A 56,440-nucleotide genomic window follows, 5' to 3' on the forward strand; every position below is an offset into this window, starting at 1 on the left:
TCGAGCGCCCTGCCCGCCCCCATCCCGACCTTCCCCCGGAGGGGGAAGGAGCAAGACATCAGATCGGGGTGACTACGCCGCGCCCTGCAAAGTGCCCTGCGGCATTCGCCAGGAAGTGGTCCACCGACTTCTGCGTGGCTTCCGGCGACCAGCCCGCCATGTGCGGCGTCAGCAGCACGTTGTCGAGCCCGATCAGTTGCTCGGGCCGCTTCGGTTCGCTCTCGTACACGTCCAGCCCCGCGCCCGCGATGCGGTTCTCGCGCAGCGCCGCCGCCAGCGCCTCGGTGTCGACCACGCTGCCGCGCCCGATGCTCACGAGGTAGCCTTGCGGCCCCAGCGCATCGAGCACCTGCGCATTCACCAGGTGCTTGGTGGCCGGCCCGCCCGGCGCGGCCAGCACCAAAAAGTCGGCCCATGCCGCCAGCGACGCCAGGTCGCCGAAGTAGCGCTGCGTGGCGCCCTCGCGCGGCTTGCGGTTGTGATAGCCGACTTCCATGTCGAACGCCGCCGCGCGCTTGGCGATCTTCTGGCCGATGGTGCCCAGCCCGAGGATGCCCAGCTTCTTGCCCGACACGTTCGGCGGCTGCGGAATCGCCTCGCGCCACACGCCTTCGCGGCACAGCCGGTCGAGCTTGCGGAACTCGCGCACGATGCCGATCAGCAGGCCGAAGGCGTGGTCGGCCACGCAGTCGTCGTTCGTGCCCGCGCCGTTGGCCGTGGCGATGCCGCGCGCCCGCGTCACCTCGAGCGGCACGCCTTCGTAGCCCGCGCCCAGGCAGCAGATCAGTTCCACCGCCGGCATGGCCGCGATTTCCTCGGGCGTGATGCCGATCACGCCGATGGTCAGCACCGCGCGAAACTTCTTGCCGTGCTCGGCGATGGCGGCCGCGCGCTGGGCGGGGTCGAAGGCGTAGGTCACGTCGTAGACCTCGGCAATCTGGGCCTGGTGGGCGCTCGACAGGCTGTTGAGCACCAGCAGGGGAATCTTGGTCGACACGTATGAACTCCTGGAATCGATGAAAAGGTAATGAATGATCGCGCTACAGCATCGGAACCGCTTCGCTCTTCTGCAAAGCCCACATCTGCGCGTAGCGGCCGCTGCGGGCCAGCAGCTCGGCATGCGTGCCGCGCTCGACGATCACGCCGCTTTCGAGCACCAGGATCTCGTGCGCGTCGACCACGGTCGATAGGCGGTGCGCGATGACCAGCGTGGTCTTGTCCTGCGCGGCGCTCTTGAGTTCCGACTGGATCGCGCGCTCGTTGGCCGAGTCGAGCGCCGAGGTGGCTTCGTCGAAGATCACGATCGGCGGGTTCTTCAGCAGCGTGCGCGCAATGGCCACGCGCTGCTTCTCGCCGCCCGAGAGCTTCAGGCCGCGCTCGCCCACGGTGGTCTCGTAGCCCTTGGGCGTGGCCGAGATGAAGTCGTGGATGCGCGCGGCGCGCGCCGCGCCTTCGACCTCTTCGCGCGTGGCGCCGGGGCGACCGTAGGCAATGTTGTATTCGACCGTGTCGTTGAACAGCACCGTGTCCTGCGGCACGATGCCGATGGCGCGGCGCACGCTCGACTGCGTCACCTCGCGGATGTCTTCCCCGCCGATGGTGATGCGGCCCTGCTGCACGTCGTAGAAGCGGTACAAGAGCCGCGCGAGCGTGGACTTGCCCGAGCCCGAGGGCCCGACCACCGCCACCGTCTTGCCCGCCGGGATCTCGAAGCTCACGTGCTTGAGGATCGGCCGCGCGGGCTCGTAGGCAAAGCTCACGTCGTCGAAGCGGATGGTCGAGTCGGTGCCGGCCAGCGGCTGCGCGCCGGGTGCGTCGCGCACCTCGCGCTCCTTTTCCATCAGCACGAACATCTTGTCCAGGTCGGTCAGGCTCTGCTTGATCTCGCGGTAGATCACGCCCAGGAAATTGAGCGGAATGTACAGCTGGATCATGAAGGCGTTGACCATCACCAGGTCGCCCAGCGTCATGCGCCCGTCGACCACGCCCGAGGTGGCGCGCCACAGCATCAGCACCAGGCTCACGGCAATCAGCAGCTGCTGGCCGGTGTTGAGCATGCTCAGCGTGCGCTGGCTCTTGATGGCCGCCTTGCGGTAGCGGTCGAGGCTGGCGTCGTAGCGCCTGGCCTCGAACTCCTCGTTGTTGAAGTACTTGACGGTTTCGTAGTTCAGCAGCGAGTCGACCGCGCGGCTCTGGGCCATGGAGTCGAGCTCGTTCATGGTCTTGCGGAACTGCGTGCGCCACTCGGTCACCGTCACGGTGAACGTGATGTACAGCACCAGCGCCGCCACGGTGATCCACACGAACAGCGAATCGAACTTCACGCCCAGGATGGTCAGCACCAGCACCAGTTCGATGATCGTCGGCACGATGCTGTAGAGCGACATCGAGATCAGCGAATGCACGCCGCGCGTGCCGCGCTCGATGTCGCGCGTCATGCCGCCGGTCTGGCGCTCCAGGTGAAAGCGCAGGCTCAGCGAATGCAGGTGGCCGAACACCTCCAGCGCGATCTGCCGCGCCGTGCCCTCGGTGGCCTTGGTGAAGATCAGCTCGCGCAGCTCGCCGAACAGCGCCGTCGAAAAGCGCAGCAGCCCGTAGGCCAGCAGCAGCCCGATGGGCACGATCAGGAGCGCCTGCGCCATGTCGGGCTTGGGCGTCATCGTGTCGATCAGGTTCTTCAGCAGCACCGGCACGCCCACGTTGGCCACCTTGGCGCCCACCATGAAGCTCAGCGCCGCGATGACGCGCCATTTGTACTGCCAGAGGTAGGGAAACAGCCGGCGCAGCGTCGCCCAGTCGGAACGGTCGCTGCGCGCCGGCGGGTGGCCGGACACGGTAGGGGTGGGGGGAAGGGCTTCGCCGCTGCGGCGCATGGAGGACAATCGTGGTTGCTTGTTTGTTCCAGATTGTGCCCATGTCAGATACTTCCAGTGCCGCCGCCGCTGCCACCCTCAAGAGCCTGCCCACCGACATGGAGCTGGTGCTCAAGGTCATTCCGATGCCGGCGGACTGCAATGCCAACGGCGACATCTTCGGCGGCTGGGTCATGGCGCAGTGCGACCTGGCCGGCTCGGTGATTCCCGCGCGCTACGCCAAGGGCCGCCAGGCCACGGTGGCGGTCAACGAATTCATCTTCAAGCAGCCGGTGCGGCTGGGCGACATCCTGTCGTTCTATTCGAAGCTGGTGCGCATCGGGCGCACCTCGGTCACGGTGACGGTCGAGGTGTTCGCCGAGCGCTTTCGCGCGCAGGGCGAGTACATCAAGGTGACGCAGGCCACCTTCACCTACGTGGCCATCGACGACAACGGCCGCCCGCGCCCCATCGAACCGCAGCCCTGACCGGGCGGGCGCATCGTCAGACGCCCGGGTCGCGCACGCGCTCGAAGCGCTCGAACTCGCGATTCACCCAGCGCCCGTCGCGGCGCTCCACGCGGCGGATGTAGACGGTCTGCACGATGTCCCGCGTGTGGGCGTCGATTTCGACCGGCCCGCGCGGGCTGTCGAGCTTCAGGCCGCGAAACGCATCCACCAGCCGCTCCCCGCTCACCCCGCCGCGCGCGGCCGGCGAGCTCATGGCCGCGTCGATGGCCGCCAGCGCATCGTGCGCCGCCACCGCGAAATAGCCCGGCCGCAGGTGGCTGCCGTACTCGGTCTCGAAGACGCCCGTGAAGCGGCGGTTGGCCGGCGACTCGTGCGCGAACGAATAGTGGTGGCTGGTGACGAGCCCGTCGGCCAGTTCGCCCACACCCTGCAGGTAGTTGTCGTCGGTGGCGTCGCCGGTCGACAGCAGGCGGATGCCGGTGTCCGCCATGCCGCGGTCGCGCCAGAACTTGAGAAAGCTCGCCGGCATCTGCCCCGACGGCAAAAAGAAGAACACCGCCTGCGGCTTGAGCTCGCGCAGCCGCAGCATGTAGGCCGAGTAGTCGAGCGTGGCCAGCGGCACGCGCAGCATTGCGCCGACCCGTCCGCCGCCGGCGGTGATGCCCGAGACGAAGGCGCTCTCGGCATCGACACCCGAGGCGTAGTCGGCCACCACGTGCACACGTCGCGCAGCCCCTGCTGCAGCGCCCAGCGCGCCAGCGGCACCGTGACCTGCGCAATGGTGAACGACACCCGCACCGCGACCGGGCAGCGCGCCGGAATGCCCGACGACGCCGCGTTCATCACCACCAGGGGAATCTTCGCCTGCGCGGCGACGGCGCCCACGGCGTAGGCGTTGGAGCTGAAGTCGAGCCCGCCCAGCAGGTCGACCCTTTCGCTTTCCACCAGCTCTTGCGCATGGCGCCGCGCCAGGTCGGGCGCGCTGCCGGGCACGTCGCGCCGCACCAGTCGACCGGCCGGCCCGCGATGTGCTGGTTGTGCGCGGCCAGCCAGACCGCCATGCCGGCGTCGAACTGCCGCCCGCCACCGGCATAAGGGCCCGACCACGAACCGATGACGCCGATGCGCAGCGGGCGAACCCGCGCCAGCACCAGCGAAGGCGCCGTGAGCGCGCCCGCAAGCCAACCCAAAGTACGCCGGCGCAGCGGTTGGAATGCTACTTTTTCAGTAGCATCATTCGCCCGCTGGACGGGCTTTGCGAGAGTTCTTGTCTCTGAAGCTTGCACGCGGGACAGTGTACGCGCGCAAGCCTGGCGTGCCGCCGCTCAGACCTTCGAGAAATCGGGCTTGCGCTTCTCCATGAACGCGCCGAAGGCCTCGCGCGCGGCCGGCTCGCGCAGCATGCGGCCGAAGCTCGCACCCTCTTCGCCCATGCGCTCGAGCACGGCGGGCATCTGGGCCTTCTTGAGCAGGCGCTTGGTCTCGACCAGCGCGCTCAGCGGCTTGGCCGCGAGTTTGCGGGCCTGGGTCTGCGCGATGGCGTTGGCTTCGGTCGGCGGCACCACGCGGTTGACCAGGCCCACTTCGAGCGCGGCCTCGGCCATGAAGGGCTCGCCCAGCAGCAGCGCCTCGGCCGCGCGGTGGTAGCCCAGCATCTGCGGCACCAGCAGGCTGGAGGCCGCTTCGGGGCACAGGCCCAGGTTCACGAAGGGCATCGAGAACGCGGCGTTGTCGCCCGCGTAGACCAGGTCGCAGTGGAACAGCATCGTGGTGCCGATGCCCACGGCCGGGCCGCAGACGGCCGCCACAATGGGCTTGGGGAAAGTCGCGATGCCGCGCAGGAAGCGGAACACCGGCGACTCCTGTGTCGACGGCGGGCCGTTGAGGAAGTCGCCGATGTCGTTGCCGGCGCTGAAGATCGTCGGGTCGCCCTGGATCAGCACGCAGCGCACGGCCGCTTCGCTCTCGGCCGTGGCCAGCGCGTCGGCCAGCTCGGCGTACATGCTGCTGGTGATCGAGTTCTTCTTGTCGACGCGGTTGAAGGTGATGGTCATCACACCGGCTTCGGTGTGGACGAGGATGTCGCTCATGAAAGATCCTTGAAGAGAACGGATGGTGTTGTGGTTGCCGCAGCCGTCAGGCGGCGGTCAATGCTTCGCGTACGAAATCGAGCCGGTCCTGGCCCCAGAACATTTCGTCGCCGACGAACATGGTGGGCGCGCCGAACACGCCGCGCGCCACCGCTTCCTGCGTGACGGCCTTGAGCCGGTCCTTCACTTCCTGCGCGCCCGCCAGCGCGAGCAGCGCGGTCGCGTCGAAGCCCGCATTCTGCAAGACCGCGCCGACCGTTGCCGGGTCGTTGAGATTCCTGGGCGCCACCCACATGGCGTGGTAGACCGCATCGACGTACGCGCCGAAGCGCGCGGGCTCCTTCATCTGGATGCCGGTGGCGCCGCGCATCAGCAACAGCGTGTTGATGGGGAAGAACGGGTTGTGCGCGTAAGGCACGCCGTAGCGCTTCGCAAAACGGTTCAGGTCGACCGTCATGTACGGGCCCTTGGGCTTGATCTCGGCCGGCGAATGGTTGCCCGTGGCCTGGAACACGCCGCCCAGCAGCATGGGCTTCCACACCAGTTCGGCGCCGGTGTCGGCGCACACATGCGGCAGCTGTGTCGCGGCCAGGTAGGCGGCGGGGCTGCCGAAGTCGAAATAGAAGTCGACGGATTTCTTCATTGCCTTGTCTCCTTGTTCGTTGCCTGGCGCGGGCGGCCGCTAGAACTTCTCGGACCAGGGACGCAGGTCGAGCTCGTGCGTCCATGCATCGCGCGGCTGCGCGTGCAGCATCCAGTAGCTGTCGGCGATGTGGTCGGGGTTCAGGATGCCGTCGCTGTCCTTCAGCGCATAGCGCTCGGGGAAATTGCTGCGGATGAACTCGGTGTCGATGGCGCCGTCGACCACCACGTGCGCCACGTGAATGCCCTGCGGGCCGAGTTCGCGCGCCATCGACTGGGCCAACGCGCGCAGCGCCATCTTGGCGCCCGAGAACGCGCCGAAATTGGCCGCGCCGCGCAACGACGCCGTGGCGCCCGTGAAGATGATCGTGCCGCGATGGCCGCCTTCGGGAATGGCGCGCGCCATCATCCGCCTGGCCACCTCGCGGCCGTTGAGGAAGCCCGAGAAGCAGGCCATCTCCCACACCTTGAAATACTTGCGCGCCGTCTCGTTCAGGATGCTCTCGGGCACGTTCGCGCCGATGTTGAACACCATCACTTCGATCGGGCCGACGGTGGCTTCGATCTGCTCGATGAGCGCAACCACTTCCTCTTCCTTGCGCGCGTCGCAGGCAAAGGCGTGCGCCTGGCCGCCGTCGGCTTCTATCTGCGCGACCAGCGGCTGCAGCTTGTCCAGGCTGCGCCGCGTGACGCAGGTCGCGAAGCCCTCGCGGGCGAAGCGGCGGGCAATGGCGCCGCCGGTGGCATCGCCGGCGCGACGATGAGCGCGGCCTTGGTGAGCGCCATGGTGCTATTCCTTGTAGTAGACGATCTGGTTCGACGTCGCGAGCAGCCTGCCGCCCTCGCTCCACAGCTGCGCGGCCTGGTCGAAGAAGCCGTTGCTGAACTGCTGGCCCGTGGCGCTGCCGAGCAGGTAGCCCGTGCCGACCTCGGCGAGCTGCGCCGCGTTGGCATGGAAGTAGGTGGTGATCGACACCGTGCCGGCCGGCACGCGCGTCGCGCGGCGCAGCCACACGCGCGGATAGAACAGGTCGCTCATGGCCGCGAGCGAAACGAAGTCGAGCGGGCGCGGTTGCGCGTCGCGCAGCCAGAGCCGGCTTTCGCTGTGATGGCCGCTGCCGTCCCACTTGTCGGGAATGCTGCCGCTGATGGGCCGCATCTCGTACTGGCCGATCCACGCCACGCCCTGCGGGCCGATGCTCATGCGCTCGACAGCTTCGGGCCTGGGCACTTCGGGCATGGGCAGGTCGTTCTCGCCCCAGGTCTCGCGGCGCACGGCCGTCACCACGGTGGCGGTGGTCGTCATGTTCGGCTCGCCGCCGGCGCCTGCCTGCGTGATCTGCACGGTCCAGTGCTGTGTCGAGCGGTTGGTGCGCACGGCCGTGGCCTGGATGTCGAACGCGCCGGCTTCCAGTGCCGCCGCGTAGTTGACCGTGAGCGCGATGGGCGCACCGAGCAGGTCCGGGTGCTGCAGCACCGACTGCAGCGCGAGCGCCGCGGTGGTGCCGCCGAAGGGCCCGACCATGTTCCAGTAGTCGGGGCTGGTGGTGCCCGTGAACTGCCCCACGCGAAGGTCGCTGTGGTGGATCGTCAGGGCCTTGTCGAAGGGGTGCGTGGGCGTCGTCATGGCTGGCAGTGTGCCTGCGGTGAGTGCGCTCACGCAGTCGTGTGCGGGACGCCGGCGTGCTGCACCGCGGCATGCTCGGTGAGGGCAGCCAGCCGGTGCAGCTTGTCGAGCGTGCTGGGCCACAGGCTCTGGCTGAACTGCTCGCGGAAAAAGCCGAAGTGGCCGATGCGCCGGGCCTGCACGTCGGCCGGTGCAATGCGCTCGACCGCGCTCGGCGCGCCGGCATAGAAGCTCACGAGGCTGCGGGTGCCGGCGAGCGTCATGAGTTCGTCGTCGGTCATCGACAGCGCGAGCACCGGGAAGCGCACGCGGCCGTAGCTCTGCAGCGCCGCATCGCCTTCCGCGCCCACGCTGTAGCGCGGGTGGAGGCACCAGCGGCGCCATTGCAGGATCACGCCGCGCGGCAGGTCGCCCACTTTCTTCAGCTTGCGGCCTGGAAAGTAGCCGCACAGCCGCGTGACCAGCGGCACCAGCACGAACCAAAAATACAGGATGCTGCGCTTGAGCTTCGGCGCGTTCTCGCGCCAGTAGCCGCTGCCCGCCGCGATGCTGACGAGGCCGTCGACCTGCCCGGGCCGTTGCAGAAAGCCCGGCAGTTGCGCGCCGAGGCTGTGGCCCAGCAGGTAGAGCGGCTGCGCGGGGAGCGCGGCCTTGGCGGCGTCGATCACCGCTTCGTAGTCGCGGGCCCAGTCGAACAGGTCGGCCTCGAAGCCGCGCAGCGGCGCGTCGCCGCGCGAGTCGCCCGAGCCCCGGTAGTCGAAGGTCCAGACGCGCAGGCCCTGCTGCGAGAGCCACTGCGCGAAGGGTTCGTAGAAGGACTGGCGCACGCCCATCGCGCCGCCGATCACGATGCTGGCGCGCGGTGCGCCGGCGGGCTCGTAGCGGCGCACCGCCACTTGCATGCCGCTCCCGACCTTCAGAACTTCATGTTGCATGCCCGTTTCTCCCAGACGGTCAGAAATCCATTCGCGAGACACCGCGGAACCGGCTTTGCCGGGCCGCAGGTGTTGCCCCCTGCAAGGGGGTTGGCGCAGCGACGCGAAGTGCGCGAAGCCTGGGGGTTTGCCTAAACCCTTTCGAAGATCCCCGCCGCGCCCTGGCCCATGCCCACGCACATCGTGACCATGCCGTACTTGAGGTTCTCGCGGCGCAGCGCGTGCACCACGGTCGCCGAGCGGATGGCGCCCGTTGCGCCGAGCGGATGGCCCAGCGCAATGGCGCCGCCCATCGGGTTGACCTTCGACGGGTCGAGGCCCAGCGTGTTGATGACCGCGAGCGACTGCGCGGCGAAGGCTTCGTTGAGCTCGAACCAGTCGATGTCCTCGTGCTTCAGGCCCGCATAGCGCAGCGCGGCCGGAATGGCTTCGATGGGGCCGATGCCCATGATGTGCGGCGGCACGCCCTTGCTCGCGAAGCTCACGAAGCGCGCGAGCGGCGTGAGGCCGTACTGCTTCACGGCTTTCTCGCTGGCCAGGATCAGCGCGCCCGCACCGTCGGAGGTCTGCGAGCTGTTGCCCGCCGTGACCGTGCCGCGCGCGGCGAACACGGTGCGCAGCTTGGCCAGGCCTTCGAGGCTGGTGTCGGGGCGCGCGCCTTCGTCGAGATTGACGGTGCGCGTCTTCGCGATCGACTCGCCGGTCTCCAGGTCGGGCGCGCGGTCGGTCACTTCGATGGGCGTGATCTCGTCGGCGAACTTGCCGGCCTTCTGCGCGGCCAGCGCCTTCTGGTGCGAGGCGAGCGCGAATTCGTCCTGCGCCTCGCGGCTCACCTTCCATTGCTGCGCGACCTTCTCGGCCGTCAGGCCCATGCCATAGGCAATGCCCACGTCGCCTTCGCGCTCGAAGATCGAGGGCGACAGCGAGGGCGCGTTGCCCATCATCGGCACCATGCTCATGCTCTCGACACCGGCCGCGATCATCACGTCGGCCTCGCCGACGCGAATGCGGTCCGCCGCCATCTGCACGGCCGACAGGCCCGAGGCGCAGAAGCGGTTGACGGTGATCCCGCCCACGCTGGTCGGCAGGCCGGCCAGCACCGCGCCGATGCGCGCGACGTTCAGGCCCTGCTGCGATTCGGGAATCGCGCAACCGCAGATGATGTCTTCGATGGCCTTGGGGTCGAGGCTGGGCACGGCCGCGAGCGCGGCGCGCAGCGTGGTGGCGAGCAGGTCGTCAGGGCGGTAGTTGCGGAAGTAGCCGCGGTGGGACTTGCCGATGGGGGTGCGGGTGGCGGAGACGATGTAGGCGTCTTGGACTTGTTTCATGGATAGCTCCTGGATTGGGCTCCTTCCCCCTCTGGGGGAAGGCTGGGATGGGGGCAGGCGGCCTTCAACTCGTCAAGCCGGTTGAGAATCGCCTGCAGCACCCCTTCAAAATTGACAAACGGATCGTTCGACGCGAAACGCAGGACATCGAACTCCTGCGTTCGCAGGAAAGCGTCACGCCGCGCGTCGTAGCCTTCCTGTGACTGATGCTGCGAACCATCGAGTTCGACGATCAGCTTGGGATCGAGGCATGCAAAGTCGGCGATGTAGTTGCCGATCGGATGCTGCCGACGAAACTTCACTCCCAACTGCTCACCGCGCAGACCGCGCCAGAGCTTGCGCTCGGCATCGGTCATTTCGCGGCGCAGGACGCGGGCGTTCTGTTGCGCGTTGGGAGTGGATTGGTTTTGCATAGGCTGCTTGCCCCCATCCCGACCTTCCCCCAAAGGGGGAAGGAGGAAGAGGAAGACCTGCGTCAGTTCCGTACCGGCTTCCCCGTACTCAACATCCCCATGATCCGCTCCTGCGTCTTCGGATGCACGATCAGCGAGCAGAACGCCTTGCGTTCCAGCGTCATCATGTATTCCTCCGTCACGAGCGACCCCGCGTCCACGTCGCCGCCCGTCACCACATGGGCGATCAGGCTTGCAATGTGGAAGTCGTGCGCGCTGATGAACCCGCCGTCGCGCATGTTCACCAGTTGGCCCTTGATCGTCGCGGCGCCGCTGCGGCCCGCCACGCGGAAGGTGCGGCGCAGCGGCGGGCGGTAGCCGGCGTCGGCCATGGCCTTGGCCTGCTGCAGCGCCACGTACAGCAGCTCGTCCTTGTTCGGCACGATCACGTCGCTGTCGAGCAGGTAGCCCAGCTTCTTCGAATCGAGCGCGCCCGTGCCCACCTTCGCCATCGCGGCGGCGGTGAAGCCTTCGGTCAGGAACGGCAACAGGTCGGTGCCCGTCGAGGCCGAGGCGTTCTCCGCCGCGCGGCGCGCGATGTACGTCAGGCCGCCCGCGCCGGGGATCAGGCCCACGCCGACTTCGACCAGGCCGATGTAGCTTTCCATCGCCGCCACGCGCCTGGCCGAGTGCACGGCCAGTTCGCAGCCGCCGCCCAGCGCCATGCCGCGCACGGCCGAGATCACCGGCACGTTGGCATAGCGGATCTTGAGCATCACGTTCTGCAGCTCTTCTTCCGCGCCTTCGACCGCGCCGATGCCTGCGACCACGAAGGCCGGCAGCATCGCCTGCAGGTCGGCGCCGACCGAGAACACCTCGTCGGGCGACCAGATCACCAGGCCCTTGTATTCGGCCTCTGCCAGGTCGACCGCCGCGCCCAGGGCTTCCGCCACGTCGGGGCTGATGGCGTGCATCTTCGAATGGATGCTGGCGATCAATACGCCCTCGAATCCTTCCTTGTCGAGCGTCCACACGCGCACGTCGCCTTCGTCGCTGATCGTGGTGCCGGCCGTGTTGGCATCAGGCGCGTTCGCGCCCAGCACGCTCTCGGGGAACAGCTGGCGGTCATGCACGGGCAGCTTGCGCTGCGGCACGAACTTGTTCTGCGAAGCGCTCCACGAGCCTTCGGGCGTGTGCACACCGCCGGCTTGCGCCACCGGGCCTTCGAACACCCACTTCGGCAGCGGCGCGCTGCTCAGCGCCTTGCCCGCGTCGATGTCTTCCTGCACCCACTTGGCGACCTGCGCCCAGCCGGCTTCCTGCCACAGCTCGAACGGGCCCTGCTTCATGCCGAAGCCCCAGCGCATCGCGAAGTCGATGTCGCGCGCGCTCTCGGCAATATCGGCCAGGTGCACGGCGGCGTAATGGAAACCGTCGCGCAGGATGGCCCAGAGGAACTGGCCCTGCGGCCCTTCGCTTTCGCGCAGCAGCTTCAGGCGCTCGCCCGCGGGCTTCTTCAGCATGCGGCCGTACACCTCGTCGGCCTTGGCGCCGGCGGGCACGTAGTCGCCGCTCTTCAGGTCGAAGCGCAGGATGTCGCGGCCGACCTTCTTGAAGAAGCCGGCCTTGGCCTTCTGGCCCAGGTTGCCCAGCTCCAGCAGCTTGGCGAGCACCGGCGGCGTCGCGAAGTTGGCGTAGAACGGATCGGTCTCGGCGTTCAGGTTGTCCTGCAGCGTCTTCACCACGTGGGCCATCGTATCGAGGCCCACCACGTCGGCAGTGCGGAAGGTGCCCGAGCTCGCGCGGCCCAGCTTCTTGCCGGTGAGGTCGTCCACCACGTCGGGCGTCAGGCCGAACTTCTCGACTTCCTTCAGCGTGGCCAGCATGCCGGCGATGCCGACGCGGTTGGCAATGAAGTTGGGCGTGTCGTGCGCGCGCACCACGCCCTTGCCCAGCGTGCTGGTGACGAAGGCCTCGAGGTCGTCGAGCACCTGCGGCTGCGTGGTGGGCGTGTTGATCAGCTCCACCAGGAACATGTAGCGCGGCGGGTTGAAGAAGTGAATGCCGCAAAAGCGCGGCTTCAGTGCTTCGGGCAATGCTTCGCTGAGCTTGGTGATCGACAGGCCCGAGGTGTTCGAGGCCAGGATCGAATGCTTGGCCACGTGCGGCGCGATCTTCTTGTACAGGTCGAGCTTCCAGTCCATGCGCTCGGCAATGGCCTCGATGACGAGGTCGCACTCGCCGAGCTTGGCCAGGTCGTCCTCGTAGTTGGCCTGCTCGATCAGCACGGCGTCGGCCACGTCGCCCAGCGGCGCGGGCTTGAGCTTCTTGAGGTTGTCGATGGCGCGCGTGACGATGCCGTTCTTCGGGCCTTCCTTGGCCGCCAGGTCGAACAGCACCACCGGCACGCGCACGTTGACGAGGTGGGCCGCAATCTGCGCGCCCATCACGCCGGCGCCGAGCACGGCGACCTTCTTCACTTGAAATCGGGACATGTTGCTTGGTATTTCTTGGATTGGTTGCGCGCGGCAGGCCTATGGCTTACTGCACACGGTTCCAGGTTTGCGTACGCCAGAACGGGCCGAGATAGCCGCGCACTTCCAGCTTCTTGCCGCCCTCGATGGGCGTGAAGCTCGCGCGGTATTCCTTGCCGTTCTCAGGGTCCAGGATCTTTCCGCCTTCCCAGACGTCCTTGCTTTCGGCCTTCTTGCCGCCGCGGATGATGTCCAGGCCGACCATGGGCTTGTCCTTGCGGTCGTCGCTGCATTCCGCGCAGACCGCGCCGGGCTTGGCGTTCTTGCCCAGCGCCTTCTCGATGCGCCCGGACAGGCCGCCGCTGGTCTCCGCGATGCTGATCTCGGCCTTGACCTCGCCGGTCTTGTCGTCCACGTTGCGCCACAGGCCCACCGGTGTGCTCTGGGCCATGGCCGAGGCGGCAGTGACGGCGAACAAGAGGGCTGCGAGTGTTGTTTTCATGATCGGCGGCTCCTGGAGTTGAGGAAAGACGGGGACGGTACTACCGACCGCTCAGGCCAGCGCGGCGTCGGTGTCCATGAGCACCTTGCTGCCGGCGCGCGCGGTGCGCATCAGCGTCGCGGTCTCGGGGAACAGCTTGGCGAAGTAGAAGCGCGCGGTCTGCAGCTTGGCCACATAGAACGGGTCGGTGTTGCCGGCGGCGATTTCGCGCAGCGCCACCTGCGCCATGCGGGCGAACAGGTAGCCGAACACGAAGTGGCCGGCCACGCGCAGGTAGTCGACGGCGGCGGCGCCCACCTCGTCGGGGTTCTGGAAGCCCTTGAAGCCGATCTCGGTGGTGAACTTGGTGAGCTGGTCGCCCAGGCCCGCGATCGGGTTGATGAACTCGGCCATCTTCTCGTTCACGCCTTCTTCTTCCACCAGCTTGCCCACGAGCTTGCCGAACTTCTTCAGCGACGCGCCGTTGTTGCCCAGGATCTTGCGGCCCAGCAGGTCCAGCGACTGGATGGTGTTGGTGCCTTCATAGATCATGTTGATGCGGTTGTCGCGCACGAACTGCTCCATGCCCCATTCCTTGATGAAGCCGTGGCCGCCGAACACCTGCATGCAGGCGTTGGTCGCGGTGTGGCCGTTGTCGGTGATGAAGGCCTTGACGATGGGGGTCAGCAGCGCGACCAGTTCGCCCGAGTCCTTGCGCACCTTCTCGTCGGGGTGGTTGTGCTCCTTGTCGAGCAGCAGCGTGCAGAAGATCTGCAGCGCGCGGCCGCCTTCGGCATACGCCTTGGCCGTGAGCAGCATCTTGCGCACGTCGGGGTGCACGATGATCGGGTCGGCTTCCTTGTCCTTGGCCTTCACGCCCGAGAGCGAGCGCATCTGCAGGCGGTCCTTGGCGTACGCCAGCGCGTTCTGGTAGGCCACTTCGGTCAGGCCCAGCGACTGGTTGCCCACGCCCAGGCGCGCGGCGTTCATCATCACGAACATGGCGGCCAGGCCCTTGTTGGGCTCGCCCACCAGCGTGCCGGTGGCGCCTTCGATCACGATCTGCGCGGTGGCGTTGCCGTGGATGCCCATCTTGTGCTCCAGGCCGGCGCAGAAGATCGGGTTGCGCGCGCCCAGCGAGCCGTCGGCCTTGACGTGGAACTTCGGCACCACGAACAGGCTGATGCCCTTGCTGCCCTTGGGCGCGTCCGGCAGGCGGGCCAGCACCAGGTGAATGATGTTGTCCGTCATGTCGTGCTCGCCGGCCGAGATGAAGATCTTGCTGCCGGTGATGCGGTAGGTGCCGTCGGCCTGCGGCTCGGCCTTGGTGCGCAGCAGGCCGAGGTCGGTGCCGCAATGGGGTTCGGTCAGGCACATGGTGCCGGTCCACTCGCCGCTCGTGAGCTTGGGCAGGTAGGTCTTCTTCTGCGCTTCGGTGCCGTGGGCGGCCAGCGCCTCGTACGCGCCGTGCGACAGGCCCGGGTACATGGTCCAGGCCTGGTTGGCGCTGTTGAGCATTTCGAACAGGCACTGGTTCACAACGAACGGCAGGCCCTGGCCGCCGAAGGCCGGGTCGCACGACAACGCGGGCCAGCCGCCTTCGACGTACTTGGCGTAGGCGTCCTTGAAGCCCTTGGGCGTCTTGACTTCGTGCGTGGCCTTGTCGAGCGTGCAGCCCTCTTCGTCGCCGCTGATGTTCAGCGGAAAGGTCACTTCGGAGGCGAACTTGCCGGCCTCTTCGATCACGGCGTTGATGGTGTCGGCATCGGTCTCGGCATGGGCCGGCAGCGCCTTGAGTTCCTCGGTGACGTTGAGCACTTCGTGCAGCACGAACTGCATGTCACGCACGGGCGGGTTGTAGATAGGCATCCGGAACTCTCCTGATCGAAGCTAGATAGAAAAAAGAAAAGGGGGAAAAACGAAAAGCGAAAACGGGAGCGCGCGCGGCTGTCTTTTTCAGCGCACGGTCTTGAGGCGGCGGCCGGCCGGTGCGGCCCCGGGGGCCGGGTCGGCCTTGGGTGCGTCGGGCGTGGCGCTGCGCGCGAGGATGTTGTCGAAGCCGGTGTTGGCGCGGCCGATGGAGCCGGGCACCTGCAGGAAGCGCGCTTCATAGTGCAGCGCGAGGATCAGGCCGTGGATCTCGAACGCCACCTGGCGCTCGTCGCGTCGGCGCGCAGATGGCCTTCGCTCTGCGACTGCACGATGGCGCGCAGCACGGCGGCCTGCCAGATGCTGACCGACTCGACCAGCGCGTCGCGCACCGGGCCCGGACGGTCATCGAATTCGGAAGCGCCGCTGATGTAGATGCAGCCCGAGTCGATTTCGGTCGACGTGCGCTTCATCCAGTTGGCGAACATGGCGCGCAGGCGCGGCAGGCCGCGCGGCGCCTTCAGCGCGGGGAAGAACACCTCCTGCTCGAAGCGCGCGTGGTATTCGCGCACCACCGAGATCTGCAGTTCCTCGCGCGAGCCGAAGTGGGCGAACACGCCCGACTTGCTCATCTTGGTGATTTCGGCCACGGCCCCGATCGACAGGCCCTCCAGCCCGATCTGCGCGGCCAGCGCCAGCGCGGCGTCGACGATGACGGCCTTGGTCTGCTGGCCCTTCTGGGCGGCACGGGCGGGCTTGGCGGGGACGGCTGTGGCGGACATCGTGGAATTCCCAAACAAAAACGAACGGTCGTTCTATTTTGCAGGGGCTTTGCACTTTTGGCTGCCAAAACCTTCAGTTATTGAAGGTTAATTGATACGGGGAAGGGCCGCCATCGGGCCCTCCCCCTTGACGCGGCTGGGCCGGTCATGCCGGCCCGCCCGCTCAGAACTCCTGCGACACCGGCCGCAGCACCACTTCATTGATGTCCACGTTCGCCGGCTGCTCCACCGCGTAGACCACCGCGCGCGCCACCGAGTCCGCCGGGATCTGGTTCGCGTCGTAGAAGGCCTTCACGCCGGCCGCGCTCTCGGCGTCGCTGCTGCCGAACTTCAGCTCCGACTCCACCGCGCCGGGCGACACCACGGTCACGCGCACGCCGCTGTTGCCCATTTCCACGCGCAGGCCTTCGGAGATGGCGCGCACCGCGTGCTTGGTCGCGCTGTAGACGGTGCCGATGGGCGTGAACACCTTCAGCCCGGCAATCGACGCGACGTTGACGATGTGCCCGCTGCCCTGCGCCTGCATGCGCGGCAACACGGCGGCAATGCCGTAGAGCACGCCCTTGATGTTGACGTCGATGGTGCGGTCCCACTCGTCGACCTTGAGCTTGTCGATGGGCGACAGCGGCATCACGCCCGCGTTGTTGACCAGCACGTCGATGCGGCCGAAGGCCTCCACCGTGGCGGCCGCGAGCTTGTCGAGGTCGGCGCGCTTGGACACATCGGTGGCCACGGCGATGGCCTCGCCGCCGGCCTCGCGGATCTCGGCCACCACCTTCTGGAGCCGGTCGGTGCGGCGGGCCGCGAGCACCACCCTGGCGCCGCGCGCCGCCAGGTGGCGCGCGGTCGATTCGCCGAGCCCGCTGCTCGCGCCGGTGACGATGGCGACCTTGCCCTTGATGTTGTCTTGAACGGATGTCATGGAAATGTTCCTTTGCGGTGTTGAAGAAGTGCATGCAGTGTGGAAAATCCACGTGTTCCCGTAAATGAAACTCTGGCGACTTCACAATTCCGCAATCAGGAACACTCCAGCACCCCATGTCCAACCGACTCGAAGCCCTGCGCGTGTTCTGCGCCGCCGCCGATGCCGCCAACTTCCGCGACGCGGCCGTGCGCCTGTCGGTCTCGCCGCAGGTGGTGACGCGCGCGGTGCGCGAACTCGAGGACGAGCTGGGCGAGCCGCTGTTCCACCGCAGCACGCGCGGCGTGCAGCTCACCGACTTCGGCCGCCAGCTCGCGGAACGCGCCCGCATCGCCGTGGGCGGCGTGGACGAGCTGTTCCACCGCACCGACCGGCGCGCGGCGTCGCAACACGCGGGCACGGTGCGGGTCACGGCGCCGGGCATCTTCGGGCGGCGGCTGATTCCGCAGGCGCTGGCGCCCATGCTCGCGGCGCACCCGGGCCTGGTGCTCGACCTGCGCGTGTCGGAAGAGCATGCCGACGTGGTCGACCAGCAGATCGACATCGGCGTGCGCGTGGGGCCGCTGCGCGACGCGCGCTTCGTGGCGCGGCCGGTGGGCAAGATGGCGCTGCACGTGGTGGCAGCGCCCGCGCTCATCGCGCGCACCGGCGTGCCGAAGAAGATCGACGCGCTCGAGGGCCTGCCGCTCACCGCGCTGATCGATCGCATGTCGGGCCGGCCGTGGCCGATGGTCTTCAGCAAGGGCCGGCAGGTGGTGCCGACGGCGCCGACCTTCGTCACCGACGACTTCGACGCCGAATGCGCCGCGGTGCTGTCGGGCCTGGGCTTCGCGCAGCTCATCGGCGCGCTGGCCGAGCCGTGGATGAAGACCGGCGCGCTGGTGCCGGTGCTCGAGGCCGACGCGCCCGAGCCGTGGCCGATCTACGTGTACCGCTCGCAGCGCGCGCCGGTGCCGGCGCGCGTGCGGCTGGTGTACGACGAGCTGATCCGCGTGCTGCGCTGAGCCGCGCGCTCAGTCGTACTTCTGGCCCGTGCGCATCAGCTCGGGCGTGCCGATCACCTCGTTGAGCGCATCGAAGTCGAGCATCTGCGGGCGCCACGGCTGCGTGGTGCGGTGCCGGTGCAGGCTCGCGTAGTAGCCCTGCAGCGTGTGCACGACCGCGCGCGCGGTGCCGCCCGGGAAGATGGCGATGCGAAAGCCGTGCTGCTGCAGCGCGTCGGCGTCCTGGATCGGCGTCTTGCCGCCTTCGACCATGTTGGCCAGCAGCGGCACGCGGTGCGCGAAGCGGCTGCAGGCGGCGTCCATCTGCTCGGGCGAGCGCAGCGCCTCGATGAAGAGCGCGTCCACGCCGCAGGCCAGGTAGGCCTCGGCGCGGTCGAGCGCGGCGTCGAGCCCCTCGACCGCCACCGCGTCGTGCGCGCGAGGATCAGCGTGTCGCTGGAGGCGCGCGCGTCCAGCGCCGCCTTGAGCTTGCCGACCATCTCGCGCTCGGGCACCACGGCCTTGCCGTCGAGGTGGCCGCAGCGCTTGGGAAAGGTCTGGTCCTCGATCTGCACCATGGCCGCGCCCGCGCGCTCGAAGCCGCGCACGGTGCGCTGCGTGTTCAGCGCGTTGCCGAAGCCGGTGTCGGCATCGACGATCACGGGCAGGCTCACGCGCTCGGTGATGCGCGCCAGCGTGTCTGCCACCTCGGTGAAGGTGGTCAGGCCGATGTCGGAGCGGCCCAGGCGCGTGTAGGCGATGGACGCGCCCGAGAGGTACAGCGCCTCGAAGCCGGCCTGCTCGGCCACCAGCGCGCTCAGCGCGTCGTACACGCCGGGCGCCAGCACCACGTCGGGTCGCGCCAGGCGGGTCTTGAAGTTGTGGGTCGTCATGCGGACGCCTCCTTGTGTTGAACGAGTGCGGCGGCGGTGTGCGCCGCGATGTAGCCGCCGGCCACGGCGCTCAGCAGGCCGTTGCCGGAGAGATAGCCCCACACCGCGTCGCCCGACACGCCGCCGGCCGCGCCGCCCGCCGCCAGCAGGTTGGCAAACGGTGCGCCGCCCTGGCGCAGCACGCGCATGTCGGGCGCGGTGTCCAGGCCGCCCTGGGTGTGGAAGAGCGCGCCGGTCACCTTGACGGCGAAGTACGGCGCATCGAGGCCGCGCGCGAACACGCGGCCGTCGGGCGCGGCCGCGCCAGCGCGCATGGCGTCCAGCGTGGCCTGCAGCACGGCCGGCTCGCAGCCGATGCAGTCCGCCAGCGCGGCCACCGATTCGCAGCGCCGCAGCGCGCCGGCCGCCTCGGCGTCGCAAAATCGGGGAAGCCTCGCGCCAGCGCGAGCAGCGGCGTGTCGAACACGTTCCAGGCCACGCCGCCCGGCTGCGCGAGCACGTGCACCGCGGCCTCCGAGTAGCCCTGCGTCTCGTCGTGGAAGCGCCGGCCTCGCGGTTGAGCTGCACGCCGCCTTCCATCATCACGGCCCACGACATCAGCGCGCCCTGCGGCGTGACCCACGAGCCGTGCCCCTGGTAGCCGCCCAGGTCGCGCAAGCGCGCACCCAGCGCCTCGCCCCAGAGGATGGCGCTGCCGTCGTTGCCCACGTGCCCGCCGAAGGCGGCGTTGGCCATTTCAGGCAGCAGCGTGCGCACCATCGGCGCATTGCCGCCGAAGCCGTTGCAGGCCAGCAGCAGCGCGTCGCACGCGAGCGTTTCGTGCCGGCCGTCGGGCCGCAGGTAGTCGATGCCGACCACGCGGTCGTGCGCATCGAGCACCAGCGTGTCGACCACGGCCTGCGTCAGCACGGCAACGCCCGCGGCTTCGGCGGCGGCCTGCAGCGCGGCCATCAGCGCCGCGCCCGTCTTCTGCGGCAGCGCGTGCATGCGGTGCACGCTGTGGCCCGGGTAGAGAAAACCGTCGAGCAGCGTCCACGCCAGTCCGTGGCGCGCCTGCAGGGCGTCGAGCGCGGGGCCGATGGCGCCGGCATACGCCTCGACCAGCGCGGGCGCGCGCGGCCGTGCGCCTTGGCCTGGATGTCGGCCGCGAAGCGCGCGGCGCTGTCGTCGGCCACGCCATGGGCGCGCTGCACGCGCGTGCCCGGCGCCGGAATGAAGCCCGACGACAGCGCGGTCGACCCGCTCGGCAGCGCGTCGCGTTCGAGCACCACGCAGTCGACGCCCGCATCGGCCAGCATCAACGCCGCCGTGAGGCCGCAGGCACCGCCGCCGACGATGGCCACCGCCACCTGCGCCTCGGCCTCGAACGCGCCCGGGCCAACGCGGCGAATGCTTCGCACCGGCTGCGTCATGCGATGCGTCGATGAAGGGCTGGCACGCCGTGACCTCGGCCACGTTGCGCATGTCGGCCAGCGAGGTGCTGTGCCGCTCGTCGCCGAAGGCCGCGCAGCCGTCGGACAGCACCAGCGTGCGGTAGTCGCGCATGTGCGCGTCGCGCACCGTGCTGGCCACGCCGCCGTTGGTGACGATGCCGCAGACGGCCACGGTGTCGATGCCCGCGCGGCGCAGCACCCAGTCCAGCTGCGTGTTGAAGAAGGCCGAGTACGCGACCTTGCTGACCGTCACGTCGACCAGGCCCGCGAGCGCGTCGACGTTGGCCTGGCCCCAGCTGCCGGGCGCGAAGTCGCCCTTGGCCAGATAGGGGCGCAGCGCCTTCAGGTGTGGCGAGACCATCGGCTCGCCCTTGGCGTCGGGCCACAGCGTGAACTGGCTCGCGACCACCAGCCCGCCCGCGGCCTTGAGCGCGCGCGCCACGGCGGCCACGCGCGCCGGCAGCAGCAGCGCCGGCGGGTTGGTGTCGCCGCCGCGCGCGTAGGCGCCCCTGGCGTCGAGAAAGTCGTTCTGCAGGTCGATGACGACCAGCGCGGTCTTCGGCGCGACGATCTTCGCGGCTTCGCTCATGACGGCCTCACCAGCAGGTTGCCGTGCGCGTCGACCTCGGCATGGAAGCCGGGCTCCAGCCACACGGTGGTGTCGGCCTGCTCGAGGATGGCGGGGCCGTCGATGCGCGCGGCCACCGGCAGCTCGAGCCGCGCGTAGCGCACCGCGTCGTGCCACCGGCCCTGATGGAACACGCGCTGCGTGCCCAGCGGCGCGGTGCTGCCCTGCCCTTCAGGCGCCAGCACCTTCAGGTCGAACTTGGGCCGTACGCCGATGCGCGCATAGCGCAGGTTCATCACGCGAATGGCGATGCCGTCGAGCACGCGGCCGAAGGCGGCGGTGTAGGCGGCTTCGAAGGCGGCGCGAATCGAGGCGGCCGTGAGCGGGGCCTGGCCCGCATCGGCCAGCACCACCGGCAATGTGTGCGTCTGGCCGGCGTAGAGCATGTCGAGCGCGACCACTTCGCGCACCGCGTCGAAGCGCACGCCCGAGGAGTCCAGGCGCTGCTGGCAGCTGGCGGCCAGTTCGTCGATGCGGCGCTGCACGTCGGCCACGTCGAGGTCGGACAGCGGCTTGTTGATGGTCTGCACCGCGTCGTGGCGCATGTCGGCGATCACGCAGCCCAGCGCCGAAGTAACGCCGGGGTAGCGCGGCACGATGCCCGTGGCCACGCCCACCTCGCGCATCATGGCGCACACATGCAGCGCACCGCCGCCGCCGAAGGGCATGTAGGCGAAGCGGCGCGGGTCGTGGCCGCGCTCGATCGACACGAGGCGAATCGCGCCGGCCATGCGCGCATTGGCCACGGTCAGAATGGCTTCGGCCGCCGCGTGCACGTCCAGGCCCAGCGGGCGCGCGACGTGCTCCTCGATGGCCTGGCGCGACTTCCCGGCGTCCAGCGCGGCCAGCAGGCCGCCGCCCAGCGGACGGTCGGCCGCGATGCGGCCCAGCAGCACGTTGCGTCGGTCACGGTCGGGCGCATGTTGCCGCGGCCGTAGCAGGCCGGGCCCGGCACGCTGCCCGCGGATTCGGGGCCGACCTGCAGCATGCCGCTCGCGTCCACCGAGGCAATGGAGCCGCCGCCCGCGCCGATGGTCTCGATCTGGATCATCGGCGAGCGGATCACCATGCCGAACTCGATGGCCGTCTGCGCCGCCAGCGCGGCCTCGCCGTTGGCCACCAGCGACACGTCGAAGGACGTGCCGCCCATGTCGCCCGTGATCGCGTTCGGAAAACCCGCCGCGCGCGCAATGGCCGCGCAGGCGATCACGCCCGCCGCCGGCCCCGACAGCGCGGTGCGCACCGGCAGGTCGCTCGCGGTCTGGCGCGACATCACGCCGCCGTTGCTCTGCACCACCAACAGCTCGCCGCCGAAACCCTGCGCGCGCAGGTCGCTCTCGAGCCGGCCGAGGTAGCTGCCCACCACCGGCTGCAGCGCGGCATTGAGCGTGGCCGTGGAGCAGCGCTCGAACTCGCGGATCTCGGGCAGCACCTCGCTGGCCGAGGTGACGTGCGGGTTGGGCCACAGTTCGCGCACCGCCGCCACGGCCAGGCGCTCGTTCTCGGGGTTGGCGTAGGTGTTGATGAAGAACACGCACACCGCCTCGCAACCCGCTTCGAGCAGCGCGTCGGCTTCGGCGCGCACCTGCGCCAGGTCGACCGGCGTGTGCAGCGTGCCGTCGGCCAGCACGCGCTCGTCCACCTCGCGGCGCAGGTCGCGCGGCACCACGGGCAGGAAGCTGCCGCGCAGGCCCCAGGTCTGCGGGCGGTCGCGCCGGCGCATCTCGAGCACGTCGCGAAAGCCGCGCGTGGTGATGATGCCGGTGCGCGCCACCTTGCGCTCCAGCAGCGCGTTGGTGCCCACGGTGGTGCCGTGCACGATGGTGGCGATGGCCGCGGCCGAATCGGCCACGCGCGCCACGCCGTTCATGAAGCCGCGCGCTTCCTCGCCGCGCGTGGAAGGCACCTTGACGATGCGCGCGGTGCCGTGCGCTTCGTCGAGCACGAACAGGTCGGTGAAGGTGCCGCCGACATCGACGCCGACGACCAGGGATTTGCCAGGGGAAGTCATTCGGATGCTTTCTTTGTCGTGTCGCTGCTCACATAGCCCATGGCCACGTCGGCCCGGCGCTGCGCCGGCGCGCGTTCGGCGGCGGGGCCCCAGCCGCCGCCGCCGGGGGTTTCCAGGCGCACGCGCTCGCCGCGCGCCAGCGTGATGCCGCGCATCTTCGAGACCATGGGCGGCACATGCCACTCGCCCGCGTTCTCGTAGCTGAACACGTTGACCGCGCCCGCGCCGCCGCCCGCGATGCCCTTGGGCGGCGAGGTGCCGCGCTCGCCGAAGACGAACACCTCGGCGTCTTTTTCGAGCAGTTCGATTTCGTAGACGGCGCCCAGGCCGCCGCGGTGCTGGCCGTCGCCGCCGGAGTCGGCGCGCAGCGACCATTCGGTGAAGCGCACCGGGTACGCGGCTTCGAGGATCTCGAGCGGCGGAATGGTCGCGGTCGAGATGGGCGCGTTGCCGTGCGCCAGGCCGTCGCCGCCCGAGTGGCCGCCGTGGCCGCCGCCGAAGAAGCTGAACATCACCCAGCGCTGGCCTTCGCGGCCCTTGTCGCTGCGGTGGCCCGCGATCGACAGCGCATTGATGGTGCCGTAGGCCTGCGCCACGGCGCGCGTGGGGTCGGCCTGCGCGGCGGCGCTGAAGATCACGTCGATCATGCGCAGGATGGTCTCGGTGTAGCCGCCCACCGGACGCGGGCGCTCGGCGCTGATCACCAGCCGCTCGGGAATGACGAAGTCCACCGCGTCCAGCACGCCGGCGTTCGCGGGCACGTCGGGAAACAGGTGCTTGAGCGCGACATAGCAGGCCGCCACGGCGGTGGCGCGCGAGATGTTCACCGGCCCCGCGCATTGCGGCGAGGTGCGCGAGAAGTCGAGCGTGAGCCGGTCGCCCGCCACCGTCATGTCCAGCGCGATGGTCAGCGGCTCGTTGACGATGCCGTCGTTGTCCAGCACGTCCTCGAAGCTGTAGCGGCCGTCGGGCAGCGACGCGATGTGCGAGCGCATCAGGCGCAGCGCGCGGCCGCGCAGCTCACCCAGCGCGGCCAGCACCAGGTCGTCGCCGTATTCGTCGAGCAGGCCGTTCAGCCGCTTGGCGCCGAGCTCCAGCGCGGCGAGCTGGCCGTTCAGGTCGCCCCACAGGCTGTCGGGCAGGCGCGTGTTGGCCTGCAGGATGGCCAGCACGTCGGGGTCGAGCACGCCGCCCCGCACGATGCGCACCGGTGGAATCTGCACCGCCTCCTGCCAGCACTCGGTGGCCGCGGGGTTGTAGTTGCCCGGCACCGCGCCGCCCACGTCGTGCCAGTGCGCGGCCGAGGCCATGTGGCAGTAGAGCCTGCCGTTGCGAAAGAAGGGCTTGACCAGCTTGAAGTCGTTGGCGTGCGTGCCGCCGTCGTAGGCGTCGTTGCTGATCCAGATGTCGCCGTCCTGCATGCCGCCGCGCGCCTCGGCTGCCTTGGCGGTGGCACGCACCGCGAAGGCCATGGCGCCCACGAACACCGGCAGGCCCGACTTGCCCTGCACCAGCGTGTCGCCGGTGCCGGCGTCGTACAGGCCGTGGCAGGCGTCGTGCGCCTCGGCAATGATGGGGTTGAACGCGCTGCGGTAGAGCGTGGCGTCCATCTCGTCGCCACCTGTTCGAGGCGGCCGCGCAGCACGGCGAGCGTGACGGGGTCGAGTGTGTCGTTCATGGTTCAGTCCACCTTGGCGCCGCTGGTCTTCACGACCTTGGCCCATTTGTCGATCTCCTTCTTCACATGCGCGGCGAATTCCGCCTGCGTGGAGCCGACCGGCTCGGCGCCCAGCGCGGCGAGCTTCTCGCGCACGTCGGGCAGCTTCAGGATGCGTTGCACCTCGGCCGAGAGCTTGTCGACCACGGGTTGCGGCGTGCCCTTGGGCGCGAACAGGCCCGACCACGCGTCGGCATAGAAGCCCGGGTACGTTTCGGCGATGGTCGGCAGCTCGGCCAGCGTGGGCGCGCGGTGCAGGCTGGTGAGCGCAATGGCGCGCAGCTTGCCGGCCTTGATGTGCGGCAGCGCCGACGGCAGGCCGTCGACCATCATCTGCACCTGGCCCGCGAGCAGGTCGGACACGGCCGGCGCGCTGCCCTTGTAGGGCACGTGCGTGATGTCGCGCCGGCCTCGGACTTGAGCATTTCCATGCCCAGGTGCGCGGCCGTGCCGTTGCCCAGCGACGCATAGTTGAGCTTGCCCGGCTCCTTCCTGGCGAGCGCCATCAGCTCGGCCAGGTTTTTCGCGGGCACCGACGGATGCACCACCAGCACGTTGGGCACCACGGCCACCTGGCTGATGGCGACGAAGTCGGCCACCGGGTCGTAGGGCATCTTGCTGTACAGCGAGGTGTTGATGGCGTGCGAACCGGTCACGCCCATCACCAGCGTGTAGCCGTCGGCCGGCGCCTTGGCCACCAGGTCGGAGCCCACGTTGCCGCCCGCGCCCGCGCGGTTGTCGACCAGCACGGGCTGGCCCCAGTGCTCGCCCATCTTCACCGCGACCAGGCGCGCCGCCGCGTCGGTGGCGCCGCCCGGCGGGAACGGCACGACGATGCGGATGGCCTTGTTCGGAAAGTCGCTCGCCTGGGCGGCGGCGACGAGCGGCAGGCAGACAAGGAGCGTGCTTGCGAGGTAGCGCAGGAGTTTCATGGGAAGTGGGGCCGTGAGAGTGGAATGAATCAGGCGGCGAGCCGTTGCCACAGCGTGCCGAGCGGGGTGGCGGCGGGCGCGTCGAGCACGCCGTCGCAAAAGTGCATGGCGCTTGCGCGTTCGACGCCGTGCGCGGTGCACAGCGCGGCGTACTGCGTGAACTTGGCCGCCAGCGCCGCGCGGTCCAGCGGATGGGCGGCATCGCCGGCGATGGTGCCGACGCCGTGTTCGTGCGTGCCGCCGTCGCCGTCGAACGTCACCGTGAGCGTGGCGCCGCGCTGCTGGCGGGCGGTCAGGTCGGCATCGGCCTGCAGCTCGACCAGTGCCTCGAGCCGCCGCAGCTCGGCGTCGTCGAAGCGAGGCGCGGCATACACGGAAGGGTCGACGTCGCCGAAGCGCAGCATCGCGGCCACGCCGAACGACAGGCTGAACTGCGCCTGGATGGGCGTGCGCGGCGCGCGGTTGCCGCAGTAGACGATGGCCTCGTCGTAGACCCTGAGCACGATGCGGCGGATGCCTGATGTGTCGTCGGCCAGCCGCGCGCGGATGTGGCGCGCGGCGGTCGCGCCATAGTGCACGTGGCGCACGGCCGCGAAGGGCTTGAGGTACGCATCGCCCAGCAGCAGCGTCGCCGCATCGGGCAGCGGCTGCGCGGCGGCGGCCGCGTGCGTGGCCGCGTAGTGCGCCAGCGCGCCGGCCGGGGCATCGATGCCGGCCGCGCTGGCAAAGGCCGCCTGCAGCCCGAGCGACGCGCTGTGGCCCAGGTAGGTGTTGCGCGCGGTGCGGCCTTGCGCCACCGGCAGGTAGAGGCTGGTCGCAAGCTGGCAGGCCGCGATGTCGATAGCCTGCACGATGCCCTCGGCCCCGAGGCCGAGCAGCCGCGCCACGCCCGCCGCCACGCCCAGCGCGGGCCAGTTGGCGTCCACGTGCATGCCGGGGCGGATGCGCAGCCACGCACCGCAGCGCGCGCCCACCTCGTAGCCGAGCACGAAGGCATCGACGAACTCGCCCAGGCTCGCGCCCCGCTTCAGCGCCAGCGGCAGCAGCGCCGCCACCAGCGGCACGCCGGGCCGGCCGTGCGCGAGGGCGTGGCCTTCGCAGGCCTCGTCCCAGGTGGCGGCCATGGCCAGCACCTGCGCGCCCGCCTGCACACCCAGCGACGGGCCGCCGGGGAAGGAAAAGTCGCCGGGCTCGCAGGCGCCGAGCATGGCTTCGAGCCGCCGCACTTCGTCCGCGTGCCGGCCCGCCAGCGCGCAGCCGACCGTGTCGACCAGCAGGCGCCGCGCCTGCGCATCGGCCTCAAAGGCGGCCGGTTGCGCCGCGTGCAAGGCCACCGTGGCCTGCAGCACCGCGCGTTGCGTGTCGGGTGGGCGCTGCGCGTCAGTGGGCATCGGTTGCTTTCTTCGCGGCCAGCCGGCGGCGCAGCAGTTGCAGCAGCCCGCCCGCCTCGACCATGTCCGTCAGGAAGGCGGGCACCGGCTCGCAGGCCAGCGTGCGCGCGTCGGCGGTGTGCAGCGCGGGGGCCCGCGTGTCGAGCGCGATGCGGTCGCCGTCCCGCAGCGACTCGGCCTCGGCGCAGGTCAGCAGCAGCAGCCCGACGTTGAAGGCGTTGCGAAAGTACAGCCCGCTGTACGACGGCGCGATCACCGCCGCCACGCCCAGTTGCACGAGCACCGCCGCGGCCTGCTCGCGCGAGGAGCCGATGCCGAAATTGGGGCCGGCCACGATCACGTCGCCGGGCCGCACGTCGCGCGCGAACTCGGGGCGGATGGCTTCGAGGCAGTGCCTGGCGATGATGTCGATGCCGTGCTTCATCGCATGGCCGGGCGCGAGCGCGTCGGTGTCGATGTCGGCGCCCAGGCGCCAGACGCGGTGCGTGACAGGGGTGGTGGGGGTGTTCATGCCAGCACCTCGCGCGGATCGGTCACGCAGCCGCGCAGCGCGGCGGCCGCCACGGTGTAGGGCGAGCCCAGGTACACCCGCGCGGTGGGCGAGCCCATGCGGCCCTTGAAGTTGCGCGCCGTGGTCGAGATGACGGTGATGTCGTCCCCCATCGGGTCGCCATAGCCCGAGCAGGCGCCGCACGCGGTGGGGAACAGCTCGCGCCCGCGTCCATCAGCACCTGCAGCACGCCCTCGGCGCGCGCCTGCTCCTGGTCCTGGATGCTCGCGGGCGCGACGATCAGGCGGATGCCCCGCGCCACCTTGTGCCCGCGCAGCACCTGCGCCGCGGCGCGCAGGTCGTCGAGCTTGGCGCCGGTGCAGGCGCCGATGTAGGCCACGTCGACGTGCATGCCCACGTGGCGGCTCACGCCGTGCGCGTTGGCCGGGCTGTGCGGCGCGGCCACGTGCGGCTCGAGCGTGGAAGCATCGAAACGGTGGTGCGTGTAGCCGGCGTCTTCGTCGGTGAACCACGGCGCCATGTCGACCGGCGGCGCGCCGGCCTGCGCCAGGAACGCGGCGGTGGTTGCGTCGGGCGCGATGAGCCCGGCCTGCGCGCCCAGCTCGGCGCTCATGTTCGACAGCGTCATGCGCTCCTGCATCGACAGCGCCCGCACCGCGGGGCCCGCGAACTCCACCGCCTGGTAGCGCCCGCCGTTCATGCCGAAGCGCCCGATCATGTGCAGCATCATGTCCTTGGCGGTCACGCCCGCGGGCAGCGCGCCGTCCCACCACATCCGCAGGGTCTCGGGCACGCGCAGCCAGATTTCGCCGGTGACGACCACGCCGAGCATCTCGGTGCTGCCCACGCCGAACATGTACGCGCCGAACGCGCCGCCGGTGGGCGAGTGCGAGTCGCCGCCCACGCACAGCATGCCAGGGCGGATGTGGCCGTGCTGCGGCACCACCACGTGGCAGATGCCCTGGCTGTCGTACACGTGGGGCAGTTGCTGGTCGCGCGCCCAGTCGCGCGCGATGCGCACGATGCGGCGCGAGTCGTCGTCGCGCTCCGGCACGTAGTGGTCCATCACGAGCACGATGCGCGAGCGGTCCCAGATCTGCGCGCCCAGTTCCTCGAGCATGGGCTTCAGCCGCCTGGGGCCCGAGGAGTCGTGGAACATGGCCAGGTCGACGCCGCAGGTCACGATCTCGCCCACCGCCACATGGTCGCGACCGCTGGCGCGCGCAATGAGCTTCTGCGCCAGCGTCTGCGGCGGCGTGCGGTGCGCGGTGCTGGAAATGCGGGAGCTCATTCCGGCTTGGCTCCGGAGAACTTGACGACCTTGGCCCAGCGCGGGATCTCGCTGCGCACGAACTCCGAGAACTGCGCGGGCGAGTTGCCCACGGGAATGGCGCCTTCGGTGTCCAGCCGCTTGCGCATGTCGGGCTGCTGCAGCGCATGGCGCGCCGCGTCGCTGAGCTTGCGCACGACCTCGGCGGACATGCGGGCCGGCCCGAACAGGCCGAACCACGCGCTCGATTCGTAGCCGGGCAAGGTCTCGGCAATGGCCGGCACCTCAGGGAACCCGGGCAGGCGTTTGGCGGTGGTCACGCCCAGCGCCCGAAGCTTGCCGGCCTGGATGTGCGCCTTGACGTTGCCCACCGCCGCGAACATCAGCTGCACCTGGCCGGCCAGCAGGTCTTGCACGGCGGGCGCGGTGCCCTTGTACGGAATGTTCACGATGTCCACGCCCGACTGCATCTTGAAGGCCTCGCCCGCCATGTGCAGCGACGAGCCCACCGCGCCGATCGCGAAGTTCAGCTGGCCCGGCTTTGCCTTGGCCAGCGCGATGAGCTCGCGCACGTCCTTCACCGGCAGCGACGGGTTGGCCACCAGGATCGACGGTGAAGTGGCCACGCAGGTGAGCGCGGTGAAGTCGGCCACCGGGTCGAAGGGCAGCGTGGGGTACAGCGTGGCGTTGATGGCATGGCTGGTGAAGCTCATCAGCAGCGTGTTGCCGTCGGGCGCGGCCTTGGCGACCGCGTCGGCGGCGATGTTGCCGCCGGCGCCGGGCCGGTTCTCGACGATGACGGTGCGGCCCAGCGCGGGGCCCATGCTCACGGCCAGCGAACGGGCCAGCGTGTCGGTCGAGCCGCCGGCGGGCGCACCGACGAGGATGCGCACGGGCGCGTTGCCGACCTGCGCGCGGGCACTCGCGGCGAAGGCCAGCGCGGCGGGGGCGATGAGGATGTCTCGGCGTTTCATCATGGGAAGGCTCCTTCTTCTTGCGGGGTCACAGCCCCAGGTACGCGCGCCGCAGTTCGTCGCTGCCCAGCAGCGCGTCGGGCTTGCCGGAGAACCGCACGCTGCCGTTCTCCAGCACGTAGGCGCGGTCGGCGATTTCGAGCGACTGGCCCACGTTCTGCTCGACCAGCAGCACCGCCAGGCCGCCGTCGCGCAGCTCGCGGATCAGCGTGAACATTTCTTCCACCAGCAGCGGCGACAGGCCGAGCGACGGCTCGTCCAGGATCAGCAGCACCGGCTCGGCCATGAGCCCGCGCGCGATGGCCAGCATCTGCTGCTCGCCGCCGCTCATGGTGCCGGCGTGCTGCGCCATGCGCTCGCGCAGGCGCGGGAAGATGTGGAACATCTTCTCGACGTTGGCCGCGCGCCGTTCGCGGGCGCGGGTGAACGAGCCGAGCTCCAGGTTCTCGAGCACGCTGAGGTTGGGGAACACCTTGCGCCCCTCGGGCACCTGGATGAGCCCGGCCTTGACCACGTCGCGGTAGTGCGCGCCGGTGAGGTCCTTGCCGTCGAAGCGCACGCTGCCGCTCCAGGCCGGCGTGAGGCCGCAGACCATCTTGTTGAGGGTCGACTTGCCCGCGCCGTTGCTGCCGAGCAGCGCGACCATTTCGCCGGCGTTCACCTGCAGGTCGACGCCGCGCAGCACCTCGACGCGGCCGTAGCCGCCGCGCAGGCCATGAATGTCCAGCAGCGCGGTCATGCGGCCGCTCCCTGCGCCGCCGCGGCCGCTGCCGCCGCCTTGCGCAAGCGCGCCGCCGTGCCGTGGCCCAGGTAGGCCTCGACGACGCGGTCGTCCGAGGTGACCTGCGCCGGGCTGCCCTCGGCGATCAGCTGGCCCTGCGCCAGCACCCACACATGGCCGGCCAGGTTCATCACGGCCTGCATCACGTGTTCGATCATCAGCACGGTCACGCCGCTGTCGGCAATGCCGCGCACCACCGGCATCATCTCGGCGATCTCCTGGGGGTTGAGGCCCGCGAGCACTTCGTCGAGCAGCAGCAGGCGGGGCCGCGTGGCCAGCGCACGGGCGAGTTCGAGCCGCTTGCGTCCGGCCACGGTGAGGTCGGACGCGGGCTTGTCGAGCTGCGGCGCCAGGCCCACGCGCAGCGCGACGGCCTCGGCGCTGGCCAGTGCCTCGGCGCGGTTGCGCACATGCAGGTGCGCGCCCACGGCGATGTTCTCGCGCACGGTCTGCGCGGCGAAGGGCTTCACGATCTGGAAGGTGCGCGTCATGCCGAGCACCGCGTTGCGGTGCGGCTCGCGGCCGGTGATGTCCTGTCCGGCGAAGCGCACGGTGCCCGTGTCGGGCTTCAGGAAGCCCGACATGAGCGCGAACAGCGTGGTCTTGCCCGCGCCGTTCGGGCCGATCAGCGCGGTGAGGCTTCCCTCGTGTACCGCAAGGCTCACGTTCTGCACGGCCTTGAGGCCGCCGAACGAGCGCGAGATGCCGTCCAGCTTCAGCAGCGGCTCAGTCATGCCTGCCTCCCCGGGCGTTCCACAGCTGCCGCACCGACAGCCCCAGCCCCGCGACGCCGCGCGGCAGGAAGATGACGATCAGCACCAGCACCGTGCCGTAGATGACCATGTTGATGCCCGGCAGCTCGCCGAACAGATTGCGCGTGAGGTCCGACAACAGGTGCAGCACGGCGGCCCCGAGCACCGGCCCCCACAGCGTGCCCATGCCGCCCACGATGGCCGCGACCAGCGCCTCGACCGATGTGACCGAGCCGTAGGCGATGCCGGCGTCGATGTACTGGAACACCTGCACGTAGAACGCACCCGCCGCGCCCATGAAGGCGGCCGACAGGCCGATGGCCGCGAGCTTGACGCGAAACGGGTTCACGCCCACGGCGCGCGCGGCGTCCTCGTTGTCGCGCACGGCCTGCAGGTAGGCGCCGAAGCGGCCGTTGCGCAGCCACCAGGTCACGAGCAGCGCGACGACCACCATCGCCAGCACCACCCACAGGTAGCCGGCGCGCGAGGCGAACTGCATGTTGGCCGCCGATTCGCGCAGCGGCACCATCAGCCCGACGCCGCCGCCGGTGAACGACACCGACGTCGCGACGATGCGGAACACCTCGGCGAAGGCCAGCGTGACGAGCGCGAAGTACGAGCCCTTGAGTCCGTAGCGGAACGTGAGCCCGCCGACGAACAGCCCCACCAGCGCGCTGCCCGCCACCGCCAGCGGCAGCGCCGCCCAGGGGTTGATGCCGCCCTGCAATTGCGCGATGGCCTGGATGTAGGCCCCCGTGCCGAAGAACAGCGCGTGCCCGAACGAGAACTGCCCGCCGAAGCCGCCGAGGATGTTCCAGGCCTGCGCGATGAGCGTGGCGTAGAGCGCCATCATCACGAAGTTGAGCATCACGCCCGACCGGGTCATGAAGGGCACGCAGCCGATGACCACCGCGAAGAGCGCGATGCCCGCGAGTTGCCTGTATCCCTGGTTCATACCTGCGCTCATGCCTTGGCTCCGAACATGCCCTGCGGGCGGAACAGCACGACGCCGATGAAGATCGCGAAGATGCCGATCTGCCCGAGCGACTCGCCCAGGTACAGCCCGCCCAGCGACTCGACCACCCCCACCAGGAAGCCGCCGATGAGCGCGCCCACGAAGCTGCCCATGCCGCCGAGCACGACGATGGTGAAGGCCACCAGCACGAAGCCGCTGCCCACCTGCGGATTGACGTAGTACGCGGGCAGCAGGAAGCAGGCGGCCGCGCCCAGGCAGGCCAGGCCGATGCCGAAGCTCATGGCGTAGACGTGGTCCACGTCGATGCCCATGAGCTTGGCGCCCTCCTTCTCCTTGGCGACGGCGCGGATGGCGCGGCCCAGGTCGGTGCGCCCCATGATCCAGAACAGGATGCCCGACACCACCAGCGCGCCCGCGAAGGCCACGAGCTTGGGCACGGCGATCATGGCCGGGCCGATGGCCACGGTGCTCAGCGAGTAGGCGGTGTCGATGCTGCGCGTGTCCGACTTGAAGAACAGCAGCGCGAGGTTCTCCATGACGATGGCGATGCCCAGCGTGGCGAGCAGGATGTTCTCGTCCTTGCCGTGGCCCGCCCGGTTGATGACGACGCGCTGCAGCACGTAGCCGAGCGCGAACATGCCCACGACGGCAATGGGCAGCGCCATGTAGGGGTCGATGCCCCAGCGCTCCTTGAGGAAGTACACGGCATACAGCGCCAGCATCAGGCTGGCGCCGTGCGCGAAGTTGATGATGTGCAGCACGCCGTAGATCAGCGTCAGCCCCACGGCGATCAGGGCGTACACGGCGCCCGTCGTCAGGCCGTTGAGGACCGACGGAAAGAGGATGTTGATGTCCGGCATGTGGCGCGCTGGTGCCTCGAGCTCAGGCCTTGAGCGGGAAGACCGGGTCCACTTCGCGGTAGTCGCGCGGGATGATGACCTTGATGTCGTTCTTGACCACCTGCGTCATCAGCGGCTGCGCGCCTTCGTTCTGCCCGTTGACGAAGCGCGTGGGGCCGTACGGCATGATGTGGTTCGAGAAGGTGCTCTTCTCCAGCGCGTCGATGATGGCGGCGCGCTCCGTCGACCTGGCGCGCTCGATGGCGTCGGCCAGCAGCCACATCGAGGTGTAGGTCATGAAGACCTCGTAGCTGAAGAACTGGCCCTTGGCCTCCACGCGCTTGCGCAGCTCCTGCGAGCGCTTGTCCTTCGGATTGAACCAGTGGTTGCAATCGATGATGCCGTTGGCAGCCTCGGGAAACTCCTTGACGAACTTGTAGCTCGACGCCGCGCCGCCCAGCACCGAGAAGATGGCCTTGGGCACCACCTTCTGCTGCTGCATGGTGCGAACCAGCAGCGCGTACTCGTTGTAGTAGTTGGCGGGAATCACGATGTCGGGGTTGACCGACTTCATGCGCAGCACGATGTTGTTGAAGTCGCGCGTGGGGTTGGCGTGCTTCACCACTTCCTTCACCTCGAAGCCGTAGCCGGGCAGCTCGCGCGAGAGCAGTTGCGCGGTGCCGGCGCCGAACAGCGACTCCTCGTGGATGATCATCACCGTCTTGGCCGGGCTGCCCGCGGCCTTGTTGAGCACCAGCAGGTTGGCCATGGCCACTTCGGTCGACTTCTTGTAGCCGGGGCCGAAGCGGAAGGTGTTCTTCAGCCCGCGCTCGACGATCTGGTCGGCCACGCCCACGTCGACCACGTGCGGCAGGTTGTACTTGGCCGCGGCCTGCGTGGTGGCCAGGCAGATGGCCGAGGCGAACGCGCCCACGATGGCCGAGACGCCGGCCTCGTTCATCTTCTCGACCTCCGCCGCGCCGGCCTGCGGCTGCGACTGCGCGTCGCCCAGCAGGGCCTCGAGCTTCGCGCCGCCCAGCGACTTGATGCCGCCCGCGGCGTTGATGTCCTCGATGGCCATCAGCGCCCCCAGGCGGCACTGCTGGCCCGAATAGGCCAGGGCCCCCGTGACCGGATGCAGCACGCCGACCTTGACGGCCTTGGGCTGCGCGCCGGCCACGAGCGGGAAGGCCACGGCGGTGGCCAGGGCGGCGGACTGCGAGACGAAACTGCGGCGGTTCTGCATGGGACTTTCCTTTTTTCTCTTCAGTTGAACTGGGCTGACACGTCTTTGCTGACCCACACCTTGGCGTCGATGCTGCCCACGCGGGAGAGCTGCATTTCGTAGGTGTAGCGGTCGGGCCGGTAGAAGCCGTGCAGCCACTGCACGGGCCGCTCGTCCTCGTCGTAGATCAGGCGGCGCACCGCCAGCAGGGCCGAGCCGACCGACACGTCCAGGTGCTGCGCGAGCACGTTGTCGGCCAGCCGCGCGGAGATGGTCTGGTGCGCGCGCCCCACCTTCACGCCCGACTCCTCCAGCAGCACCAGGATGGGCTTCTTCGACAGCTCGCGCCGGCCGAAGCGCCGCGCGATGGTGTCGGGCACGTAGGTGGTGATGTGCGAGAGCGGGCCTTCCTTGGTGGAGCGCACGCGCACCGCCTTCTGCACCGGGTCGCCGAGCGTGAGCGCCAGCGCCTCGGCCACTTGCGTGGAAGCGGTGATGGTCGCGACCTCGATCACCTTGACCGAGGTGTGCAGGCCCATGGTGACGAGGTTCTCCAGCAGGCCGCGCAGATTGGCACGCTCCATGCTCTTGCCGGCGGGCCCGTCGACGGCCGAAGGGGGCGGCAGCGCGCGCGTGCGGCGCCCGGGGTTGCGCGCGATCAGGCCTTCGGAGGCCAGCTGCTCGAGCGCGCGCCGTACCGTGACGCGCGCCACGTTGAACTGCGCCATCAGCGCGAGTTCGCCGGGCAGCCCTTCCGCGAAACGCCCTTCGTGCAGTTGCTCACGCAGGACCAGATAGATCTGGTGGTATTTCGGCAAAGGCATTTGCGACATGCCTTTGATGTTTTTGCAGTTTCAATGTTCTGTCAATGGGACATTTAAAACCCGCCACCCACGCCGCGCTGCCATGCGCCGGGCGTGAAACCGAACTGGCGCCCGAAGATGCGCGTCATGTGGCTCTGGTCGGCGAAGCCGCTGGCGGCGGCCGCATCGGCAAGGCTCGCGCCGCGGCGGATGAGCGCGCGTGCGCGTTCGGCGCGCTGCAGCAGCAGCCATGCGTGCGGCGGCACGCCGTAGGCTTTTTCGAAGCGGCGCAGCGCCTGGTATTTGCTCAGGCCCGCCATGGCCGCGAGCTCGTCGAGCGAAGGCGCTGCGTGCAGGTCGTCGGCGAGGCGCTCGCGCAGCAAGCGCATGTCGCCGCCGATCTCGCGAACCGGCAGTGCGGTCGAATGGGCGTCGAGCAGCAGGCCGCAGACCTCGGCGAGCGACTCTTCGCAGGCCAGTGCCTCGACACCGCGGGCGCCCGGCGCGGTGCGCCAGCCGTCGAGCCGCGCGAACAGCCGCCGCAGCGTGTCGCCCAGCCGCGCGTCGCGGATGACGGGGCGCACCAGTTCCACGTCGGCGGCCATGCCCACGCCCATGCCCGTTGCGTCGCCCTGCATGCCGGCGATCACGGCCGGCTCCAGGTACACCATGCGCCAGCGCCGCGACGGGCCGCCGAGCGGCCGCCCGTCGTGCACTTCGCCGGGGTTGGTGGCGATCAGGTCGCCGGCATAGGCGTCGACCGTGCCGCGCCCGCTGGCCGAACTTTGCGCGCCGTGCTCCAGCAGGCCCAGGCCGTAGGTGGCATGCCAGTGCCGGCCGTAATGGCGGGCGCTGTCGATCCAGGTGCCGTGAACGCCGTCCCATGGCGATCCGAAGACCTGGCTGCGATGGTCCGGGGGCGTCTTCATCGGCCGCATGATCGCAGACAAGCGCCCGCTTGCCCCGCCGCCGCTCAGTGCATGCCGGGCTTCAGCAGTTCGCGGATCTTCTCGTAATCGCCGGGCCGCGCCTGCAGGTCGGCGGGCGACACGGCCTTGGCCGCCGCTTCCATGAAGGCCTGCCGGTCGGGGCGGATGACCTTGATGCCGGTTTCGCCGAGCTTGCCCTCGGCCACGAGCTCGCGCGCGATGATCTGCACGCTGGCCCACACGGCGTCCTTGCGGATGATGTCGTTCACGATCACCCGGTCGCCTTCGTTCATGCGCTGCAGCGCGGTGGGCGAGATCACGATGCCGAGCATGTCGTACATGTGGCCGGTGAGCGTGACGCTCTTTTGCACCTCGTAGAACTTCTTCGCGAGGATGGTCGGCAGCGGGTTCTCCTGCGCATCGATCTCGCCGCTCTTGAGCGCGTCGTACACCTTGGCGAAGGGCATCGGCGTGGCGACGGCGCCCATGCTCCTGGCAAAGAGCTTGTAGCTGGGCGCATCGGGCACGCGCAGCTTCAGGCCCTGCATGTCTCGAGGGGAATTGATCGGCTTGTTCGACGTGACGTGCCGCGCGCCATAGTAGATGGCCGCCATCAGGTGGTTGCGGCTTTGCGCCTCGTAGCCCTTGCGCAGTTCGTCGAACACCGGGCTCACGAGGAAACGCCGCACGTGGTCGGGATCGGAGAACAGGAACGGAAAGCCCACCACGCCCAGCGGCGCGTAGTCGCGCGAGAGCACGTTGATGCCGATGTAGGCGATGTCGATGTCGCCCGACGCGAGCTTCTTGCTGTACTCGGCTTCAGCGCCCAGCGCGCTCGCCGCATAGACCTGGATCTCGACGCGACCCGCCGTGGCCGCCTTGATCTTCTGCGCCATCGCCTCGGCCTGCGTATGGAACGGCTCGCTGGTTTCGTAGCCGTGCGCCCACTTGAGCGTGACCGGCGCGGCCTGCGCCCCCACGCCCAGCAGCAACCCGGCGCCCAGCAGGAGCGCCTTCATGAACTGTCTCATTGTTTGTCCCCACCACGCTGTTATTGAAATTCTTCGGGAGGGGCGCGGCGCACCGCCGGGTGCGCCGCGCCGTCAGACAGCGTCCAGCGTCAGAGCTTGAACGGAATCACTTCCTGGCGTTGTTCGCCCAGGCCTTCGATGCCCAGCGTCATCACGTCGCCCTTCTTGAGGAACAGCGGCGGCTTCATGCCCATGCCCACGCCGGGCGGCGTGCCGGTGGTGATGACGTCGCCGGGCATCAGCGTCATGAACTGGCTCACGTAGCTCACGATCTTGGCCACGCTGAAGATCATGGTCTTGGTGCTGCCGGTCTGCACGCGCTGGCCGTTCAGGTCGAGCCACATCGCGAGCTTCTGCGGGTTTGGCACTTCGTCGCGCGTCACGAGCCAGGGGCCCAGGGGGCCGAAGGTGTCGCAGCCCTTGCCCTTGTCCCAGGTGCCGCCGCGCTCGATCTGGTATTCGCGCTCGCTGATGTCGTTGATGGTGCAGTAGCCGGCCACGTAGTCCAGCGCGCTCTTTTGCGACACGTAGCGTGCGCGCGTGCCGATGACCACGCCCAGCTCGACTTCCCAGTCGGTCTTGACCGAGCCCTTGGGCAGCATCACGGGGTCGTTCGGGCCCTGGACGCAGCTGTTGGCCTTGGTGAACACCACGGGCTCCTTGGGCACCGGCAGGCCGGACTCGGCCGCGTGGTCCGCGTAGTTCAGGCCGATGGCGATGAACTTGCCGACATTGGCCACGGGGCTGCCGAAGCGCGGCTTGCCCTTGACCAGCGGCAGCTTGTCGACCTTCTGCTTGCGCAGCTTGGCAATGGCGGCGTCGCCCAGTTGCTCGGGGCCGATGTCGCCGACCACCGCGCTCAGGTCGCGCAGTTGGCCGTTGTCATCGATGAGGCCGGGTTTTTCCTTGCCGGGGTTGCCATAGCGGACGAGTTTCATGCTTTCCTTTCAGTGCATTGAATGGGTTGATTAATACGTGGAGCGGCCACCGGAGAGGTCGAACACCGCGCCGGTGGAAAAAGAACAATCTTCGGTGCAGAGCCAGGCGACCATCGCGGCCACCTCTTGCACCGTGCCGAAGCGGCCCATGGGAATCTTCGAGCGCATGAAGGCGATGTGCTCGGGCGTCATCTGCTCGAAGATGGCCGTCTGCACCGCCGCGGGCGTCACGCAGTTCACGCGGATGCCGGTGTCGGCCAGCTCCTTGCCCAGCGACTTGGTCAGGCCGATGACGGCCGCCTTGCTCGCGCTGTAGGCGCTGGCGTTGGGGTTGCCGTCCTTGCCCGCCACCGAGGCGATGTTGACGATGCGGCCGAACCCCTGCGCGCCCTGCTTGCGCATTTGCGCGACCACCTCGCGGCAGCACAGGAACACGCCGTTGACGTTGACCTCCATCACCTGGCGCCAGTCGTCCACCGGGTAGTCCCACAGCTTGACGTTGGGGCCGGTGATGCCGGCGCTGTTGACCAGCGCGTCGATGCGCGGCGCCCGCGCCAGCGTGGCCGCCACGGCCTTGGCCACCGACGACTGCTGCGACACGTCGACCTTCAGCGCGAAGGCCTTGTCGCCCAGCGATGCGGCGGCCTTGAGTGCGGCTTCCTCGTCGCGGTCCCACAGCGTGACGCTGCCGCCCGAGGCCACCAGCCGCTGCGCGATACCCAGGCCCAGGCCCGTGGCCCCGCCGGTGACCACCGCGTGGCGCCCCGCGAAGTCGAGCTGGTTCATATGGTGATGCCGCCGTCGACGGTGAAGGCCTGCCCGGTGGCGAACACCGATTCGTCGCTGGCCAGGAACACCACCACCGGCGCGATTTCCTCGGCCTGCGCGAGCCGGCCCATGGGCTGGCGCGCGATGAAGGCCTTGCGCGCCGCATCGGGGTCGGCATTGGCGTTGATGCGATCGCCCAGCGAGGGCGTGTCGACCGTGCCGGGGCACACCGCATTGCAGCGGATGCCGCGGGCCACGTAGTCGGCCGCCACGCTCTTGGTGAGGCCCAGCACGGCCGCCTTGGTGGTGCCGTACACGAAGCGGTTGGGCAGCCCCTTCATGCTCGAGCACACGCTCGCCATGTTGATGATGCTGCCGCGCCCGGCCGCGAGCATGCCGGGCAGCACGGCCTGGATGGTCCACATCTGGGCGCGCACGTTGAGGCTGAAGGCGGACAGCAGCTCATCGTCGGTGGCCTGCTCGATGGTGCCGTTGTGCACCACGCCCGCGCAGTTGAAAAGAATGTCGAGCGCGGGCAACTGGCCCACCACCGCGCCGATGGCGGCCTTGTCGAGCACGTCGAGCTTGAGCGCGGTGACGTTGGGCACGCCGGCGTAGCGCGCCAGCAGCGCCTCGTTGACGTCGGTGGCCCAGACCCGCGCGCCCTCGGCGGCCATGGCGAGCACGCTCGCGTGGCCGATGCCCTGGCCCGCGGCGGTGACCAGCGCGGTCTTTCCCTTCAATCTCATCGGAGGCTCCTCGGCTCTGTCTCGGGGTTAAGCCCGATGGTGGCCCGGGCGGTATATCGTATTCTGAATTGGCCTTACCACTTGGCCAATTCAGGACAACCCTTAACCCCTTCCCCGATCCCGTGCCGCTCCAGACCCTCGAACCCCAGCGCCTTTACCGCCAGATTGCCGACCAGCTCCGTGGGCTGATTTCCAAGGGCGAGTTCGATGTCGGCGCGCGCATTCCCGCCGAACGCGACCTCGCCAAGCAACTGGGCGTGAGCCGCCCCTCGGTGCGCGAGGCGCTGATTGCGCTGGAGGTGGAGGGCTGGGTCGAAATCCGCACCGGCTCGGGCGTGTACGTGCTCGACCGCTCGCACCGCACGAGCGTGCCCACGGCGGGCACCGAATGGGGCCCGCTCGAAATCATCCGCGCGCGCCGCATGGTCGAGGGCGAGACCGCCGCCACCGCCGCGCAGCACGGCAAGCGCAAGGACGTGGACGCCATGCGCCGCGCGATCCAGACGATGCGCGAGATGGCCGCGCGCAACGAAGTGCCGCACGAAGGCGACCGCGCCTTTCACCTGGCCATCGTCAACGCCTGCGGCAACGTGGTGCTGACCGAAACGGTGCAGGGCTTCTGGGAGTCGCGGCACGGGCCGATCTTCGCCCGGATGATCGATTACTTCGAGACCATGGACTCGTGGCAGGCCGCCATCGGCGAGCACGAGGCCATTCTCGACGCGGTCGCCGCGCGCGACCCCGCCGCGGCGCGCGACGCCATGCACCAGCACATGGACAAGTTCCACCAGAGATTCAGCGCGAGCTGGCGCCGCGCGAAGGCCACCTGAAAACACGCGACCGAACAAGCAAGCAAACGCCAGCAGACCCCCACCATGACCCCTTACATCAGACTCCATCCCGCCGACGACGTCGTCATCGCGCGCTCCCAATTGCTCGGCGGCGCCACCGTCGAAAACGTGGCCGTGCGCGGCCTCATTCCGCCGGGCCACAAGATCGCGATGCGCGACATCGCGCCCGGCGAACCGGTGCGCCGCTACAACCAGATCATCGGTTTCGCGAGCCGCCCCATTGCGGCCGGCGAGCACGTGCACACGCAGAACCTCGACATGGGCCCCGACAAGGGCGACTTCGAGCGCGACTACGCCTTCGGCGCCGACGTGAAGCCCGCGCCCGCCAAACGCGAGGCCACCTTCATGGGCATCAAGCGCAAGGACGGCCGCGTGGCCACGCGCAACTACATCGGCGTGCTGACCAGCGTGAACTGCTCGGCCACGGCCGCGCGCGCCATCGCCGACCACTTCTCGCGCAAGACCAACCCGCAGGCGCTGGCCGCGTTCCCGAACGTCGACGGCATCGTCGCGCTCACGCACGGCACGGGCTGCGGCATGGACACCGAGGGCATGGGCATGCAGATCCTGGAGCGCACGCTCACGGGCTACGCCACGCACGCCAACTTCGCGGCGGTGCTGGTGGTGGGCCTGGGCTGCGAGGCCAACCAGATCAACGCCTGGCTCACGACCGGCCACCTGGCCGAGGGCGAGAACTTCCGCACCTTCAACATCCAGGACACGGGCGGCACGCGCAAGACGGTCGAGAAGGGCGTGGCGCTCATCAACGAAATGCTGCCGCGCGCCAACGCGGTGAAGCGCGAGCCGTGCAGCGCGGCGCACATCACCATCGGGCTGCAGTGCGGCGGCTCCGACGGCTACTCGGGCATCAGCGCCAACCCGGCGCTGGGCGCGGCGGTCGACCTGCTGGTGGCGCACGGTGGCACGGCCATCCTCAGCGAGACGCCCGAGGTGTACGGCGCCGAGCACCTGCTCACGCGCCGCGCGGTGAAGCGCGAGGTCGGCCAGAAGCTGGTGGACCGCATCAAGTGGTGGGAGCACTACACCGAGATCAACGAGGGCGAGATGAACAACAACCCCTCGCCGGGCAACAAGGCGGGCGGGCTCACCACCATCCTGGAGAAGTCGCTGGGCGCGGTCGCCAAGGGCGGCACCAGCAACCTGGAGGCGGTGTACGAATACGCGGAGCCCGTGAGCGCGCACGGCTTCGTCTACATGGACACGCCGGGCTACGACCCGGTGAGCGCCACGGGCCAGGTGGCCGGCGGCGCCAACCTGATCTGCTTCACCACGGGGCGCGGCTCGGCCTACGGCTGCGCGCCCTCGCCTTCGCTCAAGCTCGCGACCAACTCGGCGCTGTGGCAGCGGCAGGAAGAAGACATGGACATCAACTGCGGCGAGATCGTCGACGGCACCGCCTCCATCCAGGAGATGGGCCAGCGCATTTTCGAGCTGGTGCTGGCCACCGCCTCGGGCGCGCACTCCAAGAGCGAGCAGCACGCTACGGCCAGAACGAGTTCGTTCCCTGGCAGGTCGGCGCGGTGATGTAGCCCGCGGCGCAACCCATTTCCCACGCCCGGACGCCGCGCGCTGACCCGCGCGGCATCGCACACGGGCCCCTGCAAGGAGACATCCGGCGCCGGGACAGCGGCGACGGTCAACGAAGAAGGTCAAGAACCATGAAGAAGATCCGCCTCTCATCCTCCGCGCTGGCCGCGGCCCTCGCACTGGGCGCCGCCGCCGTCGCCCACGTTCCCGCCGCAAACGCGGCCGACACCAAGGCCAAGAAGATCGCGCTGTCGAACAACTTCGCGGGCAACTCGTGGCGACAGGCCATGCTCAAGAGCTGGGACAAGGTGACGAAGGACGCGGTGGCAAAGGGCGTGGTCGGGCAAGCCCCGAGCTTCACCACGTCGGAGAACCAGGCCACCGAGCAGGCCGCGCAGATCCAGAACATGATCCTGCAGGGCTTCGACGCCATCGTCATCAACTCGGCTTCGCCCACGGCGCTGAACGGCGCGATCAAGCAGGCCTGCGACGCGGGCATCGTGGTGGTGTCGTTCGACGGGGTGGTGACGGAGCCTTGCGCCTACCGCATCGCGGTGGACTTCAAGCAGCTGGGGCAGATGCAGATCGACTACTTCGCAAGCCGGGGCCTGAAGGGCAACCTGCTCGAGGTGCGCGGCATCGCGGGGGTGTTCGTGGACGACGAGATCCACCAGGGCATCACCGGCGCGGTGGCCAAGCGGCCCGAATACAAGATCGTCGGCTCGGTGCACGGCAACTGGACGCAGACGGTGGCGCAGAAGGAGGTGTCGGCGATTCTCTCGACGCTGCCGCCGGTGACGGCGGTGGCCACGCAGGGCGGCGACGGCTATGGCGTGGCGCAGGCCTTCAAGGCGGCGGGCCGGCCGACGCCGGTGATCTTCATGGGCAACCGCCAGGACGAGCTCGCGTGGTGGAAGGAACAGCGCGACGCCAACAAGTACCAGACGATGTCGGCCAGCATCGCGCCGGGTGCGTCGACCTTCGCGTTCTGGGTGGCGCAGCAGATTCTCTCGGGCGCCAAGGTGCCGAAAGACCTGAAGCTGCCGATCAGCGTCGTGACGCAGGACACGCTCGACGCGGCGGTGAAGAACACCGAAGTGGGCGGCGTGGTGAACGTGGAGTATTCGCAGAAGGACGTCGTCGATTTCCTGGCCAAGGCGAAGTGATGGGCGAGGTCCTCGTCGAGGCACGCGGCACCGCACGGTCCTTCGGGGCCGTGCAGGCGCTGCGCGGGGTCGACCTGCAACTGCGGCGCGGCGAGTGCGTGGGGCTGGTGGGGCACAACGGCGCGGGCAAGTCGACGCTGGTCAACGTGCTGTGCGGCGCGCTGGCGCCCGACCGGGGCGCGCTGCGCTTTGCCAACCGGCTGCCGGACGCGCCGGCCTGGAGCCTGCGCGAAGCGCGGCGCTGGGGGTTGCGCTGCGTGTTCCAGGAACTGTCGCTGTGCGACAACCTCACGCTCGCGGAGAACCTGCGCATCGCGCAGCCGCAGTCGGCCGAATGGTCGTGGCGCAAGCGCGCGGGCGCACAGCTGATGGCCTCGCTCGACCGCATCTTTCCGGGGCACGGGTTGCGGCCCGACGACGTGGCGGGCGAGCTGCCCATCGGCAAGCGGCAGATCGTCGAGGTCGCGCGGGCGTTCACGCCGGGCTCGCAGCCGCTGGAGCTGATGATCCTCGACGAGCCCACTTCGTCGCTCGACGGGCAGGCGGCCTCGCAGTTGCTGGCGTACATCCGCAGCTTCGTGGCCGAGGGCAAGACCTGCGTGCTGATCACGCACAAGCTGCGTGAAATTTTCGCGGTGACCGACCGGCTGGTGGTGATGCGCGACGGGCAGGTGGTGCAGACCACGCCGACCGCGGAGACCGACCGCGACCGCCTCGTGGCGACGATGGGGCAAGCCCTGGAGAAAGACGAAGAAGCACCGGCCGCCGCGGCAACCGCAAGGCCGCGCGATGCGAGCGGCGCCGCGCGGACCGTCGTGCAGGTGCAAGCGTCACCGCAGCGCGGCCTGCCGATGCACGCGACGCGCGGCGAAGTGATCGGCCTTGCCGGCCTGGCCGGACACGGCCAGACCGCGATGCTGCTCGCGCTGCAGGAGGCCTCGCAGCGCAGGGCCACCGACGCGATGCGCGTCGAGGGCGCGACCGCCTTCGTCGCGGGCGACCGGCAGACCGACGGCGTGTTCAACCTCTGGTCGATCGCCCGCAACATGACGGTGGGCTGGCTCGCCGAGCTGCGTTCGCGCGGCCCGCTGATCGACCTGAAGCGCGAGCAGCAGCAGGCCGACCAGTGGCGCCAGCGCCTGGGGCTGGTCACGCCCGACATGGCGCTGCCCATCGGCTCGCTCTCGGGCGGCAACCAGCAGAAGGTGCTGTTCGCGCGCGCGCTCGGCGCGTCGCGCCGGTGATCCTGATGGACGACCCGATGCGCGGCGTCGACGTGGGCACCAAGCGCGACGTGTACGCGCTGATCCGCGAAGAGGCGCGCAACGGCCGCACCTTCGTCTGGTACACGACCGAGTTCGATGAACTGCACCACTGCGACCGCGTCTACGTGTTCAGCAACGGGCGCGTGGTCGGCGAACTGGCCGGCGACGACATCAGCGAGGAGCGCGTGGTCGCCCTCTCTTTCGAGGAGGTAGCGGCATGAGCGGCATGGCAATGACCTCGACTGGCGCACGCGGCGCACGCGGTGCGCCGGTCAACTCGGCGCGACGCGTGGCGATGCTGCATGCGCTGCTGCCGGCGGTGGCGCTGGCGCTGCTGCTGGCGGCGGTGTTCCTGAAGCAGCCGCGCGCGATGTCCTACTTCGGCATCAACCTGCTGCTGAACCTGGCCATTCCGGTGATGTTCGCGACGCTCGCGCAGATGATGGTGCTGGCGGTGAGCGACCTCGATTTGTCGATCGGCCCGTTCGTGTCGCTGGTGGCCTGCATCGGCGCGACGCTGATGCCCACGCAGCCGCTGCTCGCGGTGGCGGCGCTGGCCGCCGCCGTGGCGGTGTACGCGCTGGCGGGCGCGGTGATCGAGGCGCGGCAGTTGCCGTCGATCGTGGTCACGCTGGGGCTGTCGTTCGTGTGGCTGGGCTGCGCGGTGCTGCTGCTGCCCACGCCGGGCGGCACGGCGCCCGACTGGCTGCGCGGCGCCATGAGCTGGCGCACGCCGCTCATGCCGATGCCGATCTGGATGGCGATCGTCGCGGCCATCGGCGGGCACCTGCTGATCACGCGCAGCGCGTTCGGCACGCTGGTGCGCGGGCTCGGCGGCAACCCCGGCGCGATTGCGCGCGCGGGCTGGAACATGGTGCGCGTGCGCGCCGGCGTGTACGCGATTGCCGGCGTCTTCGGCGTGTGCTCGGGGCTGATGCTGGTGGGGCAGGCCACGTCGGCCGACGCCAACATCGCCTCGCGCTACACGCTGGTGGCCATTGCGGCGGCCATTCTGGGCGGGGCCGAGTTCGCGGGCGGCAAGGTGTCGCCGGTGGGCGCGGTGATCGGTGCGCTCACGGTGACGCTGGCGGCCTCGTTCCTCACCTTTCTCAACATCGCACCGGACTGGCAGGTGGGCATGCAGGGGCTGATCCTGGTGGCCGTGCTCGGCCTGCGCGCGGCCATCGACCTGCTGGGAGGCAAGCGATGAGCGCCGCGACAACAGCATGGCCGCGCCCGTGCCCGCAACCGTGGCAACCGCGCCGCGCTGGAAGCGCCTCGTGCGCAACCGCCCGTGGCTGGGCTCGTGCGTGGCCGCGGTGCTGGCCTGGGCCGCCACGGTGTGGACCGGGCACGGCCAGGGCTCGGGCGAGCTGCTGGCCGCGGCGCTCGCGTTCTCGGCGTTCACGGTGCTGGTGTCGCTGGGGCAGATGCTGGTGATCAGCGTCGGGCCGGGCAACGCCGACCTGTCGATTCCGTCGACCATCGCGCTGTCGGGCGCGGCCGCGATGGTGGTGATGGACGGCAACAACGCCATGCTGCTGCCGGGCCTGCTGGTGGCCACGGCGGTGGGCGCAGGCGTGGGCCTGTTCAACTTCGGGCTGATCCGGCTGCTGCGCATTCCGCCGATTATCGCCACGCTCGCGGCCTCGCTGATCGTGATGTCGGTGGCCATCAACTTCGGGCGCGGGCTCAAGGTGAAGCCGCCGGCGCTGTTCTCGGACCTGATGGCGCAGCGCATCCTGGGCGTGCCGCTGGTGGCGCTCCTGGCCATTGCGGTCACGCTGCTGGTGACGCTGATGCTGGAGCGCACGGCGCTCGGCCGCTCGATTGCCGCGGTGGGCCAGAACCGGCGCGCGGCCCAGCTCGCGGGGCTGCGCGTGGAGCGCACGCGGCTGCTGGCCTACGTGATCTGCGCCGCGCTCGCGGGCCTCACGGGCGCGCTGATCGCGGGCTTTTCGGGCGGCAACTCGCTCGACCAGGGGCAGGAGTACCTGCTGATGACCATCGCGGTGGTCGTCATCGGCGGCACCGCCGTGGCGGGCGGCCGGCCGAGCGTGCCGGGCATCTGGGGCGCGGCCATGTTCATGTTCCTGCTGGTGGCGCTGCTCAACGCCGTCGGCGCCGGGCCGGGGCTGCGCATGCTGCTGACCGGCCTGATCATCATCGCCGTCATCGTGCTGGCGAGTTCGCGGCCCGGGCGCTGAAGCCGCCGCACATCCCATTCAAGCAAAGAAGGAAGACACCATGGCCACTCATCCCTACGGCGTGCTGGACGGCGCCGGCTTCGAACACCTGGACCCGCGCTTCAAGGCCTGCATTCCCGGCCCCGAGCGCCTGGAGCGCCTGTGGACCGGCGCGCGCTGGTGCGAAGGCCCCGCGTGGTTCGGCGCGCACCGCACGCTGGTGTGGTCGGACATTCCGAACAACCGCATGCTGCGCTACGACGAAGTGAACGGCACCGTGGGCGTGTTCCGCGAACCCGCCGACAACACCAACGGCCACACGGTCGACCGCCAGGGCCGGCTCGTGAGCTGCGAGCACCTGACGCGGCGCGTGACGCGCACCGAGCACGACGGCAGCATCACCGTGCTGGCCTCGCACTGGCAGGGCAAGCGGCTCAATTCGCCGAACGACGTGGTGGTGCATTCGGACGGCGGCGTGTGGTTCACCGACCCGAGCTACGGCATCCTGTCGGACTACGAAGGCATGAAGGCCGACAGCGAGATCGGCGCCTGCCACGTCTACCGCGCCGACCCCGCCAGCGGCGAAGTGCAGCGCATGACCGACGACTTCGTGAAGCCCAACGGGCTGGCGTTCTCGCCCGACGAGTCGCTGCTGTACATCGCCGACACCGGCGCGAGCCATGCGGTGGACGGGCCGCGGCACCTGCGCCGCTTCAAGGTGGGCGCGGACGGCCGCACGCTCAGCGGCGGCGAGGTGTTCGCCGAATGCACCAACGGCCTGTTCGACGGCTTCCGGCTCGACACCGAAGGCCGCATCTGGACCAGCGCGGGTGACGGCGTGCACGCCTACGCCGCCGACGGCACATTGCTGGGCAAGATACTGGTGCCCGAGCGCGTGGCCAACGTGTGCTTCGGCGGCCCCAAGCGCAACCGGCTGTTCATCTGCGCCACCACATCCCTCTATGCCATCACGCTGAACGCGAAAGGAGCCTGACCCCATGCCAAGAACACTGCCGGCCGACGACCTGCAAGCCACCGTCGCCCGCATCCTGGAGGCCGCGGGCAGCGCGCCCGCCGAGGCGCGGCAGGTGGCCGCCAACCTCGTGCTGGCCAACCTCAGCGGCCACGACTCGCACGGCGTGGGCATGATGCCGCGCTACGTCGACGCGGTGGCCGAGGGCGGGCTGAAGCCGAACACGGCCGTGAAGATCAACCTGGACATCGGCACCCTGATGGGCCTGGACGGCCAGCACGGCTACGGGCAGATCGTCGGCGTGCAGGCCATGGAGCTGGGCATCGCGCGCGCGAAGCAGCACGGCAGCTGCATCTTCACGCTCTCGCATGCGCACCACCTGGGGCGCATCGGGCACTTCGCGGAAATGGCGACGGCGCAGGGGCTGGTGTCGATGCACTTCGTCAACGTGCTGTCGCGGCCGGTGGTCGCGCCCTGGGGCGGCGGCGACGGGCGCTTCGGCACCAACCCGTGCTGCATCGGCGTGCCGCTGGCGGGGGCGGAGCCCTTCGTGCTCGACTACGCCACCAGCCGCGTGGCCCAGGGCAAGATGCGCGTGGCCCACAACAAGGGCGAGCGCGTGCCCGACGGCTACCTGATCGACGAGAACGGCGCGCCCACCAACGACCCCGGCGTGGTGGTGGTGCCGCAAGGCAACGGCCTGTTCGGCGCGCTGATGACCTTCGGCGAGCACAAGGGCTACGGCATGGCCGTGGCCTGCGAGCTGCTGGGCGGCGCGCTCACGGGCGGCGGCACCTGGCACCGGCCGGCGGACACGTCGCGCACCGTGCTCAACGGCATGCTGACGGTGCTGATCGATCCAGCGCGGCTGGGCACGCAGAAGTCGTTCGACGAAGAAGCGCGCGAGTTCGTGCAGTGGCTGCGGCAGAGTCCGGCGGGGCAAGGCTTCGACGGCGTGCAGTTGGCGGGCGAGCCGGAGCGCAAGGCGCGCGCGCAGAGGCGGCAGGACGGGATCTGGATCGACGACGCGACATGGGGAGAGATCGTCGCGGCGGGAGCCAGGCTGGGCGTGCCGGTTGTCGCGTAGCAAACCGGGATCAGCGCCGGCTAGCGGCGCGCGCTTCGCGACTTCTGGCTCAGCACGAGCGCAATGCCGCCCAGAATCGCCACGGAGGCGACCGCCAGCCGCGGCGTGATCGTCTCCGACAGGAACAGCACGCCGCCGAACGACGCCAGCAGCGGCACCGACAACTGCACGGTGGCCGCGCGCAGCGCCGACAGGCGACCCAGCGCCGCATACCAGACCACATAGCCCAGACCCGAGGTGAGCGCGCCGGACGCCACGGCCAGTGCCACGCCGGTCGCGTCCGCATGCGCGCTGGCCACGAAAGCCAGGCTCAGCGCCAGCGCGAGCGGCACCGCCCGCGTGAAGTTGCGCGCGGTGGCGGCCAACGGGTCGGCCACGCCGCGGCCACGCAATGAATACACGCCCCATGCCACGCCCGCGACCGCCATCAGCACCGCGCCGACCAGCGGCGGCGCGGCAATGCCCGGGGACACCAGGTACACGAGCCCGACCACCGCCAGCGCGAAGCCGAACCACGCGACAGGCCCGAAGCGCTCGCCAGCGCCCAGGCCCGCGCCCAGCATCGTGAGCTGAACCGCACCGAACAGGATCAGCGCGCCCGTTCCCGCGGACAGGCTGAGGTAGGCGAAGGAAAAGAATGCAACATAGGCAAACAGCATGACGGCGGCAAGCCAGCCGGCATGGCCGGGCGAAGACGGCCTGGCCCTGAGCCGCACGACGAGGGCGAGCGTGATCGCCCCGGACACCAGCCGGATGCCGCCGAAGCTGGCGGGGTCGATGCCCCGCTGCTGCAGCGCGAGCCTGCACAGCAGCGAATTGGCCGCGAACGCGAGCATGGCCGTGGCAACGAGGGCGATGGTCCGGAGCGCGGTCCGGTCGCCGCGCGCTTCAGACATGCATGGCCACCAGCCAGACGGCCCAGCCCAGCAGCGCGACCCCGAGCGGTGCGCTGAGGCGACGCCCCCAGGGCACGTTCTTTTCTACCGCCATGACGGCCGCGAGCAGGAGCATCCAGCCCAGGCTACCGGTGCCGAGCGCGAACATCAACAGCATCAGCGCCCAGCAGCAACCGACGCAGAACAGGCCGTGGTGCGCGCCCAGCGCGAACGCATGGCGGGCTTGCGCCTGCCCCCGCCAGTGCTCGATGACGAAGCTGAGCGGCGTGCGGCATTTCTCCAGGCACCGGTGCTTGAGGCTGCTGAACTGGAATGCGCCGGCCAGCGCAATGGTGGCGGCGCCGATGACCCAGCCATGCCAGGCCAGCGTCGGCGCGCTGGCCAGCAGGGCCAGCACCGCGCTGTGCAGCCCGTGCGCCAGCAGCCCGAAGGCGCCCCACACCGCCATGTAGCCCAGCCCCAGCAGCATGAGAAGCCGCCGGTGGTCGGGGCGCGCGGCGGTCAGCCGGTCGAAGGCATTGAACAGCGGCAGCGTGGTCGGCAGCATCATGGCCGCCGTCATGAGAATCCACGAAGCCGCGTAGAGCACCATGGGCACGACCACGCCGCCGGCGGGAACGACCCGGCACACGAACGCGGCCGGCCCCGACGCGGTCCAGTCGTCGTGCGCCAGGTAGCGCCCATAAGGACTGCGCGACCACGCCCACAACGCGACCCACGCCAGCGCGATCAGCGCGGCGAGCACCGGCACGAACACCCGGCGGTGACGCGAGACGTTGCGCGGCGGCCAGCCAGCCGCCGTGCTCATGCGTCGAAGACGAAGGTGCTCTGCAGCGCGTTGTGGTTCTTGATGTCGAGGTCGATGCCCAGCGCGGCATTCTTCGACCGGTAAGTCGGGGCCTTGCCGACGAACACCGGCGCGCCCGGCACCGTCGAGAACACGGTGTCGGCAAGGACGGTCTGGCCGCCGGTCGCGCCGCGGTAAGGCTCGAGCTCGGCGTAGTAGTCCTTGCCGATTTCCAGCTCGCCCTTGCCGTTGTTCACGGTGAAGCGGATCGGCGCCCTCTCGACCGACACGACCTGGCCGATGAGCTTGGCCAGGTCGGCGATCGGTCCGCCGGCCTGTCCGGTGTAGACCCTCAGCAGCGCTTCTTCCTGGGCCTTGGAGGCCTGGTCGCCGACGAAGATCGCCGCCGTCCAGTTGCCTTCCAGGATGTTGCCGGGCACATGCGCCACGGCCGCGATGGTGTTGCCGTCGACATCGACGCCGTCGATCGTTCCCTTGTCGATGTGCCATGCGACGATGGTGTCGCAGGTGCCGTTGTCAGGATCCTCGCCGATCCAGCAAGGACAAAGGACGTTGCAGTTGCAGACCTCGAGCAGGCGACCTTCCAGGTGATAGCTCATACGAACCTCCGTTCAAAGAAGCCACACGAACATGGACTTGTCGCCGCGACTGGGCGGCAAGGGCGCACCGATCCTACGCCCCGTGATGGGCCCCGTCGAGCGAGTCGCCCGGCAGCGGGGTACCCTGCCCTCAGCGCAAATCGGAACGGCCGCAGGGCTCGCGGCGGGAGGGCCGCAAGGCCCCGCCCTGCTCAGACGATCAGGGCGATCGTGGCCTCGAGATGCTCGGAAGGCGCGCGGCGAAAGCCCGAGCGCGCAAAGCGCTGCAGCTGCCCGACCACGAAGGCCGTGAGCGCCGCGGCGCGCACCTGCGCGTCGACGCTGGGCGTGGCCGAGCCCTCGGCATTGGCGGCGCCGCGCAGCACCTGGCGCAGCGTGGCCTCGATCTTGTCGAAGAACTGGTTCATGCGCTGTTGCAGGCGCTCGTTCTCGAACACCAGCGCGTCGCCCACCATGACGCGCGTCATGCCGGGGTTGCGCTCGGCGAACTGCACGAGCAGCGTGAGGATGCGCGCGGCCTGCTGGGCGCCGGTGGCGCCCTCGCGCTCGAGGATCTGGTTGACCAGCGTGAACACGCTCTGCTCGATGAAATCGATCAGGCCCTCGAACATCTGGGCCTTGCTCGCGAAGTGGCGGTACAGCGCCGCCTCGCTCACCTCGAGCCGGGCGGCCAGGGCGGCGGTGGTCACGCGCTCGGCGCCGGGTTGCTCGAGCATGGCGGCCAGCGCCTGCAGGATCTGCACGCGCCGCTCGCCCGGCTTCGGACGCTTGCGCGCCGGGGGGTGGGCGTTTCCGCCGGGCTTTCTACGCCGGGAGCACCTGTCGTCGTCTCTTCGTTCTGCATGGGAGCGCGTGCAAAGATGTAATCAATTGATTCTCGCACAGCGCAGTGAGCGTGCGCCCACCCCGCGCATCCGGGGCTCAGCGGGCGCGGATCATCGTCCCGTAGGCCTGGTCGGTCAGGATCTCGAGCAGCATCGCGTGCGGCACGCGGCCGTCGATGATGTGCACGGCGTTCACGCCGCTCTTGGCCGCGTCCAGCGCGCCTTCGATCTTGGGCAGCATGCCGCCCGAGATGGTGCCGTCGGCGAACAGGTCGTCGATTTCGCGCGCGCTCAGGTTGGTGAGCAGCTTGCCGTCCTTGTCGAGCACGCCGGGCGTGTTGGTCAGCAGCATGAGCTTCTCGGCCTTGAGCACGGTGGCCAGCTTGCCGGCCACGACGTCGGCGTTGATGTTGTAGCTCTCGTTGTCCTCGCCGAAGCCGATCGGGCTGACCACGGGAATGAAGGCGTCGTCCTGCAGCGCCTTGACCACGCTGGGGTCGATGGAAACGATGTCGCCGACCTGGCCCACGTCGTGGTGCAGGTTCGGGTCGGTGCGGTCGGCCAGCTTGAGCTTTTGCGCGCGGATCAGGCCGCCGTCGCGCCCGGTCAGGCCCACGGCCTTGCCGCCGGCCTGGTTGATCAGGCCCACGATGTCCTGCTGCACCTCGCCGGCCAGCACCCATTCGACGACTTCCATGGTCTCGGCGTCGGTCACGCGCATGCCCTGGATGAAGCTGCCCTTCTTGCCGAGCTTGTTGAGCGCCGCCTCGATCTGCGGGCCGCCGCCGTGCACCACCACCGGGTTCATGCCCACCAGCTTGAGCAGCACCACGTCTTCGGCGAAGTCGGCCTGCAGGGCCGGGTCGGTCATGGCGTTGCCGCCGTACTTGATGACGATGGTCTTGCCGTGGAACTTGCGGATGTACGGCAGCGCCTGGGCCAGGATCTCGGCCTTGTCGCGCGGGGGGATGTTGAGGACGGGGTCGGTCATGGGCGGTCAGGCTCCGGGACGGTGGTCGAAGAAAAAGCGGATTCTCGCAAAGACGCGGGCGGCTGCGTTCAGGGCCGCAGCCAGCGCGGCACCTTGAAGCGCACGATCATCAGGTACGCCCCGACGTAGGTCGTGACGAACAGAAGACAGAAGAACATCAGCACGTAGGTGTTGTTCCAGAACAGCACCGCCGGCACCACCGACAGCGCCGCGAACATCCACAGGTACGGCGAGGTGCGGTTGTTGCGCGCCAGCAGCTGGCGGGCCTCGTCGTCCGCGAAGGCCACGCGCACGATGCGCCGGAAGATCAGCTGGTGGAAGTGCAGCGCGTCGGCCGTGCCGGGCGACTGCCCGCGCGCCAGCTTGCGGTAGATGGAAAACAGCGTTTCCCACACCGGGTAGATCAGCAGCAGCATCGGGAACCAGGGCGACACCACGCGGTGCCGCTGCACCAGCGTGACCACGGCCACCGCGATGACCATGCCCCAGACGTAGGCCCCGCCGTCGCCGGCGAAGATCTTGCCGCGCGGGTAGTTCCACACCAGGAAGCCGAAGGTGGCGCCGACCAGGCACACCACCATGGCGGCCAGCTGGCGGTCGCGACCTGCAGCGCCACGTGCGAGATGGCCAGGCAGACCAGCACGGCCACCGTGCCCGCGAGCCCGTTGTAGCCGTCGATGATGTTGAAGGCGTGCGGCAGGCCGCCGATGGCCAGCGCCGCGAACAGCACGGTGGCGAACGGAATCGCCACCAGCCAGCCGTCGACCGTCTCGAAACCGGTGCGCGACACGCCCAGCCCCAGCAGCCAGCACACCAGCAGCGCCGAGCCGATGGTCAACCCGAGCCGGTAGCGCACCTTCACGCGCTGGGTGACGTCTTCGACGATGCCGCCCAGCACGGCCGGCAGGATGCACAGCAGCGTGAGCATCGAGGTCTGCACGGGCCAGGAGACGTTGAACGGGTCGGTGCCGGTGATGCCGGCGGCCAGCCAGGCCACGCCCATGCCCACCAGGATGCCCGCACCGCCCAGGCGCGGCACGTGGCCCTTGTGGAAGCGTTGGGGCATGTCGGCGCCGTAGCTGCGGGCATGCCTGCGCGCGCGGCGCATGAACACCTGAACCGAGAAGGCGGCGACGAAGAAACTGATGACGATCAGAGCAATCATGTGTGGGGGTTGGGGAACCCTAGAATTCCCGAGCGAAATTAGACCATGCCAACACCCCCCTCCCCCCGCCCCCCGATCACCATTTCAATCGTGAGCCACGGCCAGCTCGCGCTGGTGCTGCCGCTGCTCGACCAGCTGGACCGCCACAGCCGCGCATCGACCGCCAAGGTGGTGCTCACCTTGAACATTCCCGAGCCCGACCTGCTCGCGGGCCGGACCTGGGGCTTCGAGGTGGAAAGGATCGAGAACGCGAGCCCCAAGGGCTTCGGTGCCAATCACAACCAGGCGTTCGAGCGCTGCAGCACGCCCTGGTTCCTGGTGCTGAACCCGGACATCCGCTTCGACAGCGACGTGCTGGCGCCCTTGCTCGCGCAGGCCGCGCCCGACGCCGGCCTGCTGACGCCGCGCATCCTGGAGCCGGGCAAGAACACGCCGGAGCCGCACCGGGCCCTGCTCACCCCTTTCGAGATCGTCGGGCGCAAGAAGCCCGGCTACGTGCGGCCCCGGGTGCCGGCATGGATTCCGGGGCTTTTCATGCTGTTTCGCAGCGAGGCCTACCGCAAGGTCGGCGGCTTCGATGAACGTTTCTTCATGTACGGGGAAGACTTCGACATCTGCGCGCGCACCGGGCTCGCGGGCTGGAAGCTGCAGGTCGGCGAAGACCTTGTGGCCCGGCACGACGCGCAGCGCGAGAGCCACCGCAGCAAGAAATACCTCTACTGGCACGTGACCAGCCTGCTGAAGGTGTGGCTGTCGGGGTCGTTCTGGCGGTACCGGCGGCTCGGGGCGAAGACGCCGGCGCGCTGACCGGCTTTTCCTGCTCAGCCGCGCTCGAGCAGGTCCTGCGCGATGGCGTGGCCGCCGCGGCCGAAGCGGGCGTAGCGGCCCCTGGCCGCCTCGATGAGGATGGGCAGGGCGCGCAGCGGGCGTGCCTTCGGCAACTCGGCCCGGAAGCGCTGGTGGGCCACCTTGGCGCGCTGCTCGTCCAGGTAGGCGGCCGGCACGCGGTCACCCAGCTGCAGCAGGCGCTTCAGCAGCGCATCGGCACGGCGCCATCGCGCCACGTGCTTGTCGCCGCGCGCCACGAAAGCCTTGCCGATCTTCTCGGAAAGCGTGAGCCGACGGGCACCGATCTGGTTGTTGCCGTGCTGGCGGTAGTCGATGGTCGGCTCGGGCAGCACGTCCATGCGGCCGATGGCCGCGGCAACGGCGGCCAGCCACTCGTCATGCACCCACTCCGGGGCGAACGGGAGCGCCGCGTCGAGCAGGGTCTTGCGGAACATCGTGGTGGCGCCGGTGACGAGGTTGCGCCGCAGCAGCACGCCGAACGCCTGGCCGCTGACGATGGCCGCCAGTTCGGCGGGCTGCACTTCGAGCGCGTGGAAGAGCGTGGAGCCCAAGGGCTTCAGGTCGCCGTCGACGAGGCGCGCGTCGGTGTGCAGCAGCAGCAGGTCGGGGCGCGACTCGAATTCCGCCACCATGCGCGCGAGGCGACCGGGGTGCCAGACATCGTCCTGGTCGCAAAGCGCGATGAGCTCGTGGCTGCAGGCGCGGGCCGCCTGCTCGAAGTTGCGCGTGACGCCAAGGGGCGGCGTGTTGCTGAAGACGCGCAGGGCGATCTGGTCCGTCATGCCGCATCGGGCGAGGGTGTCGCGGACGACGGCCAGCGTGTCGTCTGTCGAGCCGTCGTCGGACACGACGATCTCGCGCGGCAAGGGCACCTGCGAGCAGATGCTGCGGATCTGCTCGGGGAGGTAGCGCGCGCCGTTGCGGGTGCAGAGGGCGACGGAGACTTCGAGGGGCATCAGATGGGGGGCGTGCGGGGGGGCCAGGCGTAGCTGAAGTCTTCCGGCGTCAGCATGAGATTCGGGTTGTAGGCCGGGTCGTTCTGCAACAGGGCGCCCCAACGCTGCTTCATATGGGCCACGTCCTGGAGATAGGCCCCGCTGGCTTGCGCGCCGCGTTTTGCCGTGCCGCCCGCGGGCACATGGTGGACCAGCTCGGCATAGGGCGTCCACACGGTGCGCAGGCCGAGCTCACCCAGGCGCAGGCAGAAATCGACGTCGGCGAATGCTTCTTTCAGATGATCCGCATCGAAACCGCCCGCCTGCTGGTAGTGCGCCTTGCGAATCACGAGGCACGCGCCCGTCACGGCCGAGAGCGACTGGATCAGCGCGGCGCGCCCTGCGTAGCCTTCACGGCCGCCCGGCATGCCCTGGTGCGAGAAGCCCGCCACGCCGTGCGGCCCCAGGCCCAGGATGATGCCGGCGTGCTGCAGCGTCCTGCTGGGATGCCACAGCCGCGCACCGACCGCGCCCACGCCGGGCTGCAGCGCGAGGCTCACCATTTCGGACAGCCATTCGGCCGTGATGACTTCCAGCGTGTCGTCGAGCAGCGCGACGACCTCGCCCTGCGCGGCCTCGACCGCGCTGTTCTTCAGCGCACCGTCGTCCAGCACCTGTTCGTGCCGCAGCACGCGAATGTTCTGCATCTGCGCCACCGCCTGGTAGTAGTCGCGCGTGGCGATGTCGTCCGACGCGTTGTCGGCGATGACGATCTCGAAACGGGCGTAGGTGGTGTTCCCGATGATCGAATTCACGCAGCGGCGCAGCGACGCCGCCGCGTTGCGCGTCGAAATGACCAGCGACACCAGCGGCAAGGGCTCCGGCAGTGCGTAGCGCAC

Annotated in this window: 43 protein-coding genes and 13 pseudogenes (1 of these 56 cut by a window edge); 12 read left to right on the forward strand and 44 right to left on the reverse strand. The window is 69.4% G+C overall.

The window, feature by feature from the left end; all coding sequences use genetic code 11:
• Positions 1-58: 58 nt before the first annotated feature.
• Positions 59-997, reverse strand: coding sequence for a 2-hydroxyacid dehydrogenase (locus BMG07_RS02795; protein ID WP_198083184.1), 939 nt, complete (start codon positions 995-997; stop codon positions 59-61).
• 43 nt (positions 998-1,040) lie between these two features.
• On the reverse strand, positions 1,041-2,873 hold the full coding sequence (locus BMG07_RS02800) for an ABC transporter ATP-binding protein/permease (RefSeq protein ID WP_198083186.1): 1,833 nt from the start codon (positions 2,871-2,873) through the stop codon (positions 1,041-1,043).
• 41 nt (positions 2,874-2,914) lie between these two features.
• Here BMG07_RS02800 and BMG07_RS02805 point away from each other — a divergent pair, with 41 nt between their 5' ends.
• Complete coding sequence (locus tag BMG07_RS02805) at positions 2,915-3,340, forward strand: acyl-CoA thioesterase (RefSeq protein WP_198083187.1); 426 nt, start codon at positions 2,915-2,917, stop codon at positions 3,338-3,340.
• A 16-nt stretch (positions 3,341-3,356) separates the two neighbouring features.
• On the opposite strand, the pseudogene BMG07_RS44635 reads toward BMG07_RS02805, so the two are convergent.
• The 13 genes and pseudogenes from BMG07_RS44635 to BMG07_RS02870 form a co-directional block, all read right to left on the reverse strand.
• Positions 3,357-4,512, reverse strand: a pseudogene (locus tag BMG07_RS44635) (ABC transporter substrate-binding protein).
• Between the two features lie 135 nt (positions 4,513-4,647).
• Positions 4,648-5,412, reverse strand: coding sequence for an enoyl-CoA hydratase (locus BMG07_RS02815; protein ID WP_198083188.1), 765 nt, complete (start codon positions 5,410-5,412; stop codon positions 4,648-4,650).
• Between the two features lie 46 nt (positions 5,413-5,458).
• Entirely contained in the window at positions 5,459-6,055 is a 597-nt protein-coding gene (locus BMG07_RS02820; protein WP_198083189.1) for a 2-hydroxychromene-2-carboxylate isomerase, read from the reverse strand.
• 39 nt (positions 6,056-6,094) lie between these two features.
• Positions 6,095-6,840, reverse strand: a pseudogene (locus tag BMG07_RS02825) (SDR family oxidoreductase).
• Between the two features lie 4 nt (positions 6,841-6,844).
• Positions 6,845-7,681, reverse strand: a complete 837-nt coding sequence (locus BMG07_RS02830; RefSeq protein ID WP_198083190.1) for an acyl-CoA thioesterase II — start codon at positions 7,679-7,681, stop codon at positions 6,845-6,847.
• Positions 7,682-7,710: 29 nt separating this feature from the next.
• Entirely contained in the window at positions 7,711-8,616 is a 906-nt protein-coding gene (locus tag BMG07_RS02835) for an alpha/beta fold hydrolase (RefSeq protein ID WP_198083191.1), read from the reverse strand.
• Positions 8,617-8,747: 131 nt separating this feature from the next.
• The gene (locus tag BMG07_RS02840; protein WP_198083193.1) at positions 8,748-9,944 is read right to left on the reverse strand and encodes an acetyl-CoA C-acyltransferase; all 1,197 of its coding nucleotides are present in this window, start codon (positions 9,942-9,944) and stop codon (positions 8,748-8,750) included.
• On the reverse strand, positions 9,941-10,357 hold the full coding sequence (locus BMG07_RS02845; protein ID WP_198083195.1) for an endonuclease domain-containing protein: 417 nt from the start codon (positions 10,355-10,357) through the stop codon (positions 9,941-9,943). Before BMG07_RS02845 ends, BMG07_RS02840 begins: the two co-directional genes overlap by 4 nt.
• A 62-nt stretch (positions 10,358-10,419) precedes the next feature.
• Positions 10,420-12,831 carry a 3-hydroxyacyl-CoA dehydrogenase/enoyl-CoA hydratase family protein gene (locus BMG07_RS02850; RefSeq protein WP_198083197.1) on the reverse strand — a complete coding sequence of 804 codons (2,412 nt, stop codon included), beginning with the start codon at positions 12,829-12,831 and terminating at the stop codon, positions 10,420-10,422.
• Positions 12,832-12,877: 46 nt separating this feature from the next.
• On the reverse strand, positions 12,878-13,312 hold the full coding sequence (locus tag BMG07_RS02855; protein WP_198083199.1) for a DUF2147 domain-containing protein: 435 nt from the start codon (positions 13,310-13,312) through the stop codon (positions 12,878-12,880).
• A 51-nt stretch (positions 13,313-13,363) separates the two neighbouring features.
• A complete protein-coding gene (locus BMG07_RS02860; protein WP_198083201.1) occupies positions 13,364-15,160 on the reverse strand; it encodes an acyl-CoA dehydrogenase C-terminal domain-containing protein in 1,797 nt (598 codons plus the stop codon).
• An 87-nt stretch (positions 15,161-15,247) separates the two neighbouring features.
• Positions 15,248-15,942, reverse strand: a pseudogene (locus tag BMG07_RS02865) (TetR/AcrR family transcriptional regulator).
• Between the two features lie 163 nt (positions 15,943-16,105).
• The gene (locus BMG07_RS02870; protein WP_198083203.1) at positions 16,106-16,864 is read right to left on the reverse strand and encodes an SDR family oxidoreductase; all 759 of its coding nucleotides are present in this window, start codon (positions 16,862-16,864) and stop codon (positions 16,106-16,108) included.
• 116 nt (positions 16,865-16,980) lie between these two features.
• On the opposite strand from BMG07_RS02870, the gene BMG07_RS02875 reads away from it, so the two are divergent.
• Positions 16,981-17,868 carry a LysR family transcriptional regulator gene (locus BMG07_RS02875; protein ID WP_198083205.1) on the forward strand — a complete coding sequence of 296 codons (888 nt, stop codon included), beginning with the start codon at positions 16,981-16,983 and terminating at the stop codon, positions 17,866-17,868.
• A 9-nt stretch (positions 17,869-17,877) separates the two neighbouring features.
• Here the strand turns inward: BMG07_RS02875 and BMG07_RS02880 are convergent.
• The 21 genes and pseudogenes from BMG07_RS02880 to BMG07_RS02980 all read right to left on the reverse strand — a co-directional run bounded on the left by BMG07_RS02880 (position 17,878) and on the right by BMG07_RS02980 (position 39,398).
• Positions 17,878-18,740 (reverse strand): annotated as a pseudogene (locus tag BMG07_RS02880) (oxaloacetate decarboxylase).
• Positions 18,737-20,152 (reverse strand): annotated as a pseudogene (locus tag BMG07_RS02885) (FAD-dependent oxidoreductase). The pseudogenes BMG07_RS02880 and BMG07_RS02885 overlap by 4 nt, the downstream one beginning before the upstream one ends.
• Before the next feature lie 10 nt (positions 20,153-20,162).
• Positions 20,163-20,762 (reverse strand): annotated as a pseudogene (locus tag BMG07_RS02890) (cysteine hydrolase family protein); the annotation flags it as partial.
• Positions 20,759-22,812: pseudogene (locus BMG07_RS02895) on the reverse strand (hydantoinase/oxoprolinase family protein). The pseudogenes BMG07_RS02895 and BMG07_RS02890, both read right to left, overlap by 4 nt.
• Positions 22,809-24,490 (reverse strand): annotated as a pseudogene (locus BMG07_RS02900) (hydantoinase B/oxoprolinase family protein). The pseudogenes BMG07_RS02895 and BMG07_RS02900 overlap by 4 nt, the downstream one beginning before the upstream one ends.
• Positions 24,491-24,493: 3 nt before the next feature.
• Positions 24,494-25,461: pseudogene (locus tag BMG07_RS44640) on the reverse strand (Bug family tripartite tricarboxylate transporter substrate binding protein).
• Between the two features lie 29 nt (positions 25,462-25,490).
• Positions 25,491-26,852, reverse strand: a complete 1,362-nt coding sequence (locus BMG07_RS02910) for an MmgE/PrpD family protein (protein WP_198083207.1) — start codon at positions 26,850-26,852, stop codon at positions 25,491-25,493.
• A complete protein-coding gene (locus tag BMG07_RS02915; RefSeq protein ID WP_198083209.1) occupies positions 26,842-27,363 on the reverse strand; it encodes a 3-isopropylmalate dehydratase in 522 nt (173 codons plus the stop codon). Before BMG07_RS02915 ends, BMG07_RS02910 begins: the two co-directional genes overlap by 11 nt.
• A pseudogene (locus BMG07_RS02920) lies at positions 27,360-28,654 on the reverse strand (3-isopropylmalate dehydratase large subunit). The gene BMG07_RS02915 and the pseudogene BMG07_RS02920 overlap by 4 nt, the downstream one beginning before the upstream one ends.
• Complete coding sequence (locus BMG07_RS02925) at positions 28,651-29,607, reverse strand: tripartite tricarboxylate transporter substrate binding protein (RefSeq protein WP_198083363.1); 957 nt, start codon at positions 29,605-29,607, stop codon at positions 28,651-28,653. Before BMG07_RS02925 ends, BMG07_RS02920 begins: the two are co-directional and overlap by 4 nt.
• Before the next feature lie 28 nt (positions 29,608-29,635).
• Complete coding sequence (locus BMG07_RS02930) at positions 29,636-30,346, reverse strand: ABC transporter ATP-binding protein (RefSeq protein ID WP_198083211.1); 711 nt, start codon at positions 30,344-30,346, stop codon at positions 29,636-29,638.
• Positions 30,343-31,122, reverse strand: coding sequence for an ABC transporter ATP-binding protein (locus BMG07_RS02935; protein ID WP_198083213.1), 780 nt, complete (start codon positions 31,120-31,122; stop codon positions 30,343-30,345). Before BMG07_RS02935 ends, BMG07_RS02930 begins: the two co-directional genes overlap by 4 nt.
• Positions 31,115-32,095 (reverse strand): branched-chain amino acid ABC transporter permease, encoded by a 981-nt coding sequence (locus tag BMG07_RS02940; RefSeq protein WP_198083364.1) that lies wholly within the window; start codon positions 32,093-32,095, stop codon positions 31,115-31,117. The genes BMG07_RS02935 and BMG07_RS02940 overlap by 8 nt, the downstream gene beginning before the upstream one ends.
• Positions 32,096-32,103: 8 nt before the next feature.
• Positions 32,104-32,976, reverse strand: a complete 873-nt coding sequence (locus tag BMG07_RS02945) for a branched-chain amino acid ABC transporter permease (protein WP_198083215.1) — start codon at positions 32,974-32,976, stop codon at positions 32,104-32,106.
• Between the two features lie 22 nt (positions 32,977-32,998).
• On the reverse strand, positions 32,999-34,201 hold the full coding sequence (locus BMG07_RS02950; RefSeq protein ID WP_198083217.1) for an ABC transporter substrate-binding protein: 1,203 nt from the start codon (positions 34,199-34,201) through the stop codon (positions 32,999-33,001).
• A gap of 20 nt (positions 34,202-34,221) precedes the next feature.
• A complete protein-coding gene (locus BMG07_RS02955) occupies positions 34,222-35,004 on the reverse strand; it encodes a GntR family transcriptional regulator (RefSeq protein ID WP_198083219.1) in 783 nt (260 codons plus the stop codon).
• 53 nt (positions 35,005-35,057) lie between these two features.
• Positions 35,058-35,912, reverse strand: coding sequence for an AraC family transcriptional regulator (locus tag BMG07_RS02960; protein ID WP_198083221.1), 855 nt, complete (start codon positions 35,910-35,912; stop codon positions 35,058-35,060).
• A 44-nt stretch (positions 35,913-35,956) separates the two neighbouring features.
• Complete coding sequence (locus BMG07_RS02965) at positions 35,957-36,931, reverse strand: sialic acid TRAP transporter substrate-binding protein SiaP (RefSeq protein ID WP_198083223.1); 975 nt, start codon at positions 36,929-36,931, stop codon at positions 35,957-35,959.
• A gap of 101 nt (positions 36,932-37,032) precedes the next feature.
• Positions 37,033-37,881 carry a fumarylacetoacetate hydrolase family protein gene (locus tag BMG07_RS02970; protein ID WP_198083225.1) on the reverse strand — a complete coding sequence of 283 codons (849 nt, stop codon included), beginning with the start codon at positions 37,879-37,881 and terminating at the stop codon, positions 37,033-37,035.
• A gap of 30 nt (positions 37,882-37,911) precedes the next feature.
• Positions 37,912-38,667 carry an SDR family NAD(P)-dependent oxidoreductase gene (locus BMG07_RS02975; protein WP_198083227.1) on the reverse strand — a complete coding sequence of 252 codons (756 nt, stop codon included), beginning with the start codon at positions 38,665-38,667 and terminating at the stop codon, positions 37,912-37,914.
• Positions 38,664-39,398 (reverse strand): SDR family oxidoreductase, encoded by a 735-nt coding sequence (locus BMG07_RS02980; RefSeq protein WP_198083229.1) that lies wholly within the window; start codon positions 39,396-39,398, stop codon positions 38,664-38,666. The genes BMG07_RS02975 and BMG07_RS02980 overlap by 4 nt, the downstream gene beginning before the upstream one ends.
• A gap of 122 nt (positions 39,399-39,520) precedes the next feature.
• Here BMG07_RS02980 and BMG07_RS02985 point away from each other — a divergent pair, with 122 nt between their 5' ends.
• From BMG07_RS02985 to BMG07_RS03020, 9 genes and pseudogenes are all read left to right on the forward strand, one after another.
• Positions 39,521-40,228 carry a FadR/GntR family transcriptional regulator gene (locus BMG07_RS02985; RefSeq protein WP_198083231.1) on the forward strand — a complete coding sequence of 236 codons (708 nt, stop codon included), beginning with the start codon at positions 39,521-39,523 and terminating at the stop codon, positions 40,226-40,228.
• A gap of 45 nt (positions 40,229-40,273) precedes the next feature.
• A pseudogene (locus BMG07_RS02990) lies at positions 40,274-41,799 on the forward strand (UxaA family hydrolase).
• 129 nt (positions 41,800-41,928) lie between these two features.
• Positions 41,929-42,963 carry an ABC transporter substrate-binding protein gene (locus BMG07_RS02995; protein ID WP_198083233.1) on the forward strand — a complete coding sequence of 345 codons (1,035 nt, stop codon included), beginning with the start codon at positions 41,929-41,931 and terminating at the stop codon, positions 42,961-42,963.
• Positions 42,963-44,207: an ATP-binding cassette domain-containing protein gene (locus BMG07_RS03000; protein ID WP_307866846.1), complete on the forward strand. Its 1,245-nt coding sequence runs from the start codon at positions 42,963-42,965 to the stop codon at positions 44,205-44,207. The genes BMG07_RS02995 and BMG07_RS03000 overlap by 1 nt, the downstream gene beginning before the upstream one ends.
• A 5-nt stretch (positions 44,208-44,212) precedes the next feature.
• Entirely contained in the window at positions 44,213-44,449 is a 237-nt protein-coding gene (locus BMG07_RS43930; protein ID WP_307866847.1) for a hypothetical protein, read from the forward strand.
• Between the two features lie 74 nt (positions 44,450-44,523).
• The gene (locus tag BMG07_RS03005; RefSeq protein WP_198083365.1) at positions 44,524-45,438 is read left to right on the forward strand and encodes an ABC transporter permease; all 915 of its coding nucleotides are present in this window, start codon (positions 44,524-44,526) and stop codon (positions 45,436-45,438) included.
• Between the two features lie 16 nt (positions 45,439-45,454).
• Positions 45,455-46,435, forward strand: coding sequence for an ABC transporter permease (locus BMG07_RS03010; RefSeq protein ID WP_198083235.1), 981 nt, complete (start codon positions 45,455-45,457; stop codon positions 46,433-46,435).
• A gap of 40 nt (positions 46,436-46,475) precedes the next feature.
• Positions 46,476-47,408, forward strand: coding sequence for an SMP-30/gluconolactonase/LRE family protein (locus BMG07_RS03015; protein ID WP_198083237.1), 933 nt, complete (start codon positions 46,476-46,478; stop codon positions 47,406-47,408).
• Between the two features lie 4 nt (positions 47,409-47,412).
• On the forward strand, positions 47,413-48,474 hold the full coding sequence (locus BMG07_RS03020; RefSeq protein WP_198083239.1) for a malate/lactate/ureidoglycolate dehydrogenase: 1,062 nt from the start codon (positions 47,413-47,415) through the stop codon (positions 48,472-48,474).
• Positions 48,475-48,494: 20 nt separating this feature from the next.
• Here BMG07_RS03020 and BMG07_RS03025 read toward each other — a convergent pair whose 3' ends face one another.
• The 6 genes and pseudogenes from BMG07_RS03025 to BMG07_RS03050 form a co-directional block, all read right to left on the reverse strand.
• Positions 48,495-49,370, reverse strand: a complete 876-nt coding sequence (locus BMG07_RS03025; protein WP_198083241.1) for a DMT family transporter — start codon at positions 49,368-49,370, stop codon at positions 48,495-48,497.
• Entirely contained in the window at positions 49,363-50,178 is an 816-nt protein-coding gene (locus BMG07_RS03030; protein WP_198083243.1) for a DUF2182 domain-containing protein, read from the reverse strand. The genes BMG07_RS03025 and BMG07_RS03030 overlap by 8 nt, the downstream gene beginning before the upstream one ends.
• A complete protein-coding gene (locus BMG07_RS03035) occupies positions 50,175-50,777 on the reverse strand; it encodes a DUF1326 domain-containing protein (RefSeq protein WP_198083245.1) in 603 nt (200 codons plus the stop codon). Before BMG07_RS03035 ends, BMG07_RS03030 begins: the two co-directional genes overlap by 4 nt.
• 191 nt (positions 50,778-50,968) lie before the next feature.
• Positions 50,969-51,621, reverse strand: a pseudogene (slmA, locus tag BMG07_RS03040) (nucleoid occlusion factor SlmA).
• Between the two features lie 77 nt (positions 51,622-51,698).
• Positions 51,699-52,592 (reverse strand): acetylglutamate kinase, encoded by an 894-nt coding sequence (gene argB, locus BMG07_RS03045; protein WP_198083247.1) that lies wholly within the window; start codon positions 52,590-52,592, stop codon positions 51,699-51,701.
• Positions 52,593-52,660: 68 nt separating this feature from the next.
• Positions 52,661-53,757, reverse strand: a pseudogene (locus BMG07_RS03050) (glycosyltransferase family 4 protein).
• A gap of 45 nt (positions 53,758-53,802) precedes the next feature.
• Here BMG07_RS03050 and BMG07_RS03055 point away from each other — a divergent pair.
• Positions 53,803-54,564 (forward strand): glycosyltransferase family 2 protein, encoded by a 762-nt coding sequence (locus BMG07_RS03055; RefSeq protein ID WP_198083249.1) that lies wholly within the window; start codon positions 53,803-53,805, stop codon positions 54,562-54,564.
• A 14-nt stretch (positions 54,565-54,578) separates the two neighbouring features.
• Here the strand turns inward: BMG07_RS03055 and BMG07_RS03060 are convergent, their stop codons facing one another.
• Together BMG07_RS03060 and BMG07_RS03065 are read right to left on the reverse strand one after the other, a co-directional pair.
• Complete coding sequence (locus BMG07_RS03060) at positions 54,579-55,562, reverse strand: glycosyltransferase family 2 protein (protein ID WP_198083251.1); 984 nt, start codon at positions 55,560-55,562, stop codon at positions 54,579-54,581.
• Positions 55,562-56,440, reverse strand: partial view of a glycosyltransferase gene (locus BMG07_RS03065; protein WP_198083253.1) — the end only. 990 nt of this gene lie beyond the right edge of the window; 879 of the gene's 1,869 nt are visible here — the last part of the coding sequence; the start codon falls outside the window, past its right edge — the gene reads right to left on this strand; its stop codon occupies positions 55,562-55,564. Before BMG07_RS03065 ends, BMG07_RS03060 begins: the two co-directional genes overlap by 1 nt.

Source organism: Variovorax sp. E3 (genome assembly GCF_016082275.1).
Taxonomy (GTDB): domain Bacteria; phylum Pseudomonadota; class Gammaproteobacteria; order Burkholderiales; family Burkholderiaceae_C; genus Variovorax.

Bases quoted from the DNA above. Each gene is read 5' to 3' on its own strand.
- BMG07_RS02800 (WP_198083186.1), bottom strand. From the start codon at position 2,873: ATGCGCCGCAGCGGCGAAGCCCTTCCCCCCACCCCTACCGTGTCCGGC.
- BMG07_RS02805 (WP_198083187.1), top strand. From the start codon at position 2,915: ATGTCAGATACTTCCAGTGCCGCCGCCGCTGCCACCCTCAAGAGCCTG.
- BMG07_RS02815 (WP_198083188.1), bottom strand. From the start codon at position 5,412: ATGAGCGACATCCTCGTCCACACCGAAGCCGGTGTGATGACCATCACC.
- BMG07_RS02820 (WP_198083189.1), bottom strand. From the start codon at position 6,055: ATGAAGAAATCCGTCGACTTCTATTTCGACTTCGGCAGCCCCGCCGCC.
- BMG07_RS02830 (WP_198083190.1), bottom strand. From the start codon at position 7,681: ATGACGACGCCCACGCACCCCTTCGACAAGGCCCTGACGATCCACCAC.
- BMG07_RS02835 (WP_198083191.1), bottom strand. From the start codon at position 8,616: ATGCAACATGAAGTTCTGAAGGTCGGGAGCGGCATGCAAGTGGCGGTG.
- BMG07_RS02840 (WP_198083193.1), bottom strand. From the start codon at position 9,944: ATGAAACAAGTCCAAGACGCCTACATCGTCTCCGCCACCCGCACCCCC.
- BMG07_RS02845 (WP_198083195.1), bottom strand. From the start codon at position 10,357: ATGCAAAACCAATCCACTCCCAACGCGCAACAGAACGCCCGCGTCCTG.
- BMG07_RS02850 (WP_198083197.1), bottom strand. From the start codon at position 12,831: ATGTCCCGATTTCAAGTGAAGAAGGTCGCCGTGCTCGGCGCCGGCGTG.
- BMG07_RS02855 (WP_198083199.1), bottom strand. From the start codon at position 13,312: ATGAAAACAACACTCGCAGCCCTCTTGTTCGCCGTCACTGCCGCCTCG.
- BMG07_RS02860 (WP_198083201.1), bottom strand. From the start codon at position 15,160: ATGCCTATCTACAACCCGCCCGTGCGTGACATGCAGTTCGTGCTGCAC.
- BMG07_RS02870 (WP_198083203.1), bottom strand. From the start codon at position 16,864: ATGACATCCGTTCAAGACAACATCAAGGGCAAGGTCGCCATCGTCACC.
- BMG07_RS02875 (WP_198083205.1), top strand. From the start codon at position 16,981: ATGTCCAACCGACTCGAAGCCCTGCGCGTGTTCTGCGCCGCCGCCGAT.
- BMG07_RS02910 (WP_198083207.1), bottom strand. From the start codon at position 26,852: ATGCCCACTGACGCGCAGCGCCCACCCGACACGCAACGCGCGGTGCTG.
- BMG07_RS02915 (WP_198083209.1), bottom strand. From the start codon at position 27,363: ATGAACACCCCCACCACCCCTGTCACGCACCGCGTCTGGCGCCTGGGC.
- BMG07_RS02925 (WP_198083363.1), bottom strand. From the start codon at position 29,607: ATGAAACGCCGAGACATCCTCATCGCCCCCGCCGCGCTGGCCTTCGCC.
- BMG07_RS02930 (WP_198083211.1), bottom strand. From the start codon at position 30,346: ATGACCGCGCTGCTGGACATTCATGGCCTGCGCGGCGGCTACGGCCGC.
- BMG07_RS02935 (WP_198083213.1), bottom strand. From the start codon at position 31,122: ATGACTGAGCCGCTGCTGAAGCTGGACGGCATCTCGCGCTCGTTCGGC.
- BMG07_RS02940 (WP_198083364.1), bottom strand. From the start codon at position 32,095: ATGAACCAGGGATACAGGCAACTCGCGGGCATCGCGCTCTTCGCGGTG.
- BMG07_RS02945 (WP_198083215.1), bottom strand. From the start codon at position 32,976: ATGCCGGACATCAACATCCTCTTTCCGTCGGTCCTCAACGGCCTGACG.
- BMG07_RS02950 (WP_198083217.1), bottom strand. From the start codon at position 34,201: ATGCAGAACCGCCGCAGTTTCGTCTCGCAGTCCGCCGCCCTGGCCACC.
- BMG07_RS02955 (WP_198083219.1), bottom strand. From the start codon at position 35,004: ATGCCTTTGCCGAAATACCACCAGATCTATCTGGTCCTGCGTGAGCAA.
- BMG07_RS02960 (WP_198083221.1), bottom strand. From the start codon at position 35,912: ATGAAGACGCCCCCGGACCATCGCAGCCAGGTCTTCGGATCGCCATGG.
- BMG07_RS02965 (WP_198083223.1), bottom strand. From the start codon at position 36,931: ATGAAGGCGCTCCTGCTGGGCGCCGGGTTGCTGCTGGGCGTGGGGGCG.
- BMG07_RS02970 (WP_198083225.1), bottom strand. From the start codon at position 37,881: ATGAAACTCGTCCGCTATGGCAACCCCGGCAAGGAAAAACCCGGCCTC.
- BMG07_RS02975 (WP_198083227.1), bottom strand. From the start codon at position 38,667: ATGAACCAGCTCGACTTCGCGGGGCGCCACGCGGTGGTCACCGGCGGG.
- BMG07_RS02980 (WP_198083229.1), bottom strand. From the start codon at position 39,398: ATGAGATTGAAGGGAAAGACCGCGCTGGTCACCGCCGCGGGCCAGGGC.
- BMG07_RS02995 (WP_198083233.1), top strand. From the start codon at position 41,929: ATGAAGAAGATCCGCCTCTCATCCTCCGCGCTGGCCGCGGCCCTCGCA.
- BMG07_RS03000 (WP_307866846.1), top strand. From the start codon at position 42,963: ATGGGCGAGGTCCTCGTCGAGGCACGCGGCACCGCACGGTCCTTCGGG.
- BMG07_RS43930 (WP_307866847.1), top strand. From the start codon at position 44,213: ATGGACGACCCGATGCGCGGCGTCGACGTGGGCACCAAGCGCGACGTG.
- BMG07_RS03005 (WP_198083365.1), top strand. From the start codon at position 44,524: ATGCTGCATGCGCTGCTGCCGGCGGTGGCGCTGGCGCTGCTGCTGGCG.
- BMG07_RS03010 (WP_198083235.1), top strand. From the start codon at position 45,455: ATGGCCGCGCCCGTGCCCGCAACCGTGGCAACCGCGCCGCGCTGGAAG.
- BMG07_RS03015 (WP_198083237.1), top strand. From the start codon at position 46,476: ATGGCCACTCATCCCTACGGCGTGCTGGACGGCGCCGGCTTCGAACAC.
- BMG07_RS03020 (WP_198083239.1), top strand. From the start codon at position 47,413: ATGCCAAGAACACTGCCGGCCGACGACCTGCAAGCCACCGTCGCCCGC.
- BMG07_RS03025 (WP_198083241.1), bottom strand. From the start codon at position 49,370: ATGTCTGAAGCGCGCGGCGACCGGACCGCGCTCCGGACCATCGCCCTC.
- BMG07_RS03030 (WP_198083243.1), bottom strand. From the start codon at position 50,178: ATGAGCACGGCGGCTGGCTGGCCGCCGCGCAACGTCTCGCGTCACCGC.
- BMG07_RS03035 (WP_198083245.1), bottom strand. From the start codon at position 50,777: ATGAGCTATCACCTGGAAGGTCGCCTGCTCGAGGTCTGCAACTGCAAC.
- argB (WP_198083247.1), bottom strand. From the start codon at position 52,592: ATGACCGACCCCGTCCTCAACATCCCCCCGCGCGACAAGGCCGAGATC.
- BMG07_RS03055 (WP_198083249.1), top strand. From the start codon at position 53,803: ATGCCAACACCCCCCTCCCCCCGCCCCCCGATCACCATTTCAATCGTG.
- BMG07_RS03060 (WP_198083251.1), bottom strand. From the start codon at position 55,562: ATGCCCCTCGAAGTCTCCGTCGCCCTCTGCACCCGCAACGGCGCGCGC.